42 protein-coding genes (1 of these 42 running past the window's edge) are annotated in these 44,146 nt (G+C 62.8%); 23 read left to right on the top strand and 19 right to left on the bottom strand.

Going from position 1 to position 44,146, the window contains the following annotated elements; all coding sequences use genetic code 11:
* Window positions 1-147 precede the first annotated feature (147 nt).
* Complete coding sequence (locus tag HWE01_RS10220; RefSeq protein WP_008330266.1) at window positions 148-1,089, bottom strand: CysB family HTH-type transcriptional regulator; 942 nt, start codon at window positions 1,087-1,089, stop codon at window positions 148-150.
* A gap of 171 nt (window positions 1,090-1,260) precedes the next feature.
* Between HWE01_RS10220 and HWE01_RS10215 the strand changes: the two genes are divergently transcribed.
* The 8 genes from HWE01_RS10215 (at window position 1,261) to HWE01_RS10180 (ending at window position 8,569) form a co-directional block, all read left to right on the top strand.
* Window positions 1,261-2,034 carry a sulfite exporter TauE/SafE family protein gene (locus HWE01_RS10215; protein WP_241821736.1) on the top strand — a complete coding sequence of 258 codons (774 nt, stop codon included), beginning with the start codon at window positions 1,261-1,263 and terminating at the stop codon, window positions 2,032-2,034.
* A gap of 63 nt (window positions 2,035-2,097) precedes the next feature.
* Window positions 2,098-3,795 carry a nitrite/sulfite reductase gene (locus tag HWE01_RS10210; protein WP_008330270.1) on the top strand — a complete coding sequence of 566 codons (1,698 nt, stop codon included), beginning with the start codon at window positions 2,098-2,100 and terminating at the stop codon, window positions 3,793-3,795.
* On the top strand, window positions 3,788-4,315 hold the full coding sequence (locus tag HWE01_RS10205) for a DUF934 domain-containing protein (protein ID WP_241821735.1): 528 nt from the start codon (window positions 3,788-3,790) through the stop codon (window positions 4,313-4,315). Before HWE01_RS10210 ends, HWE01_RS10205 begins: the two co-directional genes overlap by 8 nt.
* Before the next feature lie 30 nt (window positions 4,316-4,345).
* The gene (locus tag HWE01_RS10200; RefSeq protein WP_034350478.1) at window positions 4,346-5,077 is read left to right on the top strand and encodes a phosphoadenylyl-sulfate reductase; all 732 of its coding nucleotides are present in this window, start codon (window positions 4,346-4,348) and stop codon (window positions 5,075-5,077) included.
* Window positions 5,078-5,126: 49 nt separating this feature from the next.
* Entirely contained in the window at window positions 5,127-6,062 is a 936-nt protein-coding gene (gene cysD / locus HWE01_RS10195) for a sulfate adenylyltransferase subunit CysD (protein ID WP_069374332.1), read from the top strand.
* Complete coding sequence (locus HWE01_RS10190; protein ID WP_008330274.1) at window positions 6,062-7,393, top strand: sulfate adenylyltransferase subunit 1; 1,332 nt, start codon at window positions 6,062-6,064, stop codon at window positions 7,391-7,393. Before cysD ends, HWE01_RS10190 begins: the two co-directional genes overlap by 1 nt.
* Window positions 7,394-7,430: 37 nt before the next feature.
* Window positions 7,431-8,192 (top strand): uroporphyrinogen-III C-methyltransferase, encoded by a 762-nt coding sequence (gene cobA / locus HWE01_RS10185; RefSeq protein ID WP_008330277.1) that lies wholly within the window; start codon window positions 7,431-7,433, stop codon window positions 8,190-8,192.
* A 5-nt stretch (window positions 8,193-8,197) separates the two neighbouring features.
* The gene (locus HWE01_RS10180) at window positions 8,198-8,569 is read left to right on the top strand and encodes a tRNA-binding protein (RefSeq protein WP_008330279.1); all 372 of its coding nucleotides are present in this window, start codon (window positions 8,198-8,200) and stop codon (window positions 8,567-8,569) included.
* Window positions 8,570-8,649: 80 nt separating this feature from the next.
* Here the strand turns inward: HWE01_RS10180 and HWE01_RS10175 are convergent, their stop codons facing one another.
* The 3 genes from HWE01_RS10175 to lptF are packed head-to-tail and all read right to left on the bottom strand — an operon-like array spanning window position 8,650 to window position 11,344.
* Window positions 8,650-9,033: a sirohydrochlorin chelatase gene (locus HWE01_RS10175; protein ID WP_175343668.1), complete on the bottom strand. Its 384-nt coding sequence runs from the start codon at window positions 9,031-9,033 to the stop codon at window positions 8,650-8,652.
* A 48-nt stretch (window positions 9,034-9,081) separates the two neighbouring features.
* On the bottom strand, window positions 9,082-10,212 hold the full coding sequence (gene lptG / locus HWE01_RS10170) for an LPS export ABC transporter permease LptG (RefSeq protein WP_008330282.1): 1,131 nt from the start codon (window positions 10,210-10,212) through the stop codon (window positions 9,082-9,084).
* Window position 10,213: 1 nt separating this feature from the next.
* Window positions 10,214-11,344: an LPS export ABC transporter permease LptF gene (lptF, locus tag HWE01_RS10165; RefSeq protein WP_034350480.1), complete on the bottom strand. Its 1,131-nt coding sequence runs from the start codon at window positions 11,342-11,344 to the stop codon at window positions 10,214-10,216.
* A 166-nt stretch (window positions 11,345-11,510) separates the two neighbouring features.
* Between lptF and HWE01_RS10160 the strand changes: the two genes are divergently transcribed.
* The 6 genes from HWE01_RS10160 to xth all read left to right on the top strand — a co-directional run bounded on the left by HWE01_RS10160 (window position 11,511) and on the right by xth (window position 18,393).
* Window positions 11,511-13,031, top strand: a complete 1,521-nt coding sequence (locus tag HWE01_RS10160; RefSeq protein WP_241821734.1) for a leucyl aminopeptidase — start codon at window positions 11,511-11,513, stop codon at window positions 13,029-13,031.
* A 13-nt stretch (window positions 13,032-13,044) separates the two neighbouring features.
* Window positions 13,045-14,049: a dienelactone hydrolase family protein gene (locus HWE01_RS10155; protein ID WP_008330287.1), complete on the top strand. Its 1,005-nt coding sequence runs from the start codon at window positions 13,045-13,047 to the stop codon at window positions 14,047-14,049.
* Between the two features lie 154 nt (window positions 14,050-14,203).
* A complete protein-coding gene (locus tag HWE01_RS10150; RefSeq protein WP_241821733.1) occupies window positions 14,204-15,307 on the top strand; it encodes an alkene reductase in 1,104 nt (367 codons plus the stop codon).
* A gap of 155 nt (window positions 15,308-15,462) precedes the next feature.
* Entirely contained in the window at window positions 15,463-16,230 is a 768-nt protein-coding gene (locus tag HWE01_RS10145) for a MipA/OmpV family protein (protein WP_175343663.1), read from the top strand.
* A 594-nt stretch (window positions 16,231-16,824) separates the two neighbouring features.
* Window positions 16,825-17,400, top strand: coding sequence for an FxDxF family PEP-CTERM protein (locus HWE01_RS10140; RefSeq protein ID WP_241821732.1), 576 nt, complete (start codon window positions 16,825-16,827; stop codon window positions 17,398-17,400).
* A gap of 225 nt (window positions 17,401-17,625) precedes the next feature.
* The gene (xth, locus tag HWE01_RS10135) at window positions 17,626-18,393 is read left to right on the top strand and encodes an exodeoxyribonuclease III (protein ID WP_008330303.1); all 768 of its coding nucleotides are present in this window, start codon (window positions 17,626-17,628) and stop codon (window positions 18,391-18,393) included.
* A 57-nt stretch (window positions 18,394-18,450) separates the two neighbouring features.
* On the opposite strand, the gene HWE01_RS10130 is transcribed toward xth, so the two are convergent.
* The 6 genes from HWE01_RS10130 to prpB all read right to left on the bottom strand — a co-directional run bounded on the left by HWE01_RS10130 (window position 18,451) and on the right by prpB (window position 24,373).
* Window positions 18,451-18,738, bottom strand: coding sequence for a hypothetical protein (locus HWE01_RS10130; protein WP_241821731.1), 288 nt, complete (start codon window positions 18,736-18,738; stop codon window positions 18,451-18,453).
* The gene (locus HWE01_RS10125) at window positions 18,735-19,241 is read right to left on the bottom strand and encodes an arsinothricin resistance N-acetyltransferase ArsN1 family B (protein WP_241821730.1); all 507 of its coding nucleotides are present in this window, start codon (window positions 19,239-19,241) and stop codon (window positions 18,735-18,737) included. The genes HWE01_RS10130 and HWE01_RS10125 overlap by 4 nt, the downstream gene beginning before the upstream one ends.
* 113 nt (window positions 19,242-19,354) lie before the next feature.
* A complete protein-coding gene (locus tag HWE01_RS10120; protein ID WP_241821729.1) occupies window positions 19,355-21,241 on the bottom strand; it encodes a propionate--CoA ligase in 1,887 nt (628 codons plus the stop codon).
* A 338-nt stretch (window positions 21,242-21,579) separates the two neighbouring features.
* Entirely contained in the window at window positions 21,580-22,017 is a 438-nt protein-coding gene (locus HWE01_RS10115; RefSeq protein WP_008330314.1) for a hypothetical protein, read from the bottom strand.
* Between the two features lie 259 nt (window positions 22,018-22,276).
* Window positions 22,277-23,431 (bottom strand): bifunctional 2-methylcitrate synthase/citrate synthase, encoded by a 1,155-nt coding sequence (prpC, locus tag HWE01_RS10110; protein WP_008330323.1) that lies wholly within the window; start codon window positions 23,429-23,431, stop codon window positions 22,277-22,279.
* A 51-nt stretch (window positions 23,432-23,482) separates the two neighbouring features.
* Window positions 23,483-24,373 carry a methylisocitrate lyase gene (prpB, locus tag HWE01_RS10105; RefSeq protein ID WP_008330325.1) on the bottom strand — a complete coding sequence of 297 codons (891 nt, stop codon included), beginning with the start codon at window positions 24,371-24,373 and terminating at the stop codon, window positions 23,483-23,485.
* 337 nt (window positions 24,374-24,710) lie between these two features.
* Between prpB and prpR the strand changes: the two genes are divergently transcribed.
* The 3 genes from prpR (at window position 24,711) to HWE01_RS10090 (ending at window position 30,045) form a co-directional block, all read left to right on the top strand.
* On the top strand, window positions 24,711-26,387 hold the full coding sequence (gene prpR, locus HWE01_RS10100) for a propionate catabolism operon regulatory protein PrpR (RefSeq protein WP_241821728.1): 1,677 nt from the start codon (window positions 24,711-24,713) through the stop codon (window positions 26,385-26,387).
* Between the two features lie 241 nt (window positions 26,388-26,628).
* The gene (locus HWE01_RS10095; protein ID WP_008330332.1) at window positions 26,629-27,912 is read left to right on the top strand and encodes an MFS transporter; all 1,284 of its coding nucleotides are present in this window, start codon (window positions 26,629-26,631) and stop codon (window positions 27,910-27,912) included.
* A 477-nt stretch (window positions 27,913-28,389) separates the two neighbouring features.
* Complete coding sequence (locus HWE01_RS10090; protein ID WP_241821727.1) at window positions 28,390-30,045, top strand: methyl-accepting chemotaxis protein; 1,656 nt, start codon at window positions 28,390-28,392, stop codon at window positions 30,043-30,045.
* A 149-nt stretch (window positions 30,046-30,194) separates the two neighbouring features.
* Here the strand turns inward: HWE01_RS10090 and HWE01_RS10085 are convergent, their stop codons facing one another.
* Window positions 30,195-31,094, bottom strand: coding sequence for a LysR substrate-binding domain-containing protein (locus HWE01_RS10085; protein ID WP_241821726.1), 900 nt, complete (start codon window positions 31,092-31,094; stop codon window positions 30,195-30,197).
* Between the two features lie 160 nt (window positions 31,095-31,254).
* On the opposite strand from HWE01_RS10085, the gene HWE01_RS10080 reads away from it, so the two are divergent.
* The 3 genes from HWE01_RS10080 to HWE01_RS10070 are packed head-to-tail and all read left to right on the top strand — an operon-like array spanning window position 31,255 to window position 32,992.
* Window positions 31,255-31,800, top strand: a complete 546-nt coding sequence (locus HWE01_RS10080; protein ID WP_241821739.1) for a sugar ABC transporter — start codon at window positions 31,255-31,257, stop codon at window positions 31,798-31,800.
* A 4-nt stretch (window positions 31,801-31,804) separates the two neighbouring features.
* On the top strand, window positions 31,805-32,131 hold the full coding sequence (locus HWE01_RS10075; RefSeq protein WP_241821725.1) for a hypothetical protein: 327 nt from the start codon (window positions 31,805-31,807) through the stop codon (window positions 32,129-32,131).
* A gap of 27 nt (window positions 32,132-32,158) precedes the next feature.
* Complete coding sequence (locus tag HWE01_RS10070; RefSeq protein ID WP_241821724.1) at window positions 32,159-32,992, top strand: MBL fold metallo-hydrolase; 834 nt, start codon at window positions 32,159-32,161, stop codon at window positions 32,990-32,992.
* A gap of 178 nt (window positions 32,993-33,170) precedes the next feature.
* Here HWE01_RS10070 and ntrC read toward each other — a convergent pair whose 3' ends face one another.
* From ntrC to glnA, 3 genes are all read right to left on the bottom strand, one after another.
* Window positions 33,171-34,670, bottom strand: a complete 1,500-nt coding sequence (gene ntrC, locus HWE01_RS10065) for a nitrogen regulation protein NR(I) (RefSeq protein WP_008330333.1) — start codon at window positions 34,668-34,670, stop codon at window positions 33,171-33,173.
* Window positions 34,671-34,807: 137 nt separating this feature from the next.
* On the bottom strand, window positions 34,808-35,881 hold the full coding sequence (gene glnL / locus HWE01_RS10060) for a nitrogen regulation protein NR(II) (protein WP_241821723.1): 1,074 nt from the start codon (window positions 35,879-35,881) through the stop codon (window positions 34,808-34,810).
* 164 nt (window positions 35,882-36,045) lie between these two features.
* Complete coding sequence (gene glnA, locus HWE01_RS10055; RefSeq protein WP_034331334.1) at window positions 36,046-37,461, bottom strand: type I glutamate--ammonia ligase; 1,416 nt, start codon at window positions 37,459-37,461, stop codon at window positions 36,046-36,048.
* Between the two features lie 428 nt (window positions 37,462-37,889).
* On the opposite strand from glnA, the gene HWE01_RS10050 reads away from it, so the two are divergent.
* Window positions 37,890-38,351, top strand: coding sequence for a rhodanese-like domain-containing protein (locus HWE01_RS10050; RefSeq protein ID WP_008330337.1), 462 nt, complete (start codon window positions 37,890-37,892; stop codon window positions 38,349-38,351).
* A gap of 24 nt (window positions 38,352-38,375) precedes the next feature.
* Here HWE01_RS10050 and HWE01_RS10045 read toward each other — a convergent pair whose 3' ends face one another.
* A complete protein-coding gene (locus tag HWE01_RS10045) occupies window positions 38,376-39,104 on the bottom strand; it encodes a response regulator (RefSeq protein ID WP_008330338.1) in 729 nt (242 codons plus the stop codon).
* Window positions 39,105-39,830 carry a response regulator transcription factor gene (locus HWE01_RS10040; RefSeq protein ID WP_034350482.1) on the bottom strand — a complete coding sequence of 242 codons (726 nt, stop codon included), beginning with the start codon at window positions 39,828-39,830 and terminating at the stop codon, window positions 39,105-39,107.
* A gap of 380 nt (window positions 39,831-40,210) precedes the next feature.
* Between HWE01_RS10040 and HWE01_RS10035 the strand changes: the two genes are divergently transcribed.
* Window positions 40,211-41,752, top strand: a complete 1,542-nt coding sequence (locus tag HWE01_RS10035; protein WP_241821722.1) for a DUF1800 domain-containing protein — start codon at window positions 40,211-40,213, stop codon at window positions 41,750-41,752.
* 15 nt (window positions 41,753-41,767) lie between these two features.
* Window positions 41,768-43,087 (top strand): DUF1501 domain-containing protein, encoded by a 1,320-nt coding sequence (locus HWE01_RS10030; protein WP_008330347.1) that lies wholly within the window; start codon window positions 41,768-41,770, stop codon window positions 43,085-43,087.
* 81 nt (window positions 43,088-43,168) lie between these two features.
* Here HWE01_RS10030 and iscX read toward each other — a convergent pair whose 3' ends face one another.
* The 3 genes from iscX to hscA all read right to left on the bottom strand — a co-directional run.
* Window positions 43,169-43,363: a Fe-S cluster assembly protein IscX gene (gene iscX, locus HWE01_RS10025; RefSeq protein WP_008330349.1), complete on the bottom strand. Its 195-nt coding sequence runs from the start codon at window positions 43,361-43,363 to the stop codon at window positions 43,169-43,171.
* 33 nt (window positions 43,364-43,396) lie between these two features.
* Window positions 43,397-43,735, bottom strand: coding sequence for an ISC system 2Fe-2S type ferredoxin (gene fdx / locus HWE01_RS10020; RefSeq protein WP_008330354.1), 339 nt, complete (start codon window positions 43,733-43,735; stop codon window positions 43,397-43,399).
* 64 nt (window positions 43,736-43,799) lie between these two features.
* Window positions 43,800-44,146, bottom strand: partial view of a Fe-S protein assembly chaperone HscA gene (gene hscA, locus HWE01_RS10015; RefSeq protein WP_008330355.1) — the final stretch only. The gene runs 1,519 nt beyond the window's last position; only the last 347 of its 1,866 coding nucleotides appear in the window; its start codon lies beyond the right edge, outside the window; the stop codon is at window positions 43,800-43,802.

The following is a 44,146-nucleotide window of genomic DNA, read 5'->3' as shown; positions in this document are numbered from 1 at the left end:
ACCAGCCCTGACGCGCGCCTTGCCACCACGCCTTCTGGGGGCAACGCATCTCACAGATTGAATGTGAACAGGCCCTACAAACAAGAACGGCCGGATCCGCGCGGATCCGGCCGTTCTTACGTCTGGTCTGCCTTCGGACGGCGGGACTTAAAGTTCATACATGTCCTTCTCGCCCTCCATGACCTGCGCAATCAGCTTGCGGTTCAGGGTGGGCGCCAGCAATTCGATGAAGGTATAGACATATCCCCGCAAATACGCCCCTTGCTTCAAGGCCACGCGCGAGACATTAGTGCCGAACAGGTGGCCGGCCGGGATCGCCCGCAGGCCGCGGTCGCGCTCGGCGTCGAAGGCAATGCCGGCAATGATGCCCACCCCCATGCCCAGCTCCACATAGGTCTTGATGACGTCGGCATCGATGGCTTCGAGCACCACATCGGGTTTCAACTGGCGCAGCGAGAAGGCATGGTCGATCTTGCTGCGGCCGCTGAAGGCGGAGTCATAGGTGATCAGCGGATTGGCGGCGATCTCTTCCAGCGTCAGGCTCTTCGATTGCAGCAGCGGATGGTCGGGCGGCACCACCACCACGTGCTCCCACTGGTAACAGGGCAGCGACACCAGCCCCTCGCCTGAGGCCAGCGCCTCGGTGGCGATGGCAATGTCGGCCTGGTCGTTGCGCACCATCTCGGTGATCTGCTTGGGATTGCCTTGCAGCAATGACAAATGCACCTTGGGATATTTCTGGGTGAAGGCTTGTACCACCTTGGGCAAGGCATAGCGCGCCTGCGTGTGCGTGGTGGCGATGGTGAAACTGCCGCTGTCGTGGGCGGCGAATTCCTTGCCGATGCGTTTCAAGCCATCCACTTCCTGCATGATCAGCTCCACCGAGCGCAGCACCGCCCGACCCGGCTCGGTCAGGCCGCGAATCCGCTTGCCGTGGCGGGTGAAGATGTCCACGCCCAGCTCTTCCTCCAGCTCGATGATGGCCTTGGAAACGCCTGGCTGCGAGGTATAGAGGGCCTTGGCGGCCTCCGTGAGGTTGAAGTTCTGCCTTACCGCTTCACGAACGAAACGGAATTGATGAAGATTCATGTGGGAATTCCTTCGCTTCTACCTAGTAAGCGGGCGGCGCCCGGCGCCAGCCCTGCCTGCTTCATTCGCCGCATTTCCATATGCCAAAGGCGTATATAAGCAAATAAATACTATGTAGTTTGGTTTGAAACATAAGTTTATTACGATTCGCAGACTAATGGGCGAGGTGTTATGACTGTTTCTTATGTAGTAAGCGGATTTGCCGTAGGACTGCTGGTCGGACTGACCGGGGTTGGTGGCGGCTCGCTCATGACACCGCTGTTGACCTTGCTGTTCGGCATTCATCCTTCGGTGGCCGTGGGCACCGACCTGGCCTTCGCGTCAGCCACCAAGACCGCCGGCACCCTGGCCCACCGCTTCAAGGGCACGGTGCGCTGGGATGTGGTGCGCCGCCTGTCCTACGGTGCCCTGCCCGCTGCGCTGGTGACTACGCTGCTGCTCAAGCATTTCGGTGCCGTCAGCGACGGCATTGCCCTGACCATCCGCTATTCGATTGCAATCTCGGTGTTCCTGACCGTAGTGGCGCTGCTGTTCCGCTCGCGCATGCAGGCCTGGCTCAACGCCCATCCGGAAGCCCAGTTGCAAGGTACCAGGCTGGCCAGTGCCACCATGGCCGCCGGGGCCCTGCTGGGCACGCTGGTGACCATTTCCTCCATCGGTGCCGGTGCCGTGGGCGCGACCTTGCTGGTCTTGCTGTATCCTCGCCTGTCTCCGGCGGAGATCGCCGGTACCGACATCGCCTATGCCGTGCCGCTGACTGCCATCGCTGCACTGGGCCACTGGTGGCTGGGTTCGATCAACTGGGAACTGTTGGCCACGCTGTTGCTGGGCTCGGTTCCGGGCATCACCATCGGTTCGCTCGCAGCGCGGGCGGTGCCGGAGAAATTCTTGCGCGGCCTGCTGGCCATTACGCTGACGAGCGTTGCAGTCAAGCTGATTTGGTAGGCTTATTTTCAATCGGGCGCACCCTGATCCGGGCGCCCATAAGACGTTAACAGGGAAGACAAGATGTACCGCTATGACCAATACGATCACCTGATCGTCAAAGAGCGAGTCGCACAATACCGAGACCAGGTGCGTCGGCGCCTGTCGGACGAACTGGCCGAAGACGAATTCCGTATCCTGCGCCTGCAGAACGGCCTGTACCTGCAACGCCATGCCTACATGCTGCGCATCGCCATTCCCTACGGCATGCTGGCCTCCAATCAACTGCGCAAGTTCGCCGAAATCGCCGTCAAGTACGACCGCGGCTATGGCCACTTCACCACCCGCCAGAACATCCAGTTCAACTGGATCAAGCTGGAAGAATCGCCCGAGATCCTGGAGCAGTTGGCCAGCGTGGAAATGCACGCCATCCAGACCTCCGGCAACTGCATCCGCAACACCACCTCGGACGAGCTGGCCGGCGTAGCCGCCGATGAAATCGTCGATCCGCGTCCCTATGCCGAACTGATCCGCGAGTGGAGCACCTTCCACCCCGAGTTCGCCTACCTGCCACGCAAGTTCAAGATCGCCATCAGCGGCGCCGCCGAAGACCGTGCGGCCACCGCCGTGCACGATATCGGCCTGCATGTCATCAAGAACGAGGCTGGCGAAGTCGGCTTCCGTGTGCTGGTCGGCGGCGGCATGGGCCGCACCCCGATCCTGGGCAGCGTGATCCGTGACTTCCTGCCCTGGAAGCACGCCATGTCCTATCTGGAAGCGATCCTGCGTGTGTACAACCAGCACGGCCGCCGCGACAACATGTACAAGGCCCGTATCAAGATCCTGGTCAAGGCCATCGGCCCCGAGGAGTTCGCGCGCCAGGTCGAAGCCGAATGGGCAGACATCAAGGATGGCCCCTCCACCCTGACCGAAGAGGAACTGCAGCGCGTGGCCAAGTTCTTCACCGATCCGGCCTACGAAACCCTGCCGGCCGTGGATGCGGAATATGAACGACTGAAGGCTGAAGACCGTGGTTTCGCCAACTGGATCAAGCGCAACGTCAAGGCGCACAAGCAGGCCGGCTATGCAGCCGTGCTGCTGTCGCTCAAAAAACCGGGCGTGCCGCCGGGCGACATCACCGCCGACCAGATGAACTTCGTGGCCGACCTGGCCGACCAGTACAGCTTCGGCGAACTGCGCGTGACCCACGAACAGAACCTGGTGCTGGCCGACGTCAAGCAATCCGAACTGTATGCGCTGTGGAAGGCCGCCAAGTCGCATGGCCTGGCTACGCCCAACATCGGCCTCCTGACCGACATCATCTGCTGCCCGGGCGGCGACTTCTGCTCGCTGGCCAATGCCAAGTCGATCCCGATCGCCCAGGCCATTGCCGAGAAGTTCGAGAACATCGATTTCCAGCACGACATCGGCGACATCGAACTGAACATCTCCGGCTGCATCAATGCCTGCGGTCACCATCACGTGGGCAACATCGGCATCCTGGGCGTGGACAAGGATGGTTCGGAGTGGTACCAGGTCTCGCTGGGCGGTGCCCAGGGCAACGAGTCTTCGATCGGCAAGATCATCGGCCCCTCGTTCTCGGCCACCCAGATGCCCACCGTGATCGACCGCCTTCTGCAGGTGTACGTCAAGCAGCGCACCGAGGAAGAACGCTTCATCGACACCGTGCGCCGCATCGGTGTGACCCCGTTCAAGGAATTCGTTTACGCAACGCCGATCCGTTCGGCCGAGTATGTCGCAGGAGAAGACGCAAATGCCTGAAATCATCAAGAACAAGACCGTCGTCAGCGACGACTGGACCGTCCTGCGCCTGGCTGAAGGCGAGACCGCAGACACCGTAGCGGTACCGCAAGGCCGCGTGATTGTGCCGTTGAAGGTATGGCAGGCCCAGAGCGACGCTCTCAAGGCGCGTACCGAGATCGGCGTGTGGCTGGCCAGCGATGAGCGTCCGGAAGAACTGAGGGGCCAGCTGGAGAACTTCAAGGTCGTCGCTGTCGACTTCCCCAAGTTTGCCGATGGCCGTGGCTATTCCATCGCCTACAACCTGCGCGCCCGCCTGGGCTACACCGGTGAGCTGCGTGCCATCGGCGACGTCCTGCGCGACCAGTTGTTCTACATGCAGCGCGTGGGCTTCGATGCCTTTGCCGTGCGAGCGGACAAGAACATCCACGATGCCGTCAAGGGCCTGACCGACTTCTCCGAGAAGTACCAGACCTCCTGGGACGAGAAGAACCCGCTGTTCCGCCGCGTCAAGCGCGAAACGGTGCAGGCCGCCGACTGAACCGCGATTGTGAAGAAGGAAGGACAGCCCATGGCCAACCCAGGCTTGCAAGACCTCATCGCCAAGACCCAGGCCACGCTGGAACGCATCGCCGCCGAGTACGCCCCGGCCGCGCTGGCCTCCAGCCTGGCCGCCGAAGACATGGTGCTGACCGACCTGATCCTGCGTGGCAAGCTGCAGGATCGCATCAGCATCTTCACGCTGGAAACCGGTCGCCTGCACAAGGAAACCGTGGGCATGCTGGACCGCATCCGCGAGACCTACGACTACGAGGTCGCGCCCTATCGTCCGCAGCCCGAAGCGGTAGAAGCCTACGTACGGAAGAACGGCGCCAACGCCTTCTACGACAGCGTGGAGCTGCGCAAGGAGTGCTGCCACATCCGCAAGATGGAGCCGCTCAATCGCGCCCTGCAGGGCAAGGCTTCGTGGGTGACCGGCCAGCGCCGCGCACAATCGGTCACACGCGCCGAGCTGCATGTGCAGGAACGCGACGAAGCCCACGGCATGGAGAAGTTCAACCCCCTGGCCGACTGGTCGGAACAGGACGTGTGGGACTACATCCGCGCCAACGACGTGCCCTACAACCCGCTGCACGACCAGGGTTACCCTTCCATCGGCTGCGAGCCCTGTACCCGCGCCATCCAGCCCGGAGAAGACATCCGCGCCGGCCGCTGGTGGTGGGAGAACCCCGACTCCAAGGAGTGCGGCCTGCACGTGGTCGATGGCAAGCTGGTGCGCATCAAGGCGCATGCGGCGAGCTGAACCAGAATTCAATCAAAGCAACAACAAGCAAAGCATCGGAAGGTCCGGCATGAACACAGCGGTAGACAAACTCTTTTTGGACAACGCCAGCAACCGTCACCTCGACTGGCTGGAATCGGAAGCCATCCACATCATGCGCGAGGTCGCGGCCGAGTGCAGCAACCCGGCGCTGCTGTTCTCCGGCGGCAAGGACTCCGTAGTACTGCTGCGCATCGCCGAAAAAGCCTTCCGCCCCGGCAAGTTCCCCTTCCCGCTGGTGCACATCGATACCGGCCACAACTTCCCGGAAGTCATCGAATTCCGCGACCGCCGCGCCGCCGAACTGGGCGAGCGCCTGGTGGTGCGTTCGGTGGAAGATTCGATCAAGCGCGGCACCGTGCGCCTGCGCAATCCGCAGACCGATTCGCGCAATGCAGCACAAGCCGTAACGCTGCTGGAAACCATCGAGGAATTCAAGTTCGACGCCTGCATCGGCGGTGCTCGCCGCGATGAAGAAAAGGCCCGCGCCAAGGAACGCATCTTCTCCTTCCGCGACGAGTTCGGCCAGTGGAATCCCAAGGCCCAGCGCCCCGAACTGTGGGACCTGTATAACACCCGCGTACATCCGGGCGAGAACATGCGCGTCTTCCCCATTTCCAACTGGACCGAGCTGGATGTGTGGCAATACATCGCCCGCGAAAAACTGGCCCTGCCTTCGATCTACTTTGCGCACGAACGTGAAGTGATCCCGCGCAACGGCCTCTTGGTACCGCTGACCGACCTCACCCCGGCGCGCGAAGGCGAGACCGTCGAAAAGCAGGTCGTCCGCTTCCGTACCGTGGGCGACATTTCCTGCACCTGCCCGGTCTCCTCGGACGCCGCTTCCGTGGAAGCCATCATCGCCGAGACCGCAGTGACCCAGATTACCGAGCGCGGGGCCACCCGCATGGACGACCAGACGTCCGAAGCCTCGATGGAAAAACGCAAGAAGGAAGGATATTTCTGATGAACGCCGCCGCAACCCAAGCACAACTGGCCCAGGCCACCGCACAATCGCATGAACGCGGCCTGCTGCGCTTCATCACCGCCGGTTCCGTGGACGATGGCAAGAGCACCCTGATCGGCCGCCTGCTGTTCGACAGCAAGGGCATCTTCGCCGACCAGCTCGACGCCATCTCGCGTGCCAAGCACAAGCGTACCGTGGGCGATACCGTGGACCTGTCGCTGCTTACCGATGGCCTGGAAGCCGAGCGCGAGCAAGGCATCACCATCGACGTGGCCTATCGCTACTTCGCCACGCCCAAGCGCAAGTTCATCATTGCCGATACCCCAGGTCATGAGCAGTACACCCGCAACATGGTCACCGGTGCATCTACCGCCGATGCCGTCATCATTCTGGTGGACGTCTCCAAGGTGAAGCTGGGCGACGATGGCAGCGTGGAACTGCTGACCCAGACCAAGCGCCACTCCACCATCGCCCACCTGCTGCAGATCCAGCACGTGATCGTGGCCGTCAACAAGATGGACCTGGTGGATTACGACCAGACCGTCTATGACCGCATCGTCGGCGCCTACCAGCAGTTTGCGCAGCAACTGGGCTTGAAGGACGTGCGCGCCATCCCGCTGTCGGCGCTGGCCGGTGACAACGTAGTGGAGGCCAGCGCACGCATGTCCTGGTATCAGGGCCCGACGCTGATCAACCTGCTGGAGTCGCTGTCGGTGTATGAAGATGCGCACGAAGAAGCCTTCCGCTTCCCGGTGCAGCTGGTGGCGCGCCACAACGGCCACGAAGCCAATGATTTCCGTGGCTACATGGGCCGTATCGAAGCCGGCAAGGTCGCGCGAGGTGACAAGCTGGTGGTGCTGCCCAGCGGACAGAGCGCGACCGTCAAGGACATCCAGACCCTGGATGGTTCGCTGGAATCGGCCTCGGCCGGCCAGTCGGTGACCATCCTGCTGGACGAGTACCTGGACATCTCGCGCGGCGACCTGCTGGCCGCGGCGGCCCAGCCCTCGACCATCCTCAAGACCGTCAACGCGGATGTGTGCTGGCTCTCCGAAGAACCGCTGGACCTGCGCCGCAAGTACTGGCTCAAGCACACCACCAAGCAGGTCGCCGCACGCGTGGCCAAGGTCGATACGCTGCTGGACATCAACACTCAGGAACGCCGTCCCGCCGACACGCTCAAGCTCAACGACATCGCCCGCATCAGCGTGAACGTGCAGCAGCCCATCGCGGCCGATGCCTACCAGGACATCCGCGCCACCGGCGCCTTCATCCTGATCGACGAAGTGAGCCATCAGACGGTGGCCGCTGGTATGATTCGGATCGACTGAATTTCCTTCGATCCGCAATCGTCTCTTCGACCAGGCCATGGCCACCCAACAGGCAGCGACTTCCTACTCTTCCGATTCACCCGCCCCCAGCCCGGACCATCCGGGCATGGTGTGGCTGGTTGGCTCCGGCCCTGGGGCCGCTGACCTGTTGACGGTGCGTGCCGCGCGCCTCTTGGCGCAAGCCGAGGTCGTGCTGCACGATGCCCTGGTCACGCCGGACATCCTGGCACTGTGTCCGCAGGCAGTGCTGGTCCCGGTGGGCAAGCGCAGCGGCCAGCGTTCCACGGCCCAGCCCGTGATCAACCAGAAGCTGGTGGAAGCGGCTCAGCAGTATCGCCGCGTGGTGCGCCTCAAAGGCGGCGACCCCATGCTCTTCGGTCGGGCCGATGAAGAAATGCGGGCGCTGGAAGAGCACAACATTCCTTACGAAATCGTCCCCGGCATCACCGCCGCACTGGCGGCCGCCTCGGCTGCCAAGCGGCCGCTGACGCGACGCGGGATTGCGCGCAGCGTTTCCCTGTTCACCTCCAGCACCGGCGTGGACGAGCCGGACGAAGTGCGCATGCCCAATGGCGATACCCTGGTTCAATACATGGGCGGACGCGAAGCCACGGCCACCGCGCAGCGCTTGCTGGCGCTGGGCCATGCGCCTGATACGCCGGTGGTGGTGGTGGAGAACTGCAGCCGTCCTGACCAGCACATCTACCATCTGCAACTGGCAGGCCTGGAAGCCGGGCTGCAGGCCTGCAGCGGGCCGGTGCTGGTGATGATCGGGCCGGCACTGGCGGATCGGGACTGACGCCCATGCACCTGCTCCACGACCCTGCGGCCCCTGCCGCCGCCCCCATCGATTTCGAGGCATTCCTCAAGGTCGATATCCGCATCGGCACCATCATCGCCGCCGATGCCTTCCCTGAAGCCCGCAAGCCTGCGTTCAAACTGAAGATCGATTTCGGTCCGGGCATCGGTGTGCGCCAGAGCAGCGCCCAGATCACTACCCACTACACGCTGGAGCAGCTGGTCGGTCGCCAGGTGGCGGCGGTAGTGAATTTTCCGCCGCGCCAGATCGGCAAGTTCATGTCGGAAGTGCTCACGCTGGGCTTTCCGGATGCCCAGGGCGAGGTGGTGCTGTTCAAGCCAGACCAGGCCGTACCCAACGGCGCCCGGCTGTTCTGAAGGGCTCTAGGGCCTGTTCCCAACAAGCAGATGGCCCGTATTCCGGGCCATCGTCGCATGCGGGAGTGCCGATGGCAGGATCAGCTATTGGCCGTCCCCACGCAATAAGCGGCAATCGCCTGCAACACTGCCTCATCCTCGCCCACCGCAGCGACGGTGCGCACTTCCACACCTGGATGCGCCTGGCGCAGTTGCTCCAGCAATTCCGGCAGGTCACGGCGCACGTGCCCGCCCTGCCCCAGGAACACCGGAATGACGGTCACGCGCCGGCTGCCGGCGGCAATCTGCCGCGCCGCCACGGTCGGCAGGTCCGGCTGCATCAGCTCCAGGAAGGCCAGCTCCACGCTGGTCCCCGGCATGGCCGCCTGCGTGAGCGCGCGCAGGCGCTCGAAAGGCGCCGCCCAGGCGGGGTCGCGAGCGCCGTGGGCGAACAGGATCAGGCTTTGGGAAGTGGCTTGGCTCATGATGTGCAGCAGTCTTTCAGGCTAAGTATTCGAGATCACGGGACGGACTCAGGTCCGCTCCACCCACCACAGCGCACCAATGGCCAGCGCCATGAACAACAGGCTGGGCAGCGCCGCCGTCATGAAAGGCGGCCAGGTATTGAGCAGGCCAAGGTGGGAGAACAGGCTATTGATGAGCTGGAAGCACACCCCGATCATGATGCCGGTGAAAATCTTCAGGCTCACACCACCCGCGCGGAAGTGCAGATAGGCGAACGGCAAGGCCAGCGCCAGCATCACGAAGATCGACAGCGGATAGACGATCTTCTTCCAGAACGCGATCTCGTAACGATCGGTACGCTGGTTGTTGGCCTCCAGATGCTTGGTATAGGCCAACAGGTCGTAGGCGGACATGCGGTCCGGATCGGCGAAGAGCACCGAGAGAATTTCCGGCGTCACCTCGGAGACCAGCTTCACATGGGCGAGCTTGACGGTCTTGACCGGCTCGGTGATCTTGCGGTCCTTGCCGCCGACGAAGTCCGATTGCACCACATCATTGAGCACCCACTGATGATTGCCTTCGTAGATGCCGGTCTTGGCCGTCACCATGCGCGCCATGTGGAAGTCGGTATCGAGCTCATAGAGCTTGACACCCTCGATGCGGCCATCCGGCTGCACCGTCTGGATATTGATGAAGCGGCTGCCGGTCACATTGCCTTCCAGGCCATTGTCCTTGATCACGTCCTTGGCCCACATGCCCGAGCGGAACTGGGAGGACATCGAGGCGCCCTGGGCTTGCAGCTTCAACTTCTCGGCCCATTCGGAAGCCTTGGGCGCGATCAGCTCGCCGAACACGATGGTCAGCACCGCAAACCCCACGCCGATACGCAGGAGCACCTTGGCCGCCATCCCGGTGGACATGCTGGAGACCCGCATGATGGTGAATTCCGAGCGCGCCGCCAGTTGCGAGAGCGTGTAGATGGTGCCGATGAGCACCGCCGTGGGCATCAGTTCATAGACATTGCCGGGCAAGCCCATGAGCACGTAGAACACCGCCTGCTGCAACTGGTAGCCGTTGCGACCGACCTGTTCCAGCTGGCCCATCATCTCGAAGAAGGCGAACAGCGCCAGGAAGGCCGCCAGGGCGAAGAGCACCGAGCGCGTGATCTCGGTGGTGAAGTAACGTTGGATGACTCTCATCTCAGGCCTCGCGCTGGAACGTCATGGCGCGCCGCACTCGGCTCCACAACCGGGATGGGTGGGCGGGATGATTGATGTTCAGGCGCAGGGCGAACATGCCCACCACCAGCAGCGCCACGATCACGTGCACCGGCCACCAGGCCATCATGAAACTCATGCGCTGCTGCGCCACCGATGCCTGGAACACGCTGACCGTGTTGCTGTAGACCACGAACAGCAGCAAGGCCACCAGGAGTCCCAACGAACGGCCGGCCCGCGGATTGACGAAGGACAGCGGAATGGCCAGCAGCATCAGCGTGAGCGCCATCAGCGGCAGCGCCATGCGCCAGAGCAGCTCGCCACGGGCATATCCGTCCTGCTTGCCCAGCAGCTCGGCCAGCTGCAGCGCGCGCGCCGAGCGCTCACCGGCCGCCGTTTGCGACTGATTGCCGATCAGCAGCCCATAGCGCTCGAAGTCGACGATCTGGAAATCCGGCAGGCTGGGCGAACCGTCATAGCGGCGCCCCTTCTGCATGACCACGAACTTCTCGCCATCCGGGTCCACCTTGGTTTCGCCTTCCTTGGCGACCACCACGCTGTTCTTGCCATCGGGGTTGATGGTATTGACGAAGATGTTGCGCACCTTGGAGGCATCGCCGGAAATGCCTTCGACGAAGAAGATCCGGTTGGCCGCCGCTGACTGCTGGAACTTGCCCGGCGAGACACGGGCGATGTCCTCGCGCTGCTCGAAACGGCTGCGGTATTCGCTGCTCTGCTCATTGGCCCAGGGCGTAACCACGAAAGAGAGCGCGGCCACCAGCGCCACGATGGGCCAGCCAAAGCGCAGCACCGGCGCGATCCAGCGCGTGAGCGACATGCCGCAGGCGAACCAGACCACGATCTCCGAATCCTGGTAGCTGCGCGTCATCACCAGCAGCACCGAGATGAAACCGGTGAGGATGAGGATGATGGGCATGTAGTTCAAGGCCTGGAAGCCGATCAGAGCCAGCACGTCTTGCGACGCAACCTGGCCGCCTGCGGCCTGGCCGAGGATCTTGATCAGCATCACGGTCAGGGTGATGGTGAACAGCGTAGTGAAGACCCCACCTGCGGTGCTGGTCAATTCGCGTCGTAGGGCGCGTTGGAAAATCATGGGAAGGCTGGCTTGGTTTCTGGTGTCGGGGTCATTAACGGATGGCCTGCGCGGATGTCCGGCGCCCGGCATCGTGTCCGAAGCTGGCTTACCTGGCTGAACGCATGCGCGCGTAGCGTCGAAATGGGCTCTATAATCGCCAGGTAATTCATATAAAGGACGAACGATGGACTTTAGCACAAAAACATTGGACGCAAAAAACGCCTTGACAGGCGTCAAGACCGGCGCGCTGGTCGTTGGCATCTATGAAAATCGCAAGCTGACCAAGGCCGCCAGCGCCCTGGACAAGCTGGGCGCCATCAGCGCCGCGCTGAAGTCGGGTGACATTTCCGGCAAGCCCGGCTCGACCCTGCTGCTGCGCGGCGTGACCGGCATTGCCGCCGAACGCATCGTGCTGCTGGGCCTGGGCAACGAAGAAGAGACCGGCGACAAGAACTTCGCCGCCGCCAGCAGCGCCCTGGTGCGCACCCTGGCCACCCTGGGCTGCGACAACGCCGCCCTGGCCCTGCCCCTGGATGGCATCAAGGGTCGCAGCCTGGACTGGGCCATCCGCACCGTGGTGCTGGCCGGCCATGACGCCGCCTATCGTTCCGACACGATGAAGAGCAAGAAGGACCCCGCTCCCACCGGTGTGAAGAAGATCACCCTGCTGGTGGCCGCCGAGCAAGGCGCTGCCGCCAAGACCGCCCTGGCCGAGGCCGTGGCGCTGGCCAACGGCATGGCGCTGACCAAGGAACTGGGCAACCTGCCCGGCAACGTCTGCACCCCGACCTACCTGGCCACTACCGCCAGGAAGCTGGCCAAGCAATTCAAGCTGGGCGTGGAAGTGCTGGAGCGCAAGCAGCTCGAAGCGCTCAAGATGGGCAGCTTCCTGTCGGTCACCAATGGCAGCGACCAGCCGCCCAAGTTCATCGTCTTGAAGCACATGGGCGGCAAGGCCAAGGATGCACCGGTGGTGCTGGTGGGCAAGGGCATCACCTTCGACACCGGCGGCATCTCGCTCAAGCCGGGCCTGAACATGGACGAGATGAAGTACGACATGTGCGGCGCCGCCTCGGTGCTGGGCACCTTCCGTACCATCGCCGAACTGGGCCTCAAGTTGAACGTCATCGGCGTCATCCCGACCTGCGAAAACATGCCCTCGGGCCGTGCCACCAAGCCGGGCGACATCGTCACCTCGATGTCCGGCCAGACCATCGAAGTACTCAACACCGATGCCGAAGGCCGCCTGATCCTGTGCGACGCGCTGACCTACGTGGAGCGCTTCAAGCCGGCCGCCGTGGTCGACATCGCCACCCTGACCGGTGCCTGCGTGGTGGCCCTGGGCCATCACAACACGGGCCTGTTCACCCGCGAGGATGACAGCCACGACCAGCTGGCCAACGCCCTGCTGGCCGCCGGCAAGGAAAGCGGCGATACCGCCTGGCGCATGCCGATTCAGGATCCCTACCAGGAGCAGTTGAAGTCCAACTTCGCCGACATCGCCAACATCGGCGGCCAGCCCGGTGGCAGCGTGACGGCGGCGTGCTTCCTGGAGCGCTTCACCCGCAAGTACACCTGGGCGCACCTGGACATCGCCGGCACCGCCTGGAAGAGCGGCGCGGCCAAGGGGGCCACCGGCCGCCCGGTGCCGCTCTTGACCACCTGGCTGCTCAACCAGGCGCACGCCAGGTCGGCACGCGGCTGATGGCCCTTGCGGCATGGAAGACGATACCGGTTTCGCCATGACCGTCTTCCTGCCGCAGACCTCGCCCGGGTTCACCACGGCAAGACCACCGCAGCACTTTGTGTTGCGGTGGTTTTTTTTCATCTTTTTACTGCTGTCGGGCAGCCTTGGACTGATCCTGCCGGAAACGTCCGTGGCACAAGACACGCCGATGCCGCCTGCCCAGACCGTGCGTTTTCCTTCATCTGACGGAAAAACCACCCTCACCGGCTATCTCTACGATCCCTTCGGCGCCGGCCCGCATCCGGCCATCGTACTGCTGCACGGACGCGCCGGGCTGTACTCCTCGCGCGTCAACGCCGCCTGCACCCAGGTCGGTCCGGCCATCCCCTCGCCCTGCGATGCCGATGCGCTCACGGCGCGCCATCGGGCCTGGACTGCCTACTGGGTCGCGCGTGGCTACGTGGTCCTGCTGGTAGACAGTTTCGGCCCGCGCGGCGTGGCCCATGGCTTTGGCCGCTACACCCATGGCTTGCCAGAACGGGACGCCGTCAACGAACTCACCGTGCGCCCGCTGGATGCCGAAGGCGCGCTGCAATGGCTGGCCACGCGCAGCGAGGTCGATGTCCGCCGCATCATGTTGCAAGGCTGGTCCAATGGCGGCAGCACGGCCCTGAACGTGATGCAGCGCCAGGCTGCACGACCGGCCGACGATGCGCCCACTTTCGCCGCCGCGCTGGTGTTCTATCCGGGCTGCGGCAAGCAGGCCCTGCTGTCGTCCCACCCTGAATTCGACAAGCCCGTGCAGGTGCTGCTGGGCAGCGCCGACGACGAGGTCTCGCCGCAGACTTGCCAGCGCGTACTGCGCCAGACCATCCCCATCCGCCAGGCTCCCGCACCCGTGGTCAAGCTCTATGCCGGGGCCACGCACGACTTCGACGATCCCGGCCGGGCGCATCAGTCGGTCCAGGCCAACCGGGCGGCACGCCAGGATGCACTCAGGCAGCTGGGGCCGTGGCTGGACCGGATCGCCCCCTGATCGCGGTGCACCGACATCACAGCGGCGACCTTCTGCAAAGGCGCCGGTTCCCGTCTAGACTGTTGATCCTTCCCCGGAACACTGCCACGCAACTGCGGTCGGTAGTGAGGTCGACGCAGTTCATCCCAAGCAATGCCAACAAGAAAGGATCAGCATGACCAACGCCACCCATCTTCAGAGTGACCTCTTCAAGCCCATGCAGCTGGGCGCAGTGCAACTGCACAATCGCATCGTCATGGCTCCGCTCACCCGCAGCCGTGCCAAGGCAGGCGACGTGCCCAGCGACCTGGCCGCCCAGTACTATGCCCAGCGTGCCGGTGCCGGCCTGATCATCGCCGAGGCTACCCAGATCTCGCCGCAAGGCAAGGGCTACGCCTGGACACCCGGCATCTACGACCAGGCGCAGGTGGCCGGCTGGAAGAAGGTCACCGACGCCGTCCACGCAAAAGGCGGGCGCATCTTCCTGCAGCTGTGGCACGTGGGTCGCATCTCGCACCCCGACCTGCAGCCCGGCCATGCGCTGCCGGTCGCTCCCTCGGCCATCAGGCCGCAAGGCAATGCTTTCACCGAAAGCGGTTTCAAGCCCTTCGTCGAACCACGCGCGCTGGAGGCCGCGGAGCTGCCCGGCATCGTCGCGCAATACAAGACCGCCGCGCAACTGTCGATGCAGGCCGGCTTCGATGGCGTGGAAATCCACGCCGCCAACGGCTATCTGCTGGACCAGTTCCTGCGCGACAAGAGCAACCAGCGCACCGATGCCTATGGTGGCAGCATCGAGAACCGTGCCCGTCTGCTGCTGGAAGTGGTCGAAGCGGTGACGTCGGTGGTGCCGAGCGAACGCGTGGGCATCCGCCTGTCCCCCATCAGCCCGGCCAATGACATCGCCGACAGCGATCCCAAGGCGCTCTTCAGCTACGTGGTGGAGCAGCTCAACCGCTACAAGCTGGTCTACCTGCACGTGGTGGAAGGCGCCACCGGCGGCCCGCGCGAGGTGGAGGGCGGCTTTGATCTGCAGGTGCTGCGCGATCTCTTCAAGGGCATCTACATCGCCAACAACGGCTATGACCTGGAGATGGCCGTCCAGGCGCGCGCACGCAATGTTGCCGACCTGGTGGCCTTCGGTCGTCCGTGGATCGCCAACCCGGATCTGGTCGAACGCTTCAAGGCCGGAGCGCCGCTGGCCGAGTTCAACCAGGCCACCCTCTATGGCGGCGGTGCGGAAGGTTATACCGACTATCCGCCCCTGCAGCAGTCCTGACGCAGCATCCGCTGCCGCAGCGCTGAAACTGGAGGTCGGCAGCGGCTGTTCCAGACCGTCATGGCCTGCCTTCACGGCAGGCCATTTTCGTGCACCACGCCGCATCGGACCGCCAGCCCGCTACAATGCCGCTTGGCTCCACTCCCCTGCTCATCATGAAAACAATTTTCGCCACTCTCACGCTGGCCTGCTGCGCGCTCCCCGCCCTGGCCCAGCAAGCCGCGCCCGCAACCGATACCAGCGATCCCCTGCAACTGCAGGACCGACTCACCGGTGACCTGGGTGTGGGCGTCTACCGCGTCGATCGCAACGGTCCCGATGCGCATCGCCGCAACCAGGTGCTGCCCTATGCCTACGCCGACTATGGCCGTGCTTTTGCGCGCCTGGACACCTTCGGCGTCAAGACCATGCGCATGGGCTACGGCTACCTGGAACTGGCCGGGCGAGTGAGCCTGGACGGCTTTGATGCCCAACGCGGCCTGCAGCGCCGCTCTGACCCGATCCCGCTCGGTATCGGCACCTATCAGGAAACGCCCTTCGGCGGCTTCTTCCTCAACGTCTTCCGCGACTTCAACAAGTCGCACGGCACCCTGGCCGAGGCCATCTATGCGGCCCAGATCGACCTGGGTCCGGTGAGCCTCTATCCGCAGCTCGGCGTGGAATACCGCAGCGGCAGCTACAACGATTACTTCGTCGGCGTCTCCGCCAGCGAATCGGCCGCCAGCGGTCTGCGCCAATACAGCGCCGGCGCCTCCACCAGCCCCACCCTGGGCCTGGCTGCCGATATTCCCCTCACGGGCGCCTGGCACCTCAATGTGCACCTGCGCCGCAAGTGGCTGGACCATTCCGTGGCAGACAGTCCGCTGGTCCGCCGCCACACGGATGACACCGCCATCGTGGCCGTCAGCTACCGCTTCAAGTAATCCGCCTCCCCTGCCCGCCCGAGACCGGCCGCACGGCCGGCTTCGGGTAGCGGCCATGCCGCGCTGTCCCGCTTCCCTCCTCTGTCTGCATTCTCCGCCTGCTTGTGCCGCCTGCTGAAGAGCTCGCTTTGCTTGTGAACTTTTTTACGGTAGAGCTCAAGCCTGCAGCCGCGCTTTCAATGCGTAAACAATTCCGGAATGTTTTCATGCGTCACTTTTTCTGACGCAAAATTTGTCCTGTTTTTCAGGGCATGAGAACAAACGAGTGTTGCCGAAAAAACTTAGTTTCCGCATTCAAACAAATTTCCTCACACCAAGCCATATGCAGTCGGAAATCCTTTACCAGCGCGACTTCACGGATTCCTACACCACAACAGAAGTTACATGAAAAGCGTAATATTTTGTTGCTGTCGTTAGTATTTTTCCATTATTCTCGCTCCGTCTCCTTGAACAAAAATCACAAATCGAGACGCAGTTCCGACCCTGCCAACATCAATAACAAAACCTGTCGGAGCGTAGTTCCCCTTGCAGTGCTTTCGCAATCAGATACCAATCGCAACCCTACCCATCAATCGCATTCGAAAGAGGTGTGTAATGAAAAAACTGTTGAGCAGTTTCCTTGTCGCGTCCGCCTTCGTCGCCATGGCATCCTCGGCTAGCGCCGCGGATATCGAGCGCACGCGCACCCTGGTGTGGACCGACGCCACGTCGACCTTCAACGCCCGCTATGGCGAAGGGACCACCGGCCAGACCTTCCTGGAGAACTTCACCTTCGACGTCAGTGGCGCAAGCGCGGCGGTGTCGTCGGCGGTGGTCTCGATTGCACTGGACGGCCTGTCGCGTCTGGGCATCGACAGCTTCACCCTGAGCGGCAACGGCCAGACCTACACCGGCACCTCGCTGCTGGATGGCGATACCCAGACCTTCAACCTGCGCACCAACGGTCTGTCGGCGGGTCTCTACACCCTGTCGGTGGCCGGTACCATCCTGGGATCGGCGGGTGGCAGCTTTGCCGGCAACATCAGCGTGGCACCGGTACCGGAAGCCTCGACCACGGCCATGATGATCGGCGGCCTGGGGCTGATCGGCTTTGCCGCCTATCGCCGCCGCAAGGCCAGCGACAAGGGTGACAAGGCTGCCCAGGTGACGGCCCGGATGATGCCGGCGTAATGGCAGCCATCTGAGAGTGCGGCCCGGAGAACGGGCCAACGACGGCAACGCAAAGGGGGGAATCTCCGCAAGGGGATTCCCCTTCTGTTTCGGGAGCAGGAATCATCGCGGTCATCGTCATTGGCCGGGGAGCGCGACGAATGCGGTAAGATGGCGCCCGTTGCTCATGACGCATCGGCTGTGATGCGCGCGGGCCGGTCTCCGATTCACCATTGCATTGTCCCCATGAAAATCGCCACCTGGAACGTCAACTCCCTCAAGGTCCGCCTGCCGCAAGTGCTGAAATGGCTGGAAGAAAACCCGGTCGACGTGCTCTGCCTGCAGGAAACCAAACTCACCGACGACAAGTTCCCCGCCGCCGAGATCGCGGCCGCCGGATACCTGGTCGAATTCTCGGGTCAGAAGACCTACAACGGCGTGGCCATCCTGTCGCGCCATCCAATGACCGATGTGGTCAGGAACAATCCGCTCTTCCCCGACGAACAGCAACGCATCATCGCCGCTACCATCGAGGGCGTGCGCTACGTCTGCGCCTACATTCCCAACGGGCAGTCGCTGGAGTCCGAGAAGTATCCCTACAAGCTGAACTGGCTGGCCGCCCTGCACGAATGGCTGGCGCAAGAAAAGGCGAAGAACCCGCGCCTGGCCCTGCTGGGCGACTACAACATCGCCCCTGAGGACCGCGACGTGCACGACCCGGTGGCCTGGCAAGGCCAGGTGCTGGTGTCCGAACCCGAGCGCGACGCCTTCCGCAAGCTGCAGGCCCTGGGCCTGACGGATGCCTACCGCCTCTTCGAACAACCGGAAAAAATGTACAGCTGGTGGGATTACCGCCAGATGGGCTTCCGCCTCAATCGCGGCCTGCGCATCGACCATATCCTGCTGTCCGAAGAACTGGTGCCACGCTGCACCGCCTGCGTCATCGACAAGGTGCCGCGCAAGTGGGAACAGCCTTCGGATCACGCGCCCGTGATTGCCACGCTGGCGGACTGATGTTGGCGCAGGCTGCTCACAAATTATTTAAATGATTTATATCATTTACACAAAACCTTACTGAGCGCCGCCCTCGGGTGGCGTTTGTTCTTTCTTGTTGCGCATGTTCTTCTCGAACTGCACATCCAGCTTGCTCACGCGCTTGGCCTTCTGTGGCCCCTGGGCGTTGACGAAGGTGACGAAGTCATCCAGCTCCATGGCCTCGTTGAGCTTCTCCAGCGGCTGGCCGGGCAGCCGGCGGGTCAGGATGAAGCGTTCATCGGAGGTGCGCAGCATCGAATACTCGCGTGATTCGGTGCGGCTGTTCAGGCGCTCGATGGCGCTGGCGGCGCGGGTCGATCTCATCCTTGCGCCTCTTGCAGCTTGAGTTGCCAGTATCCGACGTCGATCCAGCGGCCCATCTTGTAGCCCACTTCCGTGAAGACACCGCATTTCACGAAACCCACACTCTCATGCAGGGCCACGCTGGCCGGATTGGGCTGGGCAATGCCGCCGATGACCAGGTGCACGCCCAGCGGCTTGAGCTGGGCAATCAGCGCGCGATAGAGCTGCTTGCCGATGCCCTTGCCGCCCGCATCGTGACGCAGGTAGACCGAGCTTTCCACCGAATGCCGGTAAGCCGCACGGGGCTTCCACTTGCTGGCATAGGCGTAGCCCAGTACCTGGCCCTGTTCTTCAAACACCAGCCAGGGGAAATCGGCCTGCACATCGGCGATGCGCGCGGCCATGGCCTCGGCGCTGAGTGCTTCGGTCTCGAAGCTGATGACAGTAGTCTGTACGTAGTGGTTGTAGATGTCGCAGAGGGCGGGAGCATCGGCAGCGGTGGCCGGGCGGATGGAGGAAGACATGGACAGGAAGGGATCGAGGAAAATCGGAAGCCCTCAGTGTAACCAAATTATGCCGGGCGCGGCGCCCCTGCTCCGCTGCAAGCGCACCGCCCCGTGGATGACCGCCGCCCGCCTCAGTCCCTGATCACTGCGCGAACCTGCTCCAGTGCGGCCGGATCTTCAATGGTGGGCAGATCGCCCGGGTCGCGCCCTTCGCAGATGGACTGGATGGCCCGACGCAACAGCTTGCCCGAACGCGTCTTGGGCAAGCCGCTGACGAAGAACACCCGCGCCGGCCGGCCCACCGCGCCGATCTGCTTGTCGACCACGCCCATGATCTCGCCTTCGAGCGCGCGGCGCCGTTCCGGTGTGGCCATCGCATCGGCCTGCTTGGGGATGACGAAAGCAATCGCTACCTGGCCCTTGAGCTTGTCTTCCACGCCGACTACGGCCACTTCGGAGACATTGGGATGGCTGGAGATGCTCTCCTCGATTTCACGCGTGCCCAGCCGGTGTCCGGCGACGTTGATGACGTCATCGGTACGGCCCAGGATGAAGTAGTAACCGTCCTCGTCCTTGATACCCCAGTCGAAGGTGGAATACACCTCGCGCGGCAGGCTGCGCCAGTAGGTGTTGACGAAGCGCTCATCGTCGCCATAGACCGTCTGCATGCAGCCCGGCGGCAACGGTCCCTCGATGGCGACCACGCCCTTTTCTCCGGCGGCGCATGGCGCGCCGGTGGCTTCGTCGAGGATGGCCAGGCGATAACCCGGCATCGCTACGCCCGGACTACCCAGGCGCGTGGGCTTGTCGCTGATCCCCTTGGCGATCGAGATGATGGGCCAGCCCGATTCGGTCTGCCAGTAGTTGTCGATGACCGGCACCTTCAGGGCGCCCGAAATCCAGCGCGACGTCGTTTCATCCAGGGGCTCGCCGGCCAGATAGAGCGCCTTGAGCGAAGAGGTATCGTAGCGCTCCATACATTCCGGCGGCTGCTTCTTGAGTACGCGGATGGCCGTCGGCGCGGAGAACATGCGGGTGACTTTGTACTTCTCGACGATGCTCCACCAGATGCCGGCATCGGGACGAATCGGCAAACCCTCGTAGAGCACGGTGGCCATGCCCGCAATCAGTGGGCCATAAACGATGTAGGAATGGCCGACCACCCAGCCGATGTCAGACGTGCAGAAGTAGGTTTCCCCGGGCTTGCCGCAGAAGATGTGCTGCATGGAGGACGCCAGCGCCACCGCATAACCGCCCACGTCGCGCTGCACGCCCTTGGGCTTGCCGGTCGTGCCGGAGGTATAGAGGACATAACTGCACTCGTTCGATTCCAGCCAGGCCACCGGCACCGGCTGATCCAGATGCTGCTGGCGCAGGGGCGCATAGTCAACGTCGCGCCCTGCCGTGCGCGCCATGTCGGCCAGGCCGCGATCGACCAGCAGGACCTTCTGCGGCTTGTGCTGCGCCAGGTGGATCGCCTCATCCAGCAAGCCCTTGTAGGCAATGACCTTGCCACCGCGTGAACCGGCATCGGCCGAGACGATCAGGCTCGGCTGTGCATCATCGATGCGCGAGGCCAGGCTGTTGGAGGCAAAGCCGCCAAAGACCACCGAATGCACCGCGCCAATGCGCGCACAGGCCAGCATGGCAAAGACCGCCTCGGCGATCATCGGCATGTAGATCAGCACCCGGTCGCCACGCTGCACCCCCAAGGCCAGCATGGTGGCGGCCATGGCCTGGACTTCGCGATGCAGTTCGGCGAAATCGTAGACGCGCTCGGTGTTGGTTTCCGTGGAAATGGCGATCAGTGCGGCCTGCTTGGGTCGCTCGCCAAGGTGGCGGTCCACCGCGTTGTAGCAGAGATTGGTGGTGCCGCCGATGAACCAGCGCGCGAAGGGGGCCCGGGAATAATCCAGGGTACTGGTGAAGGGCTTGTTCCAATGGATGCGCTGCGCTTCTTCTGCCCAGAAGGTCTCGGGCTGATCGATGGAACGGCGATAAAAATCCTCGTACTGCATGACGTCTCCTCATGTCTCTCGAATTGGACAACCACTGCAGACCTTGCGCGGCGTGGCCCGCAGGGTGATGGTCGCGTGGCTCTGAGGCATGTACAGCGGCATCTCTGCCATGCGTGGCCCTCATGCGACGGTGAAACCAGTCTTGCACCTGAATCTTACGAGCGGCTGAATCGGCAGCATCGACGCGCGATCACGGCTGATACAGATCAAGTGCAACAACGAAAAAAGCGGGAGCGTTGTCGACGGCATGAAGCCGTCAACATGACAAGGGAGGAGCAAACGTGAGGTGGAAAGAAAGCGCCGGCGTCAGACCATCACGACGGCGCAGCGCCAAGGCTTCAGCGCGTGCGGCAGTCGTTGGCCAGTTGCTGCCCGATCTTGGAATTGAGCAGCATGGACTTCGACGGGATCTGGATCCACACCAGGCCTTCGCCCTTGTTCTCCAGACGCACTGCACCGGTCGAGGTACTGACCGGGTTCATCATGTAGCTGCTGCCCTTCCACACCAGCGTGACCCCATCGGTGACGCGGCCATCCATGCGGATTTCCACCTTGTTGCCCATCTCGCAACTGAAGGCACCGGTCTTGAGCTGGGTCGCCCAGGTCGGCTGCGTGGCCGCCGGCGATTGCAGCAATTGCGGCAGCAGTGGCTTGGTCTCGGTGACGGGCACCGGCGTGGAAGAACAGGCCGACAGCGCAACGGCAACGGTGGCGGCCAGGCAGAGGGATGTCAGGGGCAAGGCGCGAGGACGGCGGGAAACGATGGCAGCAATCATCGGATGATCCATGGAGAGTCAGAGGTGGACGCAGAGGCGGAAAAGATCCGCTCGCATCTTAACAAGATATTGCGACTGACTCGACCATATGTAACGCTTGTTACAAATCGGCCTGATCGCCCGGGTCGGCCCGCCCCGTCTCCTTCGCCGGGGAATGGGGCGACCGGCACACGCCGGCCGCCGCTCCCTTCTTCTTGCTGCTCCCTCTCCCTCTCTTGCTCCTTGCTCCTTGCTCCTTGCGCCGCTGTACCTGCCAGCCTTACTTGCGCTTGCTGATCGGCACGAACTTCAGATCTTCCGGTCCCACGTAGTTGGCCGAGGGGCGGATGATCTTGTTGTCGATGCGCTGCTCGATGATGTGCGCCGCCCAGCCCGAGGTACGGGCAATGACGAAGAGCGGCGTAAACATCGCGGTGGGCACACCCATCATGTGGTAGGACACGGCCGAGAACCAGTCCAGGTTGGGGAACATCTTCTTGATGTCCCACATGACCGTCTCCAGGCGCTCGGCGATGTCGAACATCTTGGTCGAACCGGCTTCCTTGGAGAGCTTGCGTGCCACTTCCTTGATGACCTTGTTGCGCGGGTCGGAGATGGTATAGACCGGGTGACCGAAACCGATCACCACTTCCTTGTTCTCGACGCGACGGCGGATGTCGGCCTCGGCCTCGTCCGGATTGTCATAGCGCTTCTGGATCTCGAAGGCCACTTCATTGGCGCCGCCATGCTTGGGGCCGCGCAGGGCGCCGATGGCGCCGGTGATGGCCGAATACATGTCCGAACCGGTGCCGGCGATGACGCGACCGGTGAAGGTGGAGGCATTGAATTCGTGTTCCGCATACAGGATCAGCGAGGTGTGCATGGCCTTCTCCCAGGCCGCCGAGGGCTTTTCGCCATGCAGCAGGTGCAGGAAGTGGGCGCCGATGGAATCGTCGTCGGTCTCGACCTCGATACGGTTGCCGTTGTGGCTGTAGTGGTACCAGTACAGCAGCATCGAACCCAGCGAAGCCATCAGGCGATCAGCGATGTCGCGCGCACCGGGGGTGTTGTGGTCATCCTTCTCCGGCAGCACGCAGCCCAGCGCGGAGACGCCGGTACGCATCACGTCCATCGGATGCGAGGCGGCCGGCAACCATTCCAGCGCTGCCTTGACGTTGGCCGGCAGGCCGCGCAGGGCCTTCAGCTTGGCCTTGTAGGCGCGCAGTTCGGCAGCCGTCGGCAGCTTGCCGTGCACCAGCAGGTGGGCGATTTCCTCGAACTCGCAGCTATCGGCCACGTCGAGAATGTCGTAACCGCGATAGTGCAGGTCATTGCCGGTCTTGCCGACGGTGCACAGGGCGGTGTTGCCGGCAGTCACGCCGGAGAGGGCAACGGACTTCTTGGGCTTGAAACCTGCGGCTTGTTGTTCGCTCATCGTGTTCTCCTCGTATTCGGTATGGGGTGACAATGCTTTGTCGGAAGGGGCTTACTTGTTCTTCTGCTGGGCAAACAGCGCATCGAGGCGCTGTTCGTAGCTGTGGTAATCGATGCGGTCATACAGTTCCATGCGGGTCTGCATGGTATCGACCACGTTCTTCTGCGTACCATCGCGGCGGATCGCCTGGTAGACGTTTTCAGCGGCCTTGTTCATGGCACGGAAGGCCGACAGCGGATAGAGCACCAGCCCCACGTCGGCATCCTTGAGTTCGTCCACCGTGAACAGCGGAGTCGAACCGAACTCGGTGATGTTGGCCAGGATCGGTACCTTCACCGCATTGGCGAACTGCTTGTACATGGCCAGGTCGGTGATGGCTTCCGGGAAGATCATGTCGGCACCGGCCTCGACGCAGGCCACGGCGCGCTCGATGGCGGCGTCCAGCCCTTCCACGGCCAGCGCATCGGTGCGCGCCATGATGACGAAGTTCTCGTCGGTGCGGGCATCCACGGCGGCTTTGATGCGGTCTACCATTTCCTGCTTGCTGACGATTTCCTTGCCGGGACGATGGCCGCAGCGCTTGGCGCCGACCTGGTCTTCGATGTGCATGGCGGCGGCGCCGAACTTGATCATGGACTTGACGGTCCGCGCCACGTTGAAGGCCGAGGCACCGAAGCCGGTATCCACATCCACCAGCAGCGGCAGGTCGCACACGTCGGTGATGCGGCGCACGTCGGTGAGCACGTCGTCCAGATTGGAAATGCCCAGGTCAGGCAAGCCCAGCGAACCCGCCGCCACGCCGCCGCCAGACAGATAGATCGCGCGGAAACCGGCGCGCTTGGCCAGCAGGGCGTGGTTGGCGTTGATCGCGCCGATGACTTGCAAGGGGGATTCTTCCTGGACGGCCTGGCGGAACGCTGCGCCTGCGGAATGGAGAGCCATGGTGGACACCTTCTCGATGAGGTTGGAATGCGGAAAGTCTGGACCAACTGCGTCACTGCTTGACTGCGTAACGGCGACAGGCGGACGTGAGGCACACCCGTCCTGCGACATTTGCGTTCACCATTGCAACGGCCGTGCCATCGCAGTGCAGCATCCGATGGCAAGGGCCCCGAAGAAACCTTCATATCGCCTGAAACCCCCGTCAAACAAGGCTCGCCACCGGACGGGGCGGGCTCGTCCCGGGCTTGCGCCGGAGCTGCCAGCTTGATCTGGCACAAGCATCCATGTTTCATCAGTGTTACAGTGACGTTTCACTGAAACACACTGAACGCTCACCATGAAACGCCCTGCCCCTGCCGAGCGCCTGGCCGACAAACCCGTGATCTGGACCGTGTCCGTGTCGCGCCTGTCCGAACTCTTCCGCGACATCACGCTGGAATTCGACGGCGTGGCCGACATCGAGCCCATTCATCTCGGTTTCGACGAGGCCGTACGCGCCATCCGCGAGCGCCTGGCCAGCGAGCGCTGCGATGTAGTGATCTCGGCCGGTTCCAATGGTGCCTATCTCAAGAGCCGCCTGCCGGTACCGGTGGTGGTGGCGCGCGCCAGCGGTTTCGACGTGATGCAGGCGCTGGCCCGCGCGCGGCAGATCAGCGCGCGCATCGGGCTGGTCACCTATCAGGAGGCGATGCCGGCCCTGAGCGAGTTCCAGCAGATGTTCGGACTGGACATTGCCCAGCGCACCTATGCCACCGAGGAAGATGCGCGCGCCGTGGTACAGGAACTGAAAGCTGGCGGCGTGCAGGCGGTGGTCGGGGCCGGGCTCATCACCGACCTGGCCGAGGAAGCGGGCATGCAGGGCATCTTCCTCTACTCCTCGGCCACGGTGCGCCAGGCCTTTGAAGATGCGCTGGAACTGGCGCGCCTGACGCAACTGGAAAGCTCGCGCGGCCCCAGCCTGCCGGTGGCAGACAGTCTGCGCGCACGGCATCACCTCAAGGACTTGCGCGGCGACTCGGCGGTCATGGAAGCGGTACGCCAGTCCATTACGCTGTTTGCACGTTCGCCGGCCAATGTACTGATCCAGGGCGAGACCGGCAGCGGCAAGGAACTGGCGGCCCAGGCCATTCACCGCGCCCATCCGCGCATGCAGGGCAAGACCCAGGCCGCGCATCCGTTCGTGGCCATCAATTGCGGGGCGCTGGCCGAATCGCTGCTGGAATCCGAACTGTTCGGCTACGAGGAAGGCGCTTTCACCGGTTCCCGCCGTGGCGGACGCGCCGGTGTGTTTGAGGCCGCACATCGCGGCACCCTGCTGCTCGATGAAATCGGCGAGATGCCGCTGCCGCTGCAGACGCGACTGCTGCGCGTGCTGGAGGAGCGCGAGGTGGTGCGCGTGGGGGGTACGCGGCCCATTGCGATCCAGGTGCGCATCATCAGTGCCACCCATTGCGACCTGGAAGCGCGGGTGCGGGAAGGCCGTTTTCGCGCCGACCTGTATTACCGCCTGAGCGTGCTGCGCCTGCAACTGCCGCCCTTGCGCGCGCGCCGTGAAGACATTGCGGCGCTGGCCGAATGGCATCTCAAACATGCGCTGGCCGCACTCGATGCGCGCCCGCATGCCAATCTGGGCGCGGAAATCCTGCGCTGCGCGCCGCTGCTGTGCGCCTATGACTGGCCGGGCAATGTGCGCGAACTGCGTAACCTGATGGAGCGACTGGCGCTGTTCCTGGCCGCAGAACCCTTGCAGGCACTGACGGCGACGCTGATACAGCGGGTCGCACCGGAGCTGGCCACAGCAGCGCAGCCGCTGATCATGGACGCTGCACAGACGCCGCCCTCTCATGCCCTGACCACCCCTGACCATGCACCCGACACCGACGCCATCCACGCCGCACTGCGCCGCTTCCGTGGCAACCGTGCCGCGGCCGCGCGTCACCTGGGCATCAGTCGCACGACCTTGTGGCGCAAGCTCAGGGAGGTCGAGGAGGTCGAAGCGTCAGCACGGCAGTGAGCTTCGGGTCGGCGAAACGAGAAAATGATTTCGCAGAATCGCGTCCATGTCCTGCCTCCTGATAATCCCCCGCACTGCGCCTTGACAGTGCCGCATCGCCCCGCCTATGCTCGCCCGCTGTAACGGCTGCGGCCGTCACGCGGAGCCCACAACCATCCATATACAGCCAGGCAGCCGTCTGCCCCGCCAGGGTCGGAACGGCGTGCTGCTCCTCCATCCACGTATCCATCAGGGAGTCTCCATGACCAGCAATACCGCGGCGCCTGGCGCCGGCACCACGCATCCGCAAGCGCGGCGTGCGATCATCTCGTCCTCCATCGGCAATGCGCTCGAATGGTTCGACATCCTTATCTATGGCGCCTTCGCGGTAGTCATCGCCAAGCAGTTCTTCCCCACCGGGGATGACAACGTCTCGCTGCTGCTGACCTTCGCCACCTTCGGTGTGTCCTTCTTCATGCGTCCGCTGGGTGCAGTGGTGCTGGGTGCGTACTCCGACCGCGCCGGTCGCAAGGCCGCGCTGATGCTGTCCATCATGCTCATGACGGTGGGCACCGCCATGATCGCCTTCATGCCCAGCTATGCCAGCATCGGCATGCTGGCACCGGCCGGCATCGCACTGGGCAAGATGATCCAAGGCTTCTCCGCCGGTGGCGAGTTCGGCAGCTCCACCGCCTTCCTGGTGGAACACGCACCGCACCGTCGCGGCTTCTTCTCCAGCTGGCAGGTGGCCAGCCAGGGCATCAGCCTGCTGCTGGCCGCCATCTTCGGCGCCGTGCTCAACAACATGCTCACACCCGAGCAGTTGTCCTCCTGGGGCTGGCGCGTGCCCTTCATCTTCGGTCTGCTGATCGCCCCGGCCGGCATCTACATCCGTCGTCACCTGGATGAAGCGCCCGAATTCAAGGAATCCAGCGAGAAGACCGACGCGCCCCTGCGCGACACCTTCACCCACCAGAAGATGCGCCTGCTGATCGGTACCGGCAGCGTCATCATGGCCACCGTCTCGGTGTACCTGTCGCTGTACATCCCCACCTATGCCGTCAAGCAGCTGGGGCTGCCGGCCTGGTCCTCGTTTGCCGCGATGTCGGTGGCCGGCCTGATCATGTTCATCGGCTCGCCACTGGTGGGCAAGCTCTCCGACAAGATCGGTCGTACCCCCTTCATGATCACCAGCAGCGCGCTCTACATCGTGCTGACCTATCCGATGTTCGTGTTCCTGACCCACTCGCCGGGCTTCCTGCAACTGCTGTTGCTGCAGACCGTCATCGGTGTGCTCATGACCATGTATTTCGCCGCGATGCCGGCACTGCTGGCCGACATCTTCCCGGTGGCCACGCGCGGCACCGGCATGTCGTTGGCCTATAACATCGCCGTGACCATCTTCGGCGGCTTCGCCGGCCTCATCATCACCTGGTTGATCGACTTCACCGGCGACAAGCTGTCGGTGAGCTACTTCGTCATCTTCGGCGCGGTGCTGAGCCTGATGGCCACCGTGGCGGCGCGTTTCGTGTTGCGTCTGCGCTGATGTGCAGCCTCTGCACATGACTTGATTCATGTCGTGACACCACCGGGCTGCGCTGCCGCGCAGTGCCGCACGGATCACCTACATGACCATGGCCAGGGTCTCGCGATCCTGGCCATTTTGCGTAGGAGCGCATGGTGAAGTAACTCCTGCATGACAACTCAAGAACCAGCTTCCCGCCATTTGCAGTGACTTTGTGAAAACCACTACATACGTGCAGTTAACCATGAACGTCATAGTGTTTCCTTTTGCCATCATTCTCACAAATACATCTTGAATTTGGGCAAGACTGACTCTACAGTCTAGGGCCTGTTCACATTAAATCTACGAGTGATTTAATGTGAACAGGCCCTAGGTCGCTTTATCCGAGCCCATCCTGCGGCACCGCCGCCTCCCCCTGCCACAGCATCCCCGGGATCGCTCCATCATCCATCATGTCTGCCGCTGCCTGCGGCTGCTCAGTTCCCCCAGAGGCACATCGTGAATTTCAGACAGACCAAAGTTGCGACCCAGCTGATGCTGGGTTTTTCCGTGTTGATTTTGTTCATGGCCGTGCTGGGTGCGGCGGCCCTGTACGGACTCAATACCGTCGATGCACAGCTCGCAGAGGTGCAGTCCAATCTCATGCCCAGCGTCAGCACGGCCAAGACCATGCAGGCCGAGATTCGCGCCTTCAATCTGGCGCAATATCGCGCTCTCACGGCCACCGACGCACAGCGCATGCAGGATGCCAAGAGCCGCCTGACCAGCTCGCTGGGACGTTACACCGCCGCCGTGGAGCGCTATCGTGCGCTGGCGCGCTCGACCGAGGAGCAGGCGGCCTATGCCGAACTGCAGAACCTGCTGCCCAAGTATCTCGCCGTGAGCCAGCAGATGCTGGCCGCGCTGGATCAAGGCCGGCAGGAGCAAGCCATCGACATCATGAAGGACCAGCTCTTCCCGCTGCGCAGCTCCATGGAAGCGCAGATCCTGCGCATCATCAAGGTCAATGAAAAAGGCGTGGCCGATGCTGCTGCACATGCCCGCGACGCCTATGCCAGCAGCCGCATGCTGATCATTGGTCTGGCCGCGTGCTCGGCACTGGTCGGGCTGTTGATCGCGCTGCTGATCAGCCGCCGCCTGACGCGCCAGCTCGGTGGCGAGCCCGGCGAGGCCATGTGGCTGTCAGGCCAGATCGCCGACGGCAACCTGGCCGCACGCCTGGAACTGAAGGCCGACGACCAGGGTAGCCTGATGCGCTCGCTGATGATCATGCGTGACCAGCTCGCGGGCCTGGTCGGCCAGATCAAGCAGGCCAGCGGTGCCATCCATGTGGCCGCGCAGGAAATCGCCCAGGGCAATATCGACCTGTCGCAACGTACCGAGGAGCAGGCCGCTTCACTGGAGGAGACCGCGTCCAGCATGGAAGAACTGACCAGCACCGTACAGCAGAACGCCAACAATGCGCGCCAGGCCAGCAGCATGGCCAGCGCCGGTGCCGCGGTGGCGCAGCGGGGCGAATCCGAAATCGCCGACGTGGTCCGCACGATGCGCGAGATGAGCGTCAGTTCACACCAGATGTCGGACATCATCAGCGTCATCGAGGGGATCTCCTTCCAGACCAATATCCTGGCGCTCAACGCTGCCGTGGAGGCAGCGCGGGCCGGTGAAAACGGTCGCGGTTTCGCCGTCGTGGCCGCCGAAGTGCGCGCCCTGGCCCAGCGCAGTTCATCGGCCGCCAAGGAAATCAAGGACCTGATCGAAAGCTCGGTGGGCCGCATCCAGCGCGGCACCCAGCTGGTCGAAGCAGCCGGCAGCACCATCGCGGAGATCATGCGTTCGGCCACCCGTACCACTGAACTGATGCAGGACATCGCCTCGGCTTCGGAAGAACAGAGCGCCGGCATCGGCCAGGTCAACACCGCCATCGTGCAGATGGACCAGGTGACGCAGCAAAATGCGGCCTTGGTCGAAGAGGCCGCCGCAGCGGCGCAATCCATGATGCAGCAGGCACAGGCGCTGAACACGGCGGTCTCGGTATTCCAGCTGGAAGAGGAGCGGCTCAACACCCTGCCGGGAAGACAGCCCGTCAGCCTGGGCAACGCCTCGGGCACGGTGGCGCATACACGACTGCTGGCAGCGTCCGCTTCGCATTGAAAGCGCCAGACCAACTTTATAAATCATATAAATGATTTATGTAATTACTGTTCTTTTTTCCCGGGCCATCCCATAAAAATGGCCTGGAACAGCATCCCGAAGCCTGTATTTCCAGCTTTTGGGGTGCTGTTCAATCCAGCCCCTAGCCTCTAGCCAAGCCCGGCCGGCCGTTTGGCTTCTTCCAGGAGCCATTGTGCGAACGCCTTGAGGGGCTCGTCGGCATGTTGCAACGGCTCAGGGAGCACCAGACAGAATGTCTTGGAAATGCCTGCGTCTTGCGGCCATGGCGCCACCAGACGGCCTTGCGCCAGTTCCTCTTCCACATACAGACGCGGCACCAGCGCTACGCCCAGGCCGGCCAATGCGGCCTCGATGAGCATCCCATGCAAGTCATAGCGGGGGCCTTGAGCGGCATGCGTCAGGCTTATCCCGGTCTGCGCGGCGTAGCGCTGCCAGGCGTCGTGATTCTGGCGTCGATGCAATCTGGGCAAGCTGTCCAGTGCCGGCGTATAGCTTGCGCCTCGCAACAATGCTGGATGACATACCGGAACCAGCACCTCATCGAGCAAGCGATAGGTGTGCATTCCAGCCCAGGCCGGATGGAGGAAATGAATCGCCGCATCCAAGCCGCTGTCGGCCAGCAGGAACGGCTCCATGCGTTGGGCAAGATGAACCGTGATGTCGGGATGCAATGCCGTCAAGCGCGGTAGGCGGGGAATGAGCCAGCGCATGGCGAACGTGGGGCTCACTGCGATATCCAGGCTGAACCCATTGGCGGGTTGGGACATCAGATGCTGACTATCGCGGTCCAGACGCTCAAGTATTTCCCGGACGTGGCTGGCGTAGCGTTGGCCATGTGGCAGCAAGCGCACACGATTGCCGATCCGCTCAAACAGCGTTACCCCGAGAAACCCTTCCAGACGACCGATCTGACGGCTGATGGCACCTTCGGTCAGCGCCAGTTCTTCGGCTGCCCGGGCGAAGCTGCCGTGACGTGCCGCAGCCTCGAATGCCATGAGTGAACTGTTGCTGGGAATCCTGCGTCGCATGGGGTTCCTGACCGGGAGATAAGTGGTGGCGATTCCAGCCTTAGCTTTTGTCACTGAAGCTTACCTAAATATCGATTTATTGGGGAGAAAATGCTACCTATCATGACAACTCCTCAACCACACACGCCACCGCCCAGAGGCCTGGCGGACCGTCATCATGATGATCTATACCGTCGAATGCAGCTTTGCCGATCCCGTCAGCGAGGCAGAATGGAACGATTTCTATAGCCTGGAAAAGCTCCCGGCCCTCATCTCCTTGAGCGGCTTTCGCACTTCGCAACGATTCAAGGCCTTGAGCAAAGACTGCCCGGTCTATCTTGCACTGCATACCATCGACCATCTCGACGTCCTGCTCTCCGAGGAGTATCGGCGCAAAGGGGGCGGCAATTTCGCACGCTGGCAGCAACACATCACGCACTGGCACCGCAACCTCTACGAAACACCGGCACCTGCGCCTGCGCTGCTCTACGGCGCCTATCTGCTGCTCAGCGCGACGGGGCCCGATCCGCTACTGGCGATGGGACTATCGCCTTGGCTGCTCAATGCAGTCGCATTGGAGAAATTTCCGCCACAGCGATGGATGGCGGTCCTGCCCGATTCCATGGAGATCGATCCCGCCGCTCTGCCTGAAGGAATCCACCTCTATACGCCCATGACCGCGCAACTGAGGAGCGGTAGCGGACCGGCAAACCAAGCAGCGAGCTGACGCGATGCCCAACGTGACAATCTTCATCCGCCAGGAACGGATGCCTTGCGCAGACTGCCTGGACAGACTGAGCGCAAGCTGCGAACGGCTCTGCACCGGAATTCTGGAAGCCCTGCCGGAAAACGTGCATATCATCTATGTCGCGGCCATTCATGGAAAAGGTCATCCTGCATGGGCCGATATCCGCTATCGGATGGCGGCCAACAGAACGCCGGCTGTCATGGACGATTTCATGCAACAACTGGACACGGCCATACAAGCCCATACCGGACTGATCCCGCGCATCCGCTGCTTTGCCTACGCAGCGCAAGCCATCAGTGCGCGCAATTGATCCTTCACCGAAGATGACAACACGAAAATGAATTTCCCCGGTCAGCAAATCGGCGATTTTTCCGTCACCGCCATCAGCGACGGTTTTCTCAGCGCCCCACTGGACGTACTATCCAACATCGATCCCGCGGAGGCCGCTCGGCTGCAGCACGAAGCCGGTGTGAGCGCCCCCTCTGCCATCCATATCAATTGCTATCTGATCCGCAGCCAGAGCCGAACCGTGTTGATCGACACGGGTGCAGGTGGCTTCAAGCAATGGGGGGGCAAGTTGCAGGACAATCTCAGGCGGGCCGGTGTACGGCCTTCCGACATCGATACGGTCCTCCTGACCCATGCTCATCCTGATCATATCGGAGGGTTGCTCAATAGCGCAGGAGAACTCAGTTTTCCCGACGCCGAGTTGGTATTGCATGAACAGGAACTCTCCTTCTGGCAAAACGATATCCACCTGCACCGCGCCAACGAGCGGGCACGCGGCAACTTTCTCTTGGCGCGCCAGGTGTTCGAGCAGTATCGGGACCGCATCCGCACCTTCGCTTGCGAAGAGGTACTCCCGGGCATCAGCGCCCAGGCGCTTCCCGGACATACCGCCGGACATTGCGGGTTTCGGGTCCAGTCGAATGATCAGGAGCTGCTGATCTGGGGTGATATCGTGCATTTCCCACACTTGCAGATCAGTCGCCCTGAAGTCTCCATCGCATTCGATCTCGATCCCCATCTTGCCGCTGCTACTCGGATGCGCTTGCTCGATATCGTCAGTGCCGACCAACTACTCATTGCGGGTATGCACCTCGGCGAAGAAGGCTTCGTGCGGATTATCCGAGCCGGCAACCACTACCGGCTCGTCAGCAAGCAGCGGTGAAGCTGCTGAACCGCGTACCTGCCAGGCAACCCAGGGATGAACGATGCACATAAAAATGGCCTGGATCTCGCGATCCAGGCCATTTCCTTTTTTATGGCCGCCGCCTCTTCCCCTTGCTGATCCTGCCCGCGCGGCGGCTCGCGGGCAGACCTCCCCTGCTTGATGGTTAAGTTGTGCTTCAGTCGTCTTCCGCGCCGCCGATACCCAGTTCCTGGATCTTGCGGGTGATGGTGTTGCGACCGATGCCCAGGCGGACGGCTGCGTCATTCTTGCGACCGTGGGTATGCTTCAACGCGATCTTGATGAGCGCCGCTTCGAACTGGCGACCGAGGATATCCATCACCTCGGGCTGTTCGGAGGCCAGCATCTGGGCCGCTTCCACTTCCAGCAGCGAGATCCAGTTGCCAGCCACCGCATCCACTGGTGCCGCCGCAGCAGCCGGGTCGGCATACACCACCGGTGCGGCCACGGCAGCCGCCGAGGCCGGAGCGGAGACGATCTGCGCCGGTTGCGGCGCATGCACGCGCTCTTCCACCAGATCTTGCGGCAGGTCCTTGATCTCCACGGTCTGGCCCGGGGCCATCACGGTGATCCAGTTGCACAGGTTTTCCAGCTGGCGCACGTTGCCGGGGAACTCCAGCTGCGACAGGAACTGCATGGCCTGCGGAGACAGGCGCTTGGCTTCCACGCCCAGCTGGCGCGCACTCTGCGCCAGGAAGTAGCGGGCCAGGATGGGAATGTCCTCGCTGCGTTCGCGCAGGCTGGGCAGGCGCAGACGGATCACGTTCAGGCGATGGTACAAGTCCTCGCGGAACAAACCTTCACGTACACGCTGCTCCAGATTCTGGTGGGTGGCCGCAATGACGCGTACATTGGCCTTGAGCGACTGATGGCCGCCGACGCGATAGAAGTGACCATCCGAGAGCACGCGCAAGAGGCGCGTCTGCAGGTCCAGCGGCATGTCGCCGATTTCATCGAGGAACAGCGTACCCCCCTCGGCCTGTTCGAAACGGCCACGGCGCATGGCTTGCGCGCCGGTGAAGGCGCCGCGTTCATGGCCGAACAGTTCGGATTCCAGCAAATCCTTGGGAATGGCTGCGGTGTTGAGCGCCACGAAAGGCTGGCTGGCGCGCGGGCTGTGCTTGTGCAGGGCACGTGCCACCAGCTCCTTGCCGGAACCGGATTCGCCGGTGATCAACACCGTCACGTTGGATTGCGACAGGCGACCGATGGCACGGAACACGTCCTGCATCGCGGGCGCCTGGCCGAGAATCTCGGGAGTCTGGGCGGCGCCCTGCTCGATATCGGTCTCGCGCAGGCTTTCGTCGAGCGCGCGACGGATCAGCTCGACCGCCTTGTCGACGTCGAAGGGCTTGGCCAGGTATTCAAAGGCACCGCCCTGGAAGGCCGAAACCGCCGAATCCAGGTCCGAGAAAGCGGTGATGATGATGACCGGGATGCCGGGGTGCTTGGCCTTGATGGTCTGCAGCAGCTCCAGGCCGGAGGCGCCGGGCATGCGGATGTCCGAGACCAGCACCTGCGGCGTGCCGTTCTGCAGCGCCGCCATGGCATCACGGGCGCTGGAAAAACTCTGCGTGGCGAGATTTTCTCGGGCCAGTGCTTTTTCGAGCACCCAGCGTATCGATTCGTCGTCGTCAACAATCCAGATTGGCTTCATAAATCACATCTTCCTGCGTTGGTCATGCTGTTAATGCTCCCGCGATCCACGGCGCTTCTGGCACCCTGTCCGCAGCCCCCTTGGTGGACGGGAAGCCCTGCGTCCACTCGGCTTTGGCGCGCCGCCTGCGGCCATGCTCACGGCAGCGGTATAAGTATTCTGAAATCGGTACAACCGGGCCGGCTGTCGCATTCGATGACACCCATGTGCTGATGCACGAAGGTCTGCGCCAGGGTCAGCCCCAGTCCGCTGCCACCCTCCCGACCCGACACCAGGGGATAGAAGATTCTTTCCTGGATGTCGGGGGGAATGCCCGGACCGTTATCGATGATATGCAAGTCTAGTGCCAGCCGGTATCGGACCTTGGATAGCGTCACCTGACGCGAGACACGGGTGCGCAGGATCAGCTCGCCATCACCGGCACGGATACGGTCGGCCAGCGCTTGTGCGGCGTTGTGGACGATGTTGAGCACGGCCTGGATCAGCTGCTCCTTGTCTCCCCGGAACTCGGGAATGGAGAGGTCATAGTCGCGCTTGATGGTGAGCCCCTGCGGGAACTCGGCCATCACCAGGCTGCGCACGCGCTCGCAGACTTCGTGGATGTTGACGTCGCCGACGATGTGCGGATGGCGGTGCGGGGCCAGCAGGCGATCCACCAGGGTCTGCAGGCGGTCGGCTTCCTTGATGATGACCTGGGTGTATTCGCGCAATTCCTTCAAGTGTCGCTCGGGCAGCTCCAGTTCCAGCAGTTGCGCCGCGCCACGGATGCCGCCCAGCGGATTCTTGATCTCGTGGGCCAGGTTGCGGATGAGTTCCTTGTTGGCCTGGCTCTGGTCGAACATGCGCTCTTCACGGTCCAGCTTGAGTTGCTGGACGTTCTCGCGCAGCTCCAGCAGCACCGGCCAGTCGCTGCTGTCCAGCGGCGTGACGATGGTGTGGACCTGCAGCGGCTCGCGGTTGGCGCGTTCCAGCACCAGGTCCAGGCGCTTGTCGGCGAACTGGTGTTCGATGGCCTGGTAGAACAGCGCGGTGAGCTCCTTGCCATTGAGGAAGAGCTCCGACAGCTTCTGTTGAGAGAGCACCTTGAAGGAGCTCTCCAGCAGGTTCTCGGCGGCGGCATTGGCGTAGACGATGCCGCCGTTGGCATCGAGGATGATCACGGCCGAGGCCAGCAGGTCAAGGCCATCGAGGAAAGGAAGCGGTGTCTTCATGGGAGCATTCGTGGTGCCTGGGGTCATGTCTTCTGGCGCGCTCTGGCGCAGTCCTTGATCCGTCCTGACTAGCAATTTCCGGGCGCACTACCCGGCATGGAGGGCATGCCGGGCATAAAAAAAGGGGAAGCAAGCTTCCCCTTTTTCTCCGGATGCGGATTCGATTACAGCGAGTAGTACATGTCGAATTCGATCGGGTGCGTGGTCATGCGGAAGCGTTGGACTTCCTGCATCTTCAGCTCGATGTAGGCATCGATCATGCTGTCGGTGAAGACGCCGCCACGGGTCAGGAACTCGCGGTCCTTGTCCAGGTGTTCCAGAGCTTCGTCCAGCGAGGCGCAGACGGTCGGGATCAGCTTGTCTTCTTCCGGCGGCAGGTGGTACAGGTCCTTGGTAGCCGCTTCGCCCGGATGGATCTTGTTCTGCACGCCATCCAGACCGGCCATCAGCAGGGCCGAGAAGCACAGGTACGGGTTGGCCAGGGGATCCGGGAAACGGGTCTCGATGCGGCGGCCCTTCGGGTTGGCCACGTGCGGGATACGGATCGAAGCGGAACGGTTGCGGGCCGAGTAGGCCAGCTTGACCGGTGCTTCAAAGCCGGGGACCAGACGCTTGTACGAGTTGGTGCCAGGGTTGGTGATGGCGTTCAAGGCCTTGGCGTGCTTGATGATGCCGCCGATGTAGTACAGCGCGAACTCGGACAGGCCGGCATAGCCGTCACCAGCGAACAGGTTCTTGCCATCCTTCCAGACGGACTGGTGCACGTGCATGCCGGAGCCGTTGTCGCCAACCAGGGGCTTGGGCATGAAGGTCGCGGTCTTGCCGTAGGTGTGGGCGACGTTCCAGATCACGTACTTCAGGGTCTGGGTCCAGTCAGCGCGCTCGACCAGGGTCGAGAACTTGGTGCCCAGTTCGTTCTGGCCAGCGCCAGCCACTTCGTGGTGGTGCACTTCGACGGGGATGCCCAGGGATTCCAGGATCAGGGACATTTCCGAACGCATGTCCTGGAAGCTGTCGACCGGGGGAACCGGGAAGTAGCCGCCCTTGACGGTCGGACGGTGGCCGGAGTTGCCGCCTTCGATCTTGGCGCCGGTGCTCCAGGAAGCTTCTTCGGAGTCGATCTTGACGAAGGAACCGGACATGTCGGCACCCCAACGGACGCCGTCGAAGATGAAGAATTCGGGTTCCGGGCCGAAGTAGGCGGTGTCGCCCAGGCCGGAGGACTTCAGGTAGGCTTCAGCGCGCTTGGCGATGGAGCGCGGATCGCGGTCGTAACCCTTGCCGTCGGACGGCTCGATCACGTCACACTGCATGAAGAGGGTGGTCTCTTCCATGAACGGGTCGATGTTGGCGGTGTTCGGGTCCGGGATCAGCAGCATGTCGGAGGCTTCGATACCCTTCCAGCCGGCAATCGACGAACCGTCGAAGGCGTGACCGGATTCGAACTTGTCGATGTCGAAATGCGAAACAGGCACGGAAACGTGCTGCTCCTTGCCACGGGTGTCAGCGAAACGGAAGTCGACAAACTTGACTTCGTTGTCCTTCACCATCTTCAAAACCTCTGCGGCCGTCCTTGCCATGCGAATCTCCTAAAACGAGGAAGTAGTATAAATTGGGGTGTTGAGCCGTTTTTTTGCGACTGGATCTTTGCATTTGATACAACGGTCTTGCGCCGAACTCAGTCGCGGATGATAGCAGATTCCATGCCACCAACCTTTCGGGTGCGCCAATAATGGAATATTTTAGGGAGGGCGCGGCCATCCGGGCAGCAAGCGCGGTGCAGCACTACGGATAGACTGCATTCTTTTAGTGCATATCGATCAAAATGCACCATAAAAATGCAATCATTTGACGAAAGCAGCAAATTGCACCAACGATGTGCGTGCGCCGTGTTGGGGCAGACTGCTTGCCGATGAGAAAGCATGCACCGGCCTGGGAAAATTGCCTAACTGTTTATATTGTTTAAAATCATTTGTCCGCTGTTCCTTCTTCTTCAGAGACTTTTCCCATGAGCAACGCATCCATTCTCAGTACTGCCGCCCACCGTGCCGCCGACGGCCATCTGCCCTACGCCGGTGCCGTGACACCGCAGGAAGCCCTGGCCCTGCTGCAATCCGATCCCGCCATCAAGCTGGTCGACGTACGCACCCGCGCCGAGCGCGACTGGGTGGGCGTGGTCCAGATCCCGCCGGCGCAGCACCTGGCGGTGCAGTGGAATCTCTACCCCGAAGGCAAGCCCAATCCGCAATTCCTGGAGCAACTGCAGGAAGTCGCCCGGCCGGACGAGGTATTGCTGTTCCTGTGCCGCTCGGGCGTGCGTTCCAGGCATGCGGCCAAGCTGGCCACGGAAACGGGTTACACGCGTTGCTACGACATTCTCGAGGGTTTCGAAGGCAACAAGGACGCCAACGGCCATCGCAAGACCATCGAAGGCTGGTGCCACGCCGGCCTGCCCTGGGTCGGGGCCTGAGACTGCGCCACCTGCGCAGGCCCTTCAGGTCTGCAGGCTGCGCGCCTGCAGGGCGCTGCCCAGCGACTGCAACAGCAGGCTGATGGCTTGCTGGCCGTCGGCGTCGGCGCGCAGCGCTTCTTCCACGCAGTCCAGCAAGGCCACCAGCTCCAGCCGCCCCATGGTCAGGGCCGCGCCCTTCATGCGGTGCGCAAGCTGCGCCATGCGCGCCCGATCCCCCTGCAGGCTGGCCTGCTCCAGCGCGGCCAGATCATGCCGGGTGGTCTGCAGGAACAGCCGGTCCAGGTCCTGGCCGTATTCCTGCTCGGGCGTGGCAACCTCGCCTTCGTCTTCGGTGTCGTGATCGCACCAGAGCGCCAGCAGCCGACGAATGGCCTGGGTCTGCAGGGGCTTGGCCAGCATGCCGTCCATGCCGCTGTCCAGACAGCGCTGCACGTGCTGGGCATCGGCCTCGGCGGAAATGCCGATCAGGGGCGTATAGGGACGCTGGCGCTGCTCCTGTTCCAGACGCCGGACCTGGCGCGCCACTTCCTGTCCGGGGATGTCGGGCAGGAAGCAGTCCAGCAGGACCAGTCCATAAGGCCGCGCCCGGATGGCCGCCAGGGCACTGCTGCCATCGGCCACGCAATCGACCTGGCAGCCCAGCCGCTGCAGGCGATTCTGCATGGCGTAGCGGATGGTGACCGAATCATCAACCAGCAGTACGCCCGGTTCATTCTGCCTGGTCACTGCGCTTTCCCTCTGATGCGGCATTTACAGCTCCTTGATCTGATATTCGATCTTGAACAATTCGTTGTCACTGCGCACGCCCAGCTTGCGGAAGGCCGACTGCTTCTGTCCGCTGATGGTCTTGACGCTGCGTGCGAATTTTTCGGCGATTTCGGTCACCGACATGCCATCCAGGCAGCAGCGCAGGACTTCACGTTCGCGCGGCGACAGGCTGGGCATGTCCGACAGGGTGTCTGGCGAGGTTTCGGTGCTGCGCGTACGCCGTCGCGGCGGGCGCACCTCGGGCTGGCTGCGGGTGGCCGCCTCGGCGGCCTGCATGATGGCCAGCTCGCGTGTCATGGCGCTGTTCAGATATTCACGTCCACGACTGATGGTACGAATGGCCAGGATCAGCTCGGCCAGTTCCTGCGATTTGCTCACGAAGCCGCGCGCGCCGGCCTTCATCGCCATGGCTACCGTCGCCGGGCTGCTGTGGGCCGAGGTCACCAGGATCTTGGCGCGGGGGAAACGCACACGCAAGGCGCGAATCAGGTTCAGACCGTCGATGTCATTGCTGCCCAGCGAATAATCGATGAGCAGCAAATCAGCCGGTGAGGCCCGCAAGGCCGCCATCAGCTCCCGGCTGGAGGCGAAGGCGCCGACCACCGTGAAGTCGGGCTCCTCGGCCAGGCGCTTGGCCAGGCCGTAACGAACCACGGCGTGGTCGTCCAGCAGCGCAATGCGCATCCCCGATGCCAAGGTCCATGTCATGCCCTCTCCCCCTCGAATTCTGATCATGTGAAGCTGCTGCGCTGCAGCGTCAGCTCCCCCTGGAAACCGACCCGCCGACAAAGCCGTTATTGTGGTGGAGCGGCGCCCGTCGGCGCATAAGAATCGTCTGAAAAACAGTGAGAAATCGCAGGTTTTTTATACTTTACCGCGCTTGCGGGAAGCTGACGAAGGCGTCAGCTTTGTAACACCGTGTATGAAGAGGAATGTTGGCTGCGCTACCGTGGCGTACGATGGCCATCGCTGCACTTCACGGCAGGCGCCAAGCCACGCATTACACTTTATTACAGCCCGCCTGCAGGCCCTTGACCATACTGGACCGCAGTTCGTCTCCACTTTTTCCGATCTCCCGAGGCTCGTCGATGCCAGCGCCCTTCCAGCGTTTCCCTCTTTACCGTGCGACCTGGCTGGTGCTGGCGCTGGCGGCCTGCACCCTGGGGCAGGCCCGGGCTGCCGCGCCGGTCGCGGGTACGCTCCCGCTCTCGCAACCGGAGCGCGCCCTGCACGTGCTCAACCGCCTGGGCTATGGTCCGCGTCCGGGCGATCTGGAGCAGGTGGAACGCATGGGCGTCAAGCGCTACATCGACCTGCAGCTGCATCCCGAGCGCATCCCCTTGCCCGAAGATCTGCAGGCGCGTCTGGCCGCCTTGCCGGCCCTGCAGATGACGGCGACGCAGTTGTTTGACGATTATGGTCCGCCCTCCTTCGACCGCAGCGCCAGCAAGGAGGAGCGACAGGCGGCGCGTCAACGGGCAGCACGCGAGCTGACCCCGCAGTGGCACATGGCGCGGCTGCTGCAAGCCACCGAGAGTCCGCGCCAGCTGGAAGAAGTGATGACCGAATTCTGGGTCAATCACTTCAACGTCTTCGAAGGCAAGGAGTGGGTACGTTACTGGGTCGGCGACTATGAAAAGAACGCCATCCGCCCCTATGCCCTGGGCAAGTTCCGCGACCTGCTGGGCGCGGTGGCGCATCATCCGGCCATGCTCTACTACCTCGACAACTGGCTCTCCAGCGGGGTCGGCACGCCCGGTGCGCGCGGGCGTTTCAAGGGACTCAACGAGAACTACGCACGTGAACTGATGGAGCTGCATACCCTGGGCGTGGATGGCGGCTATGTGCAGGCCGATGTGATCACCCTGGCGCGCATCCTCTCGGGCTGGACCATCGACGTGGGGGCCATGAAGGCCGGCGCCTCGCCCTTCCGCTTTGCGGCGCAACGGCATGACCCCGGCCCCAAGACCTTCCTCGGCAAACCCCTGCTGGCCAGCGGCTATCAGGAGGGCGAAGCGGCGCTGGATATGCTGGCCAGTCATCCGTCGACGGCGCGCTTCATCTCGACGCAACTGGTGCAATACTTCGTCGCCGACCAGCCCGATCCGGCGCTGGTGAACAAGCTCTCGCAAACATTCCTGTCCACCCATGGCGATATCCGGGCCGTGTTGCAGGCTCTGTTCGACAGTCCGCAATTCTGGGCGCGCAGCAACTACCAGACGCAGTTCAAGACACCGTATCAGTTCGTGGTCTCGGCCCTGCGTGCGGGCGCCATCCCGGTACGCAACGTCAAGCCGGTCAACGGCGAGTTGGGACAATCCGGCATGCCGCTCTATGGCTGGCTCACGCCGGAAGGCTACAAGTATTCGCAGGCGGCCTGGCTCAACCCGGGGGCACTGCTGCGGCGGATCAATTTTGCCGGCCATCTGGCCAGCGGCAAGTCACCGATTGCCCGCGTCGAAGGTGCGCCCGCGCCCGCCAATGCCGAGGCTGCGCCACTGGACCCGCAATCCTTGCTGCGGGTGCTGGGCCCGGCCATCACGCCCGCCACCACCGCCCAGATCGAGGCCGCGCCCGAGAATCAGCGCGCCGCCCTGATCCTGGGCAGTCCCGATTTCATGAAACGCTAAGCGCTTGAGGCCCGTATGAATCGCCGCCATTTTCTTCGTTACCTGGGTGCTGCCGGCAGCGGCGCCATCCTGGTACCGGTCGGCCTGTCCGGCTGCGCCGTCGTCCCCACCGGCGACCAGAGCATCAGCCGAAGCAGTCACGGCTCCGGCAGGGTGGCCTATGGTTCCCCTGCCCCGCGCCCGCATGCGCAGGGTGACGGTGCGCCGCGCATGGTGGTGGTGTTCCTGCGCGGGGCGGTCGATGGGCTCAACGTCGTGGTGCCGCATGGTGATCCGCTGTATTACCAGGCGCGTCCGAGCATTGCAGTGGCCCGTCCCGGCCAGGCCAATGGTGCGCTGGACCTGACCGGCTACTTCGGCCTGCATCCGGCCCTGCAGCCCTTGATGGCGTATTGGGAAAGCGGCCAGCTGGCCTTCGTGCATGCTTCGGGTTCGCCGGATGGCTCGCGTTCGCACTTCGAGGCCCAGGATTATATGGAAACCGGCACCCCCGGCCAGCACACTACGCGCGACGGCTGGCTCAACCGGATGATGGATTACCTGCCACCGGCGCAGTCGCCGCTGCAGGCCATCAACGTCGGCAGCGCCACGCCACGCATCCTCAGCGGCCATCACGTCGCAGCCAATCTGCAGACCGGACGCGAGGCCACGCGTCCGAGCATGATCGACCAGCCGCGCTGGAGCCGGGTCTTCGATCCGCTGTATGGTGGCAATGATGCGCTGGACAAGGCTTATCGCGATGGCATGGCCGCGCGCAAGCAGCTCATGGCCGAGATCAACAGCCAGGAGCAGCAGATGGCCAACAATGGCGCGCCGCTACCCAATGGACTGTCCATGGATACGGCACGTCTGGGGCGGCTGATGCGGCATGACCCGCGTATCCGCCTGGCCTTCCTCGCCGTAGGTGGCTGGGATACGCACATCGGTCAGGGCAATGGCACAGGGCAACTGGCCGGACGACTCTCGCCGCTGGCCACCGGCCTGGCCGCGCTGGCGCGCGAACTGGGGCCGGCCTTCAATGACACGGTGATCGTGGTGATGTCCGAATTCGGTCGCACCTTCCGGGAGAATGGCAATGGCGGTACCGATCATGGTCACGGCAATGCGATGTGGCTGATGGGGGGCAATCTGCGCGGCGGCAAGATCTACGGTCAATGGCCGGGGCTGACGCAGACAGCCTTGAACGAAGGGCGCGATCTGGCGGTCACGACGGACTTCCGCGCGGTCTTGTGCTCACTGTCGGAGCGGCATATGCGCATTTCGGATCAGGCATTGGAGAAAATTTTTCCCCAATATGCTGCGGGTTCCAAAGGTGTGCCTGCGCTCTTTGTCTAAGACAGCGCAGCGAATTCCAGACGTAAAAAAAAACCGCATCGATGGATACGGTTTTTTCATTGGAGTATCAGCAGGCGAAGCTCACTCCGACTCAGCAATCCACGCCGCCTGAATCGCCTCCAGAATGCGCTCTCCAGACCGATTGGGATCATCCTCGAACCCCTCCAGCTCCATCACCCAGCGATGCAGGTCGGTAAAGCGGATGGTCTTGGGATCGACATCGGGAAACTTGTCGTAAAGTTCCTCAGCAATCTGCTGGGTATCAGTCCATTTCATGTCAGTCTCCCTTGCACGGCGATGAAACCGCGCTCAGTGGTTTTCGGAAGCGTGGTTGATGGTGTACTTGGGAATTTCGACGGTCAGATCCTCTTCGCCCAGCACTACCTGGCAGGACAGGCGGGACGTGGCTTCCAGGCCCCAGGCCATGTCCAGCAGATCTTCTTCCTTGTCGGTCGGTTCTCCGAGGGTCTCGAAGCCTTCGCGGATGACGACGTGGCAGGTGGTACAGGCGCAGGATTTTTCGCAGGCGTGTTCGATGTCAATGTCGCTGTCCAGCAGCGCATCGCACAGGGTCTTGCCGGCGGGGGCGTCGATCACCGAGCCTTCGGGGCAAAGGACCGGATGGGGGAGGATGACGATCTGGGGCATGGTGGCTCTCGTGTCTTGTCTATCGTGGACTATCGTGTCTACAGTGTGCGGGGGAAGAAATCGCTTACGCGACTTCATCCAGTTTCTTGCCGGTCAAGGCGGCGTGGACGCTGCGGTCCATGCGCCGTGCGGCGAATTCTTCAGTACCGTGTGCCAGCGCATCGACCGCCGCCTTGATGGCGAGATGATCGCTGCCTTGCGCGGCGGCGCTCACGGCCTCGATCTGTGCTTCGATGGCCACACGCTCCTCTTCCGACAGCAACGCGGCATCGGCCTGCAGCGCCGAACGGGTAGCCAGGACGATGCGTTCGGCTTCGACCTGCTCTTCACGCAGGGCGCGGCGCTGCATGTCTTCATCTGCCGAGCTGAAGGACTCCTGCAGCATGCGGGCGATCTCGTCATCGCCCAGGC

The sequence above is a fragment of the Herbaspirillum sp. C7C8 genome, from assembly GCF_022627875.1.
GTDB lineage: Bacteria > Pseudomonadota > Gammaproteobacteria > Burkholderiales > Burkholderiaceae_D > Herbaspirillum.
This window is presented reverse-complemented; position numbering and strand designations above follow the sequence as displayed.

What these genes read in the sequence shown, in the direction of transcription:
- HWE01_RS10215 (WP_241821736.1), top strand. Translation starts at nt 1,261, where the DNA reads ATGACTGTTTCTTATGTAGTAAGCGGATTTGCCGTAGGACTGCTGGTC.
- HWE01_RS10130 (WP_241821731.1), bottom strand. Translation starts at nt 18,738, where the DNA reads ATGAGATCGACCCGCGCCGCCAGCGCCATCGAGCGCCTGAACAGCCGC.
- lptF (WP_034350480.1), bottom strand. Translation starts at nt 11,344, where the DNA reads ATGATTTTCCAACGCGCCCTACGACGCGAATTGACCAGCACCGCAGGT.
- glnL (WP_241821723.1), bottom strand. Translation starts at nt 35,881, where the DNA reads ATGAAGACACCGCTTCCTTTCCTCGATGGCCTTGACCTGCTGGCCTCG.
- glnA (WP_034331334.1), bottom strand. Translation starts at nt 37,461, where the DNA reads ATGGCAAGGACGGCCGCAGAGGTTTTGAAGATGGTGAAGGACAACGAA.
- cysD (WP_069374332.1), top strand. Translation starts at nt 5,127, where the DNA reads ATGAACACAGCGGTAGACAAACTCTTTTTGGACAACGCCAGCAACCGT.
- prpC (WP_008330323.1), bottom strand. Translation starts at nt 23,431, where the DNA reads ATGAGCGAACAACAAGCCGCAGGTTTCAAGCCCAAGAAGTCCGTTGCC.
- fdx (WP_008330354.1), bottom strand. Translation starts at nt 43,735, where the DNA reads ATGCCCCAGATCGTCATCCTCCCCCATCCGGTCCTTTGCCCCGAAGGC.
- HWE01_RS10075 (WP_241821725.1), top strand. Translation starts at nt 31,805, where the DNA reads ATGCCCAACGTGACAATCTTCATCCGCCAGGAACGGATGCCTTGCGCA.
- prpR (WP_241821728.1), top strand. Translation starts at nt 24,711, where the DNA reads ATGAAACGCCCTGCCCCTGCCGAGCGCCTGGCCGACAAACCCGTGATC.
- xth (WP_008330303.1), top strand. Translation starts at nt 17,626, where the DNA reads ATGAAAATCGCCACCTGGAACGTCAACTCCCTCAAGGTCCGCCTGCCG.
- HWE01_RS10030 (WP_008330347.1), top strand. Translation starts at nt 41,768, where the DNA reads ATGAATCGCCGCCATTTTCTTCGTTACCTGGGTGCTGCCGGCAGCGGC.
- cobA (WP_008330277.1), top strand. Translation starts at nt 7,431, where the DNA reads ATGGCCACCCAACAGGCAGCGACTTCCTACTCTTCCGATTCACCCGCC.
- iscX (WP_008330349.1), bottom strand. Translation starts at nt 43,363, where the DNA reads ATGAAATGGACTGATACCCAGCAGATTGCTGAGGAACTTTACGACAAG.
- HWE01_RS10125 (WP_241821730.1), bottom strand. Translation starts at nt 19,241, where the DNA reads ATGTCTTCCTCCATCCGCCCGGCCACCGCTGCCGATGCTCCCGCCCTC.
- HWE01_RS10115 (WP_008330314.1), bottom strand. Translation starts at nt 22,017, where the DNA reads ATGATTGCTGCCATCGTTTCCCGCCGTCCTCGCGCCTTGCCCCTGACA.
- HWE01_RS10070 (WP_241821724.1), top strand. Translation starts at nt 32,159, where the DNA reads ATGAATTTCCCCGGTCAGCAAATCGGCGATTTTTCCGTCACCGCCATC.
- HWE01_RS10150 (WP_241821733.1), top strand. Translation starts at nt 14,204, where the DNA reads ATGACCAACGCCACCCATCTTCAGAGTGACCTCTTCAAGCCCATGCAG.
- HWE01_RS10145 (WP_175343663.1), top strand. Translation starts at nt 15,463, where the DNA reads ATGAAAACAATTTTCGCCACTCTCACGCTGGCCTGCTGCGCGCTCCCC.
- HWE01_RS10120 (WP_241821729.1), bottom strand. Translation starts at nt 21,241, where the DNA reads ATGCAGTACGAGGATTTTTATCGCCGTTCCATCGATCAGCCCGAGACC.
- HWE01_RS10210 (WP_008330270.1), top strand. Translation starts at nt 2,098, where the DNA reads ATGTACCGCTATGACCAATACGATCACCTGATCGTCAAAGAGCGAGTC.
- HWE01_RS10160 (WP_241821734.1), top strand. Translation starts at nt 11,511, where the DNA reads ATGGACTTTAGCACAAAAACATTGGACGCAAAAAACGCCTTGACAGGC.
- HWE01_RS10040 (WP_034350482.1), bottom strand. Translation starts at nt 39,830, where the DNA reads ATGACATGGACCTTGGCATCGGGGATGCGCATTGCGCTGCTGGACGAC.
- HWE01_RS10095 (WP_008330332.1), top strand. Translation starts at nt 26,629, where the DNA reads ATGACCAGCAATACCGCGGCGCCTGGCGCCGGCACCACGCATCCGCAA.
- HWE01_RS10180 (WP_008330279.1), top strand. Translation starts at nt 8,198, where the DNA reads ATGCACCTGCTCCACGACCCTGCGGCCCCTGCCGCCGCCCCCATCGAT.
- HWE01_RS10080 (WP_241821739.1), top strand. Translation starts at nt 31,255, where the DNA reads ATGATCTATACCGTCGAATGCAGCTTTGCCGATCCCGTCAGCGAGGCA.
- HWE01_RS10190 (WP_008330274.1), top strand. Translation starts at nt 6,062, where the DNA reads ATGAACGCCGCCGCAACCCAAGCACAACTGGCCCAGGCCACCGCACAA.
- prpB (WP_008330325.1), bottom strand. Translation starts at nt 24,373, where the DNA reads ATGGCTCTCCATTCCGCAGGCGCAGCGTTCCGCCAGGCCGTCCAGGAA.
- HWE01_RS10035 (WP_241821722.1), top strand. Translation starts at nt 40,211, where the DNA reads ATGCCAGCGCCCTTCCAGCGTTTCCCTCTTTACCGTGCGACCTGGCTG.
- lptG (WP_008330282.1), bottom strand. Translation starts at nt 10,212, where the DNA reads ATGAGAGTCATCCAACGTTACTTCACCACCGAGATCACGCGCTCGGTG.
- HWE01_RS10175 (WP_175343668.1), bottom strand. Translation starts at nt 9,033, where the DNA reads ATGAGCCAAGCCACTTCCCAAAGCCTGATCCTGTTCGCCCACGGCGCT.
- HWE01_RS10155 (WP_008330287.1), top strand. Translation starts at nt 13,045, where the DNA reads ATGGAAGACGATACCGGTTTCGCCATGACCGTCTTCCTGCCGCAGACC.
- HWE01_RS10085 (WP_241821726.1), bottom strand. Translation starts at nt 31,094, where the DNA reads ATGCGACGCAGGATTCCCAGCAACAGTTCACTCATGGCATTCGAGGCT.
- HWE01_RS10200 (WP_034350478.1), top strand. Translation starts at nt 4,346, where the DNA reads ATGGCCAACCCAGGCTTGCAAGACCTCATCGCCAAGACCCAGGCCACG.
- HWE01_RS10050 (WP_008330337.1), top strand. Translation starts at nt 37,890, where the DNA reads ATGAGCAACGCATCCATTCTCAGTACTGCCGCCCACCGTGCCGCCGAC.
- HWE01_RS10140 (WP_241821732.1), top strand. Translation starts at nt 16,825, where the DNA reads ATGAAAAAACTGTTGAGCAGTTTCCTTGTCGCGTCCGCCTTCGTCGCC.
- HWE01_RS10220 (WP_008330266.1), bottom strand. Translation starts at nt 1,089, where the DNA reads ATGAATCTTCATCAATTCCGTTTCGTTCGTGAAGCGGTAAGGCAGAAC.
- HWE01_RS10045 (WP_008330338.1), bottom strand. Translation starts at nt 39,104, where the DNA reads ATGCCGCATCAGAGGGAAAGCGCAGTGACCAGGCAGAATGAACCGGGC.
- HWE01_RS10205 (WP_241821735.1), top strand. Translation starts at nt 3,788, where the DNA reads ATGCCTGAAATCATCAAGAACAAGACCGTCGTCAGCGACGACTGGACC.
- ntrC (WP_008330333.1), bottom strand. Translation starts at nt 34,670, where the DNA reads ATGAAGCCAATCTGGATTGTTGACGACGACGAATCGATACGCTGGGTG.